Consider the following 57,671-nt stretch of genomic DNA (forward strand, 5'->3'; position numbering starts at 1 on the left):
GGGCGGCTTCGGCGGTCAGACGCCGGGGGCCCCGCAGGGCCTGCAGGCCGCCAACCCGAACGGACCGCAGCAGGACTTCTTCGGCGGCCGCGGCCAGAAGCGCTCCGGCGCTCCCGCGGACCAGGGCCGCCGGCCCCAGCTTCCGCCGCGTGGCGGTCCGCGCGCCGAACTGCCCGGCGGCGACGCGCAGTCGCGCACCCCGGACTGGAGCGACGCCCAGGCCCCGCTGTCCCGCGCCTCGCTGGACACCCCGCGCGGCCACGACGAGCAGGACCCCTCGCAGACCGCGCGCATGCCGCGGGTGGACGACCGGCAGGGTCCGGGCTCCACCTCGGAGATACCCCGCGTCGACGCGCAGGGTCCGGCCGCGACGGGCGAGTTCCAGCGCCCCGAGCTGCCCGGCCCGAGCGGCTCCGCCCAGCAGACCGGCCAGTTCGCCCGCCCGGACAGCGCCCAGCACACGGGCCAGTTCGCGCGCCCCGACGACGCCCAGCAGACCGGTCAGTTCGCGCGCCCCGACAGCGCCCGGCACACGGGACAGTTCGCCCGCCCGGACAACGGCCACCACACGGGCCAGTTCGCCCGCCCGGACGACGGTGCCCAGCAGCCGGGTGACTTCGACGGTCCCGGTGCGCAGCAGGGCAACGGGTCGTTCGTCCGCTCCGACGTGTTCGGCACGCCGGCCGCCGGACGGCCGGACGGCGGCGCGCAGAGCACGGGCCAGTTCCCGGTTCCGCAGGCCCCGCAGGGGTACGACGGCGGCTCCACGGGCCAGCACGCCCTGCCCGGCCGCCAGAACCCCGGCCACAGCGGGCAGTTCGAGCGCCCGCAGCCGGGCGGCCCGGCCGACTTCGGCGCCCCGCGTCCGCAGGCTCCGGCCCCGGCTCAGGCCCCGCAGCAGCGCCCGGTGCGTTCCGAGTCCGGCAACCCGGGCGGCGCGCAGCGGCCCGACGAGGGCCGCGGACCGGGCGACGGCTGGGCGCTGCCGCCGGCCAGCGGCCCGGGCGACGGTCGTACCCCGCTGTACGACACGCTGGAGACCAACTGGTTCCACGGCCAGCAGCAGGAGAGCGAACCCGCCCAGCGGCAGCCCCAGGCTCCCGCGCAGGCGCCCGCTCCCCAGCGGCCCGCGCCCAACACCGGTTCCTGGCGCACCTCGCCGAACGACGAACTCGTCCGGCAGGCCGAGCGCGTACGGCAGCCAGCCGCGGGTGGGATCACCACCTCCGGCCTGCCGCGCCGCGTGCCCCGGGCGAACCTCGTGCCCGGTACGGCACAGCAGCAGCAGCACCAAGCCGGTCCGCAGGTCTCGCGTGCGCCTGACGACGTACGCGGACGGCTGACCAATCTTCGTCGGGGCATCGCTCAGGGCCGTCAGGCCGGCAGCGGCCAGACCGGCAGCTTCCCGAGCCCCACTCACCAGCAGGAGCGTTAGTTGAGTCCGATGAGCCAGGCGGCACAGAACCTGAACTGGTTGATCACCAACTTCGTGGACAACACCCCCGGGGTGTCGCACACGGTGGTGGTCTCCGCCGACGGCCTTCTGCTGGCGATGTCCGAAGGTTTCCCACGGGACCGCGCCGACCAGTTGGCGGCCGTCGCGTCCGGGCTGACCTCCCTGACGGCCGGGGCTTCCCGGATCTTCGAGGGCGGCACGGTGGCGCAGACGGTCGTGGAGATGGAGCGCGGGTTCCTCTTCCTCATGTCCATCTCGGACGGGTCGTCCCTCGCGGTCCTGGCCCATCCCGATGCGGACATCGGCCTCGTCGGCTACGAGATGGCACTGCTCGTCGACCGCGCGGGTGCGGTACTGACCCCGGACCTGCGCGCCGAACTCCAGGGAAGTCTGCTTCACTGACCTCCCGCGGCACCACCCACCTCACGAAAACACCGTCCGGCCGCCACAATCCCCCCACCGGCCCCATACAGACGGCTTGACTGACCGACTTGCTGTCCCGCCCGGAGGATTCATGACCCCGCCCACCGCCCATCATGATCCGTACGCGGAGCCGTACGGGGACGAGGGCGACCAGCCGCTGGTGAGGCCGTACGCCATGACCGGCGGCCGGACCCGGCCGCGCTACCAGCTCGCCATAGAGGCGCTGATCAGCACCACGGCCGACCCGGCAGCGCTCATGGGGCTGCTCCCGGAGCACCAGCGCATCTGCCATCTGTGCCGGGAGGTCAAGTCGGTCGCGGAGGTCTCCGCGCTGCTGGCCATGCCGCTCGGTGTGGCCCGGATCCTGGTCGCCGACCTCGCCGAGGCCGGCCTGGTCGCCATCCACCAGCCTGGTGGCGACGAGAACAACGGCGGCGCTCCTGATGTGACGCTGCTCGAAAGGGTGCTCAGTGGACTTCGCAAGCTCTGACGCGGGCCGGGCCACCACCTCCGCGAAGATCGTGGTGGCGGGCGGCTTCGGCGTGGGCAAGACCACGTTCGTCGGCGCCGTCTCGGAGATCAACCCGCTGCGCACAGAGGCCGTCATGACGTCCGCGTCGGCCGGCATCGACGACCTCACCCACACCGGGGACAAGACCACCACCACGGTGGCCATGGACTTCGGCCGTATCACCCTGGACCAGGACCTCATCCTGTACCTGTTCGGCACCCCCGGACAGGACCGCTTCTGGTTCATGTGGGACGACCTGGTCCGCGGCGCCATCGGCGCCGTCGTCCTCGTCGACACCCGCCGCCTCGCCGACTGCTTCCCCGCCGTCGACTACTTCGAGAACAGCGGCCTGCCCTTCGTCATCGCCCTCAACGGCTTCGACGGCCAGCAGCCCTACAACCCCGACGAGGTCCGCGAAGCCCTCCAGATCGGACCCGACACCCCGATCATCACCACCGACGCCCGCCACCGCGCCGACGCCAAGAGCGCCCTGATCACCCTGGTGGAACACGCCCTCATGGCCCGCCTGAAGTAGCACTCAAATGCGACAGGCCGTACGGCAGTTGTCGTAGCGGGTTCGGAGCCGACTGTGGCCTTAGACACGGTCGGCTCCGGTGTTCATAACAGTTCGGCAGAGGAATCCTCCGGTATCGCCACGCGACGCGGTCGTGCGGTGCCGCTGTGCGCACGACCACCCCGCCTTTTGGCAAGGCTCGCTCTTTATGACCGTTTTATCTGGCGCTTACAAGTGTGTGCTCCACCGGTTTCCACTGTTTGGAAGTGCGCTGGTCCACGTGCTGGAATGCCTGAACTGCCCAAAGGTCGAAGACGTACTCCACAGTGGTCTGTGGCGAACCGGGCTCTGAGAGACTGCGGCACGACGTAGGTGCCGACCGCCGAGAGGTTGTTGGTCGAGTGAGGCGAAGCAAGAACGGTCCCGAGCCGTCGGCACGGGGCAACTTCACCCCGCCGCCGCGCGCTGCGGCGCCCACCCCCGTTTCCGGCGCGGAACCGGCGGCCGCTCCCGCGGCCGGCGGTGGCCGTCTCTCCCCGCGGAACTGGCGGGTGCCCACCCGTCTGAACGCGATTCTGCTCATACCCGTGGCGGTCGGCCTCGTCATGGGCGGCTTCCAGGTGAAGAGCTCGATCGACACCTGGCAGCAGGCCCGCGACGCGGAGCACACCGCCCGTCTGGTGCGTGCCGCCCTCGGCTACGCCGACGCGCTGGAGAACGAGCGCGACGTCACCGCGGCGCCGCTGCTGATGAAGAAGAACGACGCGGCCGGCAAGGCCACCGTCGACAGCGCCCGCAAGGCCACGGACGAGGCCGCCGCCGCCTTCCAGGAGGCGACGAAGAGCGCGCCGGACGATTCCGGCCTGCAGCGCCGGCTGAAGCTGTTCGGCGAGGCCGAGCCCAAGCTGGCCCAGCTGCGCCAGGCGGCCTACACCTCCAAGATGACCGGCGTCCAGACCGAGGAGGGCTACGTCGGCGTCGCCCACCCCTTGATGGAGTTCGCCAACGAGCTGGGCCTGGGCACCGGAAACATCACCTCCTACGGCCGTACCGTCTACGCCATCTCGCTGACCAAGGCGGCGCTGTCGCTGGAGCGGTCGATCGGCACGCACCTGCTGGTCAAGCCCGGCCCGGACGCCCCGAACCTGGCGACCCAGCGGGTCTCGCTGTCCTCCTACGCCTACCTCGAGCGCATCGCCATCGAGGAGTACACCGGCGGTGGCACCGAGGCCGACGCGCAGAAGCTCGAGGACGCCAAGGAGAAGATCAAGGCGGACGGCGCCGCCCTGAGCGAGAAGGCCAAGGCGGAGAACCCCGACTACGTCGCTCCGCCCGCCGACCCGTCCGACATGGTCACGGCGCTCGCCACCATGAAGGACACCAGCACGTCCACCCGCGAGGAGCTGGCCGGCAAGGGCATCACCGCCCAGAACTGGTGGGCGGCCAACACGCTGAAGTACACGGCGTACCGCCAGATCGAGTCGGACCTCGCCGACAAGGCGGTGAGCGAGGCCTCCGGCATCGCCGACGACGCCAAGACCTCCGCGTTCATCACCGGTGCCGTGGTCGTCATCGCCCTGCTGGCCGCGTTCATCCTGGCCGGTCTGGTGGCCCGCCAGATGAGCCGCGCGATGCGCCAGCTGCGCAACGCCGCCTTCGGCATCGCCGAGCAGCGGCTGCCGATGCTGGTCGACCAGCTCTCCCGCACCGACCCCGGCCGGGTCGACACCCGGGTGGCGCCGATCCCGATCACCACCAAGGACGAGATCGGCGAAGTCGCCCGCGCCTTCGACCAGGTCCACCGCGAGGCGGTCCGGCTCGCCTCCGAGCAGGCCCTGCTGCGGGGCAACATCAACGCGATCTTCACCAACCTCTCCCGCCGTAACCAGTCGCTGATCGAGGGCCAGCTGACCCTGATCACCGACCTGGAGAACAACGAGGCGGACCCGGACCAGCTGGAGAACCTCTTCCGCCTGGACCACCTGGCCACCCGTATGCGCCGCAACGGCGAGAACCTGCTGGTCCTCGCGGGCGAGGAGCCCGGCCGCCGCTGGGACCAGCCGGTCCCGCTGGTCGACGTGCTGCGCGCCGCCTCCTCCGAGGTGGAGCAGTACGAGCGCATCGAGCTGTCCGGTGTGCCGGAGGCCGAGATCCACGGCCGCGCGGTCACCGACCTCGTGCACCTGCTGGCCGAGCTGCTGGAGAACGCCACGACGTTCTCCTCCCCGCAGACCAAGGTCCGCGTCACCGCGACCCGTCTTCCCGACGGCCGCGTCATGATCGAGATCCACGACAAGGGCATCGGCCTGACCGCCGAGGACTTCGCGGACATCAACCACAAGCTGGCCAACCCGCCGACCGTGGACGCCGCGATCTCCCAGCGCATGGGCCTGTTCGTGGTCGGCCGGCTGTCCGACCGGCACGGCATCCGGGTCCAGCTGCGCCCCTCGGGCGAGCAGGCCGGTACGACCTCCCTGGTCATGCTGCCGGACGCGATCACGCACGGCGGTGGCGGCGAGATGCCGCTGGACCGCGAGGAGTTCACCGTCTCGCAGATCATCCCGGAGCAGCAGTTCCAGGGTGAGAGCTTCGGCCAGCAGCAGCCGCTGCGTACCGCCGCCGAGCTGGGCTTCGACGACAGCCAGTACACCGAGGTCCCGGACGACCTGCGGGATCTGAATCCGGTCGGCCGGTCCCTGATGCGCGAGGAGCGCCGGGCGGCCCTGGAGGCCCAGTCCCACGGGCAGCACCCCGGCGACCAGCAGCAGGAGGCGGGCGAGCCCGCCGCCGGGTACCAGGATCCGTTCGCCGGTCAGCAGGCGTACCAGGAGCAGCAGCACCAGCAGTCGTACCAGGAGCAGCAGCGGGCGTACGACGAGCAGCAGCACCAGCAGCGGGGCTTCGAGGCGCCCGCGTACGAGGAGCAGCAGCACGCGTCGTACGAGCAGCCGTACGAGCAGTCGTACGACGAGCAGTACTACCGGTCGGACGAGGAGGTGCCGCAGCACGACGGGTTCTCCGTCGGCGGTGGCTACCAGGAGTCGGCGGCCCCGTATGCGGAACCGGCCCGGACGCCGTCCTACCAGGACGACTGGCCCCAGCAGGACGGGTACCAGAACGGTTATCCGGACCAGTACGCTCCGGAAGCGGAATCCTCGCAGGTCGCCGACGCGAGTCAGCAGAACCACGTAGGCTTCGACCGTCCGGGGACGGCGACCCCCGCCGCACACGCGCTGACCGACGCCGGGCTGCCCCGCCGCGGTGCCCCCGCGAGCGGCTCCCAGGGCGCCGGCTCCGCGAACGGCACGGCGCGCGTGCGGCAGGACACGCCGGCTCCGGCACCGGGCAACGCTCCGGGCAACGCCCCCGGGGCGCGCGGCGACAGCGGCTGGCGTTCGGCGAACGACGAGCGCTGGCAGCAGGCGTCGCAGCTCAAGAAGCCCAAGGCAGGCGGGGTCACCGCCTCCGGCCTGCCGCGGCGGGTTCCCAAGGCCAACCTGGTCGAGGGCGCCGCCGAATCCACTCCCCAGGGAGGCCCACAGGTCTCCCGTGCCCCGGAGGACGTCCGGGGCAGGCTGAGCAACCTGCGTCGGGGCGTCCAGCGCGGACGCAGCGCAGGCAGTGAAACGAACGGTCAGGCCACCGATAATCAGCACAGTGGTCCTGACAGCACCTACAACCAGGAGCGTTAGTGTGAGCCCGATGAGCCAGGCGGCACAGAACCTGAACTGGTTGATCACCAACTTCGTGGACAACACCCCGGGGGTGTCCCACACGGTGGTGGTCTCCGCCGACGGACTCCTTCTGGCGATGTCCGAAGGCTTCCCCCGCGACCGCGCCGACCAGCTCGCGGCCGTCGCCTCCGGTCTGACCTCGCTGACCGCCGGTGCCTCGCGCATCTTCGAGGGCGGCAGCGTGAACCAGACGGTTGTGGAGATGGAGCGAGGATTTCTCTTCATCATGTCCATCTCGGACGGTTCGTCCCTCGCGGTGCTCGCCCACCCGGAGGCGGACATCGGCCTCATCGGGTACGAGATGGCCCTTCTGGTGGACCGCGCGGGCACGGTCCTCACCCCGGATCTCCGTGCGGAGCTCCAGGGGAGCCTTCTCAACTAGTAATCGGACGGTGCGTATTCGCGTCCCGGGGCCGTAAGGTTTCGGGACGCGGCTCCACAGGGATGGGCGCCCGGCGCAGTCGGAGGAGGAGAAAGTGGCAACACCCCCAGGCGGTTCGTCTTCGGGCAACTGGTCGTACGGCCCTGGCCAGGGTCAGGGCGACGGTTCGGCGAACCGGTACAACTTCCCCTCCACGCCCCGCCATCGGCAGCCGTACGCACCGCAGGGCCCCGGCCCGTCCCCGTACGACCAGCCCCAGGCCCCGCGCATCCAGCCGGTCCAGCCGCAGCGCCGGCCCGAGCCGGCCCCGGCGGCGAACAACCCCCTGGTGCGTCCGTACGCCATGACCGGCGGCCGGACCCGCCCGCGCTACCAGCTCGCCATCGAGGCACTGGTGCACACCACCGCCGCTCCGCACCAGATGCAGGGCCAGCTGCCCGAGCATCAGCGGATCTGCAACCTGTGCCGGGAGATCAAGTCGGTGGCCGAGGTCTCGGCCCTGCTGACGATCCCCCTCGGCGTGGCCAGGATTCTCGTCGCCGACTTGGCGGAGGCGGGCCTGGTCGCCATCCATCAGCCCGGCGGCGACGAGAACGCCGGTGGCCAGCCAGACGTGACACTGCTCGAAAGGGTGCTCAGTGGACTTCGCAAGCTCTAGCGGCGGTCCTTCCCGCTCCACCACCTCCGCGAAGATCGTGGTGGCGGGCGGCTTCGGCGTGGGCAAGACCACGTTCGTCGGCGCCGTCTCGGAGATCAACCCGCTGCGCACAGAGGCCGTCATGACGTCCGCGTCGGCCGGCATCGACGACCTCACCCACACCGGGGACAAGACCACCACCACGGTGGCCATGGACTTCGGCCGCATCACCCTGGACCAGGACCTCATCCTGTACCTGTTCGGCACCCCCGGACAGGACCGCTTCTGGTTCATGTGGGACGACCTGGTCCGCGGCGCCATCGGCGCCGTCGTCCTCGTCGACACCCGCCGCCTCGCCGACTGCTTCCCCGCCGTCGACTACTTCGAGAACAGCGGCCTGCCCTTCGTCATCGCCCTCAACGGCTTCGACGGCCAGCAGCCCTACAACCCCGACGAAGTCCGCGAAGCCCTCCAGATCGGCCCCGACACCCCGATCATCACCACCGACGCCCGCCACCGCGCCGACGCCAAGAGCGCCCTGATCACCCTGGTGGAACACGCCCTCATGGCCCGCCTGCGCTAGGACTGCGCGCCCCGCGACCGGACCCGGCCCCCCGCCTCTCCCGCCAGAGGTACGGGGGCCGTCCGCGTGTCCGAGGGAGCGAAAGACGGCACGGCGCCGGGGGGCATGGGTGACAATGCCCAGATCGCAGCGCGTTCACGGAGGGGGTGGGCGATGAGCGGCGCCGAGGTGGCGGCGTTACGGCTGGGGACGACCGTGGCGAAGGCCGCGGCCCAGATGTGGCTCGGGGGCAAGCGGCGGGAGCAGGAACGCCGGCTGGACATGGCCGAGCTGATCCGGCTGCGGGTGTCGGGGCTGCGGTTCCAGCGGGGCGTCCAACGGCAGTTCGAGGAGATCGCGGACGCGGTGTACGACCGGCTGGCGCCCTTCCTGGACCGGGAGTTCCCCGGCCTGGAGAGCAGCAGCCGGCAGGCCGTGATCGACGGGGTGTGCGACACGTTCGCGGCGGCGGACCTGTCGGACGGGGCGGTCCTCGCGGCGGACGTGAGCCCGGCGGAGATCGTGCGCCGGGTGACGGCGACGGCGGGGCCGCCGGCCGGTCTCGGCGAGGCGGAGAGCCGGCTGTTCGAGATGCTCCTCGGGGAGTGCGTCGAGTACTACGTGCGCGTCGTGCAGGGGCTGCCGGTCTTCGAGGAGCGGGCGCTGACCGAGCTGCTTGGCCGCACGACCTCCCTGGGCGCCGAGATCGCCCGGGTGCTTCGACGGCTGCCCGACCGCTCCCTGTTCGCTCCCGAGGGCACGGACCGGGACGGTGACTTCCGGCGCCGCTATCTGGAACTGGTCAGCACGAGCCTGGACGAGGTGGAACTGTTCCGGCGCACGTCCGACCGGGCGGGGGCGCAGGTACGGCTCTCGGTGGCGTACGTGAGCCTGCGGGCGACGGGGGACGACGGAAGCCGGCGCCGTCCGGCCCGCTCCCTGCCCGTGCTGCGCCCTGACATGAGCGACTGGGAGGACACCGGGGGCGAGAGCGCCGGGATGCGGGTGGAGACGGCCCTGGGCGGAGCCACCCGGGTGCTGCTGCGCGGCGAGGCGGGCTCCGGCAAGACGACGCTGCTGCGCTGGCTGGCGATCACAGCGGCGCGAGGCGCCTTCACCGGCGAACTGGCGGGCTGGAACGGCCTGACGCCGGTGTTCGTGAAGCTGCGGGAGTACAGCGGCCGGAAGCTGCCGAGGCCGGAGGCGCTGCTGGACTCGGTGGCCGGGCAGATCACCGGCGTCATGCCGAAGGCGTGGGTGGAGCGCCAACTCGCCGGCGGCAGGGCCCTGCTGCTCGTCGACGGCGTGGACGAGCTGCTGGACGGCGAGCGGCGGGGCGTACGGGAGTGGCTGCGCACGCTGCTCACCGCCTACGGGGACGTGCGGGTGGTCGTCACCTCCCGGCCCGCGGCGGCTCGCGCCGACTGGCTGCGCCGCGAGGAGTTCACGGCCCTGCACCTGGACCGCATGGCCCCGCCCGACCTCGCGGCCTTCGTACGGCAGTGGCACCGGGCGGTACGGGAGCTGGACGACGACCTGCCGTGCCCGGTGGAGGAACTTCCGCGCTACGAGCAGTCGTTGCTGACGAGCCTGAAGGACCGGCCGCACCTTCAGTCCCTGGCGGGTACTCCGCTGCTGGCGGCGATGCTGTGCGCGATGCACCTGGTCCGGGGCAGCCAGCTCCCCCGGGACCGGATGGAGCTGTACCGCAACGCCCTGCACGCCCTGGTCCACGAGCGGGACGCGGACCGGAACGTGCCCAGCGCGGCGGACAGCGCGCTGAGCCTGAACGACAAGCTGGTGCTGCTCCGGGACCTGGCGTGGCGGCTGTCGGACAACAACCGCAGCGAGATCGGGCTGGAGCAGGCGGCCGTGCACGTCGGCAGGAAGCTCACCGGGATGCGGCACGTGGAGGAGCAGGACGGCGGCCGGGTCCTGGAGCAGCTCCGGGACCGCTCGGGGATCCTCCGCTCCCCCGCCGAGGGCCGTCTGGACTTCGTGCACCGGACGTTCCAGGAGTACCTGGCCGCCGCGGAGGCGACGGAGGAGGACCGCGTCGGCAACCTGGTCGAGCGGGCCCACCTGGACCTGTGGCGCGAGACGGTCGTCATGGCGGCGGGCCATGCGAACCGCCCGCAGCGGGAGGAACTGCTCGGCGGCATCCTGGACCGGGCGCGGGAGGAACCCCGGTACGGCAGGAAGCTGCGGCTGCTGGCGGCGGCCTGCCAGGAGACCGTGCCGGAGGTCTCCGACGGGCTCGCCGGGAGGCTGGAGGAGGCGGTGTCCGCTCTTCTCCCGGCGCGCCGGCAGACCGACCCGCCCGCGCTGGCGGCGGTCGGGCCGAGTCTGCTGCGGAGGCTGCCGCGCTCGCTGGGGGAACTGACGACCAAGGCGGCGGTGCAGACGGTGCGGACCGTGGCGCTGATCGGCGGGGAGCAGGCACTGAGGGTCCTGGAGGGCTACGCGCGGGACGGGCGTCGTGACGTGATCGCCGCGCTCATCGACGCCTGGGGGTACTTCGACGCGGATGCTTACGCCGATCGGGTGATGAGCGGGCTTCCGCTGGACAGCCACCGAGTGGAGGTGAAGCACGCGGCCCAGTTGCGAGCCACGGCACGGCTGAGATCCCTGACCTCGCTGTGGATCAGGTTCGGCCTGCCGGACCTGTCCCTGCTCGGCGAACTCGCTCCGCTTCGGGAACTGACCTGCACCGTGCAGGGCACGGCTGACCTGTCCCTGCTCAAGGGGCACGGCGAGCTCGGTGGCTTCCAGCTCCTCGGTGCCGCGGCGGTGCGCAATCCGCAGGTCCTGGCGGACCTGCCCGCGCTGCGCCTCCTGCAGTTGCCGCTCGCCGGCGGTGCCGGCGCGGGCCTCCCGGTCCTGCCGGAACTCGCCACGCTGGTCTGCTCGCGGGTGACGGCGGCGACCAGGCTGGACTTCCTGAGCCGGCTCGGCGGCGTCCAGAACCTGTACCTCGTCAGTGATCACCACAACGGGCTGCCCGAACTGGCCGCCCTGCCCGTGCTGGAGCGTCTGCGCAGCATGCGGCTCTACTACTTCGACGCCCGGGATCTGCCGGGGCGACTCGCGCCGGTCCGCGACAGGCTCACCGGTCTCGGCCTGCACGGCTGTCTCCTGCCCGACGGACCGGACGGCCTGGGCCCGTGGGCACGGCTGAGGTGGCTGGAGCTGAGCGACTGCGAGACCGGCGCGGGACCCGTCACCGAACTGCGCCTCCCCGGGGTCCACGTCACTGTCGACTGAACACACCGCAGCCCCGTCCGCCCAGGAGGGCGAGCGGGGCTGCGGTCACGCACTGAACCTCGGTCAGTGCCAGCTGTGCGGCGCGCGGAAACCGCCCTCGCGCTCCAGGCGGCGCCAGCCTGCCTTGGCGCGGCCTCGGTGGGTCTGGGCCGAGGGCTCGGGACGGGCGGCGGCGCGGGCCATGAGGACGGCCGTGATGGCGGCGACCTCCTCGGGGTCGGCGTGGCCCTTCTCGACGCGGATGTCAGGAGTGCTCATGGGTGTCAGTCTCCGTGGATGAGAGGTCCGCGGGGTTGCCGCGGCGGGTCCGCCGGGTTACTGCGGGGGGTTGCCGTGCTTGCGGGAGGGCAGGTCGGCGTGCTTGGTGTGCAGCATCGCCAGGGACCTGGCCAGCACCTCGCGGGTCTCCGCCGGGTCGATGACGTCGTCGACCAGGCCGCGCTCGGCCGCGTAGTAGGGGTGCATCAGCTCGGCCTTGTACTCCTTGACCATCTTCTGGCGCATGGCCTCGGGGTCCTCGGCGCCCGCGATCTGCCTGCGGAAGATGACGTTGGCCGCGCCTTCCGCGCCCATCACGGCGATCTCGTTCGTCGGCCAGGCGTAGGTGAGGTCGGCGCCGATCGACTGGGAGTCCATGACGATGTAGGCACCTCCGTACGCCTTGCGCAGGATGAGCGAGATCCTCGGCACGGTCGCGTTGCAGTAGGCGTACAGCAGCTTCGCGCCGTGGCGGATGATTCCGCCGTGTTCCTGGTCGACGCCGGGGAGGAACCCGGGCACGTCCAGGAAGGTGACGATCGGGATATTGAAAGCGTCACACATCTGCACGAAGCGTGCAGCTTTTTCGCTCGCCTCGATGTCCAGGACACCGGCGAGGACCTGGGGCTGGTTGGCGATGATGCCGACCACCTGGCCGTCCAGGCGGCCCAGGGCGCAGATGATGTTGCGCGCCCAGCGCTCGTGGACCTCCAGGTAGTCGCCGTCGTCGACGATCTCCTCGATGACCTTGGTCATGTCGTAGGGCCGGTTGCCGTCGGCCGGGACGAGGTCGAGGAGGACGTCGGAGCGGCGCTCCACCGGGTCCGTGGAGTCCACCCGGGGCGGGTTCTCGCGGTTGTTCTGCGGGAGCATCGACAGGAGGTAGCGCACCTCGGCGATGCAGGTCTCCTCGTCGTCGTACGCGAAGTGGCAGACGCCGGAGGTCTCGGCGTGCACGTCGGCGCCGCCGAGGCCGTTCTGGGTGATCTCCTCGCCGGTGACCGCCTTGACCACGTCCGGGCCGGTGATGAACATCTGCGAGGTCTCGCGGACCATGAAGACGAAGTCCGTCAGGGCGGGGCTGTAGGCCGCGCCGCCCGCGCACGGGCCGAGCATCACCGAGATCTGCGGGATGACACCGCTCGCCTTGGTGTTGCGCTGGAAGATGCCGCCGTAGCCGGCGAGGGCGGAGACGCCCTCCTGGATGCGGGCGCCGGCGCCGTCGTTCAGGGAGACCAGCGGGGCACCGGCCGCGATGGCCATGTCCATGATCTTGTGGATCTTGGTGGCGTGGGCCTCGCCCAGCGCGCCGCCGAAGATCCGGAAGTCGTGGGCGTAGACGAAGACCGTGCGGCCCTCCACCGTGCCCCAGCCGGTGATGACACCGTCGGTGTACGGCTTCTTCGCCTCCAGGCCGAAACCGGTCGCCCGGTGCCGGCGCAGCTGCTCGACCTCCTGGAAGGACCCGGGGTCGCAGAGCAGCTCGATCCGCTCCCGCGCCGTCAGCTTGCCCTTGGCGTGCTGCGCCTCGGTCGCCTTCTCGCTCGGGCCCGCCACGGCCTGGGCACGGATCTCGTGCAGTTCGGCGACCCGTCCGCGCGCGTCCGTCGGCTCGCCGGTCGGCTCACCCGTCGTCTCTTCCAAAACGGTCATGTAGCGACCTTACGAAGGACACGAAGAAAAGCGAGCCGTCGACTCTGTACAGTCTCCGGCCCGTTTTCCTGGTACCAGTGAACAGAACCTACGCGCGATGCAGCCGTTCCGACTGCTCAGAAGGGCCCCGGCTTGTAGGTAGGCCACAAAGCCGTCAGCTGAGAGCCACCTCACATTCGTGTGTGGAGCATGCCATCCCTGGAGTGACACGGAGCCTCAGACGGCGGTCCGCCGAGAGGACCTCGACGCTGTCGTCGGCCCGGGTGACCGCGCGCACCGGGTGGTCCCAGACCAGTTCCAGCGGGGCTCCGGTGCGGGGTGGCTCACTCACCCGGAGGGTCGCCGTGCGGCCCCGGCGCACGAGGAGCACGCTCGCGCCGGCCGAGAGGGTCAGCTCCCCCACCGTACCGGCTCGCCAGAAGTTGCCGGCCGTCAGACCCAGCCGGGGGACGGCCACGGCCTGGCAGGCCGGGTCGTTGGCGAGGACGGTCAGCCAGTGCCGGTCGGCGGCCCGGGCGGCCGTCTCCGCGCGGGTGGCGCCAGGGAGCAGGACGTAGGCGTAGCGGGCGTCCACCGGGTCGGTGCCGTGGTCGAGCCAGAGGGTCTGCCAGCGCCGGGTACGCCGCTCGGTATCGCTGGTGGTGTTGATGTCGGACCAGGCGCCGGTGCGGTCCTCGCGCAGGGCGCGCAGTGCGCCGCCGTACGGCAGGATCCATCCGCCGTGCTCCGCCAGGTGGGCCCAGTCCGGGCCGCGGACGAAGCGCTGGGTGCCGTTCTCGCCCAGGTTGCGGTTGTCCACGACCGTCTCGACCGGCATCCCGTCGGCGCAGGAGATCCCGGCGCCGAGGCAGACCACGGCGTCGGCGAGGAAGAACCAGGACTTCCGGGCCTCCAGGGTGGAGCCGAGGCCCTTGAGGTGCTGGCCGACGGCCGCGTAGGTGCCGTCGGTGGTGCCGCCGACCCAGCGCACGTCCGGTTTGGGGGCGCCCCACTCACCGCCGGCCCGGTCGGCGAGCCGTTTGGCCGACACCGTGGTGCCGGGCAGCCGGTACCAGTCGACGGTGGGCCAGTACCAGTCGGTGTACTGGTCGCTCCGGCCGCGCGGCCACCAGGAGAGCATGCCCGAGCCGGTGTGCCAGCCGCGCGGGTTCTCGCCGTTGCCGCATTCGTAGTGGGCGATGCGGTCGCTGGCCATGGCGAGGGCGGCCGTGAACCGGGGAGTGCGGTGCACGGCGCGGTCCATGGCCGGGAAGAGACGGTGGCCGAGCGGTTCCGGGGCCGCGGGTCCGGGCGAGTCGGCGATGGCGTGCAGCCGCGCCAGGTCGGCCACGTCGAACTGACGTGACGTCAGCATGGGCACCACGGTGTCCCGTTCGATCCACCCCTTGATCCGGGCGTGCCAGCGCTGTCGCTCCGGCCGGCTCGCACCGGCCGCGAGCACGGCCATGGCGGCGATCAGCGCCTGCCCGTGGTAGTGGTCGCTGCGCATGACGTGCGTGTCGTCGCCGCGCAGGTGACCCCGGCTGATGGCGCGGCCGTTGACGCAGTCCATCACCAGGCCGTCGTGGACGAGGGGGGCGTAGGCGTGCTCGACGCCGTCCAGGATGTTCTGCCGGGCGGGGTCGGTCACCTCCCACTCCGACCCGGCGAGCAGCGCGAACAGCCGCCCGAGGCCGTCGAGCAGGACCTGGCCATAGGTACCCGAGTAGGCGACCCAGGTGTGCTGGACGAAGGACCCGTCGGCGTAGAGGCCGTCACCCCGGGTGACGTGGGGGAAGACCGGTGAGAGGGCGTCCCGGGCCAGGGAGATCCGGCCGGGGTCCCGGCCGAGGACGCCGCGCAGCACCACTGACCGGCACAGGTCGACGCGGTTGGCGCCGGTGGAGGTGCCGGAGTAGTCGGTGAGCATCGCGTCCGGGATGAAGTGGTCGACGGCCGCGCAGGCCGCCGCGATCCGCTCCGGGCCGAGCGGTGTGTACAGGGCGGCCGTGATGTCCATGAGCAGCCGGGGGCTGCCGATCTGCCACTCCCACCAGTTGCCGTAGCGGGTGGTGGAGGGGTTGTAGACGGTGGCGGACAGGTGGTCGAGGCCGCGGAGCACATCGGCGAGCAGCCCGGGGTCGCCGGTCATGCCGGTGCCGTCCTGCGCGTACGCCTGGGCCATGGTCCACAGGCGGCCGTAGCTGAAGGTGATGCCGGACGGCGGGTCGAAGGGGTGCCCGGGCCACAGGGAGGCCGGTCCGGGGGCCATGGCAGCCCGGAACTCCTGCGCCTGCTCTCCGAGTTGAGCGAGCCGGGAGGCGTACGGCTCGGCGCCCGGGTCGTAGCCGGTGCCGAGCGCGATGCCGAGCCAGCGCCGGCGCAGTGCGTCGTAGGGGTCGTCGCCGGCCGCCCGCGCGTTCCACCCGGGGGTGGCGGCGAGGGCGGTGGCCAGCAGGAGTGCGCGTCGGGTCATGCCCATGGGGCCGGTCACCGCCCTCTCCCGCCGGCTCAGCAGCCGCCGCAGTTGTAGTAGAGGACGTCCCAGTGGCTGCCCTCGTCGGCGTAGATGTTGCCGGAGCCCGACTGCCACTGCGGGTAGCCGTCGCCGCGCAGGCCGATGTAGGTGAAGGTGTTCTTGACGTACGACGTCAGACACGTGTTCTTGCCGAAGTCGAGCTTGTAGCCGTTCCAGTGGGAGTAGGTGCCGGAGGCGTGTCCGGTCTCGGTGCCCCCGGTGATGTTGAGCGCGCAGCCACTGGCCCCCTTGAGGGTCTGGGCGCCCTGCGCGGTGGCCAGGTTCAGCTGCTCGAAGGACGTGCACGTCGGGTTGTTGCGGTCGGAGCAGTTGCCCGAGGACGACCAGGTGATGCCGGCCTGGCGGAACATCTGGGTGGCGGTCGCGTGGCTGATCTTGGTGGCGGCGGAGGCGTCGGTGGCGGTGCCGAGGACGGCGACGCCGGGCGCGGCGACGAGGGCCAGCGTGGTCAGCAGGGCACGCATCTTGAGCGGCTTCATGGAGGGACCTTCCTGCGGTGGGCCGTGCTTCCGGTGGGATCGGCTGTGCAGGTGGTGCAGGCAGATGGTGCCCGAGCGGTCGGCGCGTGCGCCAGGGGGTGTGCGTGGTGACTGTGTGAAACCACGAGAACACGCAGCGGATGATGTTGAAAACTGAACAGAATGGGTCTACCGTCGGAGACACCAGATTCGTTTAACGTTCAACCAGGAGCATGTGATGGGTATCTTCGGCCGCAAGGACACCACCGTCGCCCCCGCCGCGCAGACCGCCGCGGGCCCCGACCTCACCGCGCTGACCGGCGACTACACGATCGACCCCGCCCACAGCACGATCGGCTTCGTGGCCCGGCACGCCATGGTCACCAACGTCAAGGGCGGCTTCCACGACTTCACCGGCACGCTCCACCTGGACGGCGCCGACCCCACCCGCTCCACCGCCACGCTCGACATCCAGATGGCGAGCATCGACACCGGCAACGCCGACCGCGACGGTCACCTGAAGTCGGCCGACTTCTTCAAGATCGACGAGTTCCCGGCCATGACGTTCCGCTCCACCAAGGCCGAGTCGCTGGGCGGCGACGACTACCGCATCACCGGCGACCTCTCCCTGCTCGGCGTCACCAAGCCGATCTCCATCGACCTGGAGTTCAACGGCTCCGCCACGGACCCCTTCGGCAACGCCCGCGTCGGCTTCGAGGGCAAGGCCGAGATCCTGCGCTCCGAGTGGGGCCTGACCTGGAACGCGGCCCTGGAGACCGGCGGCGTCCTGATCTCCGACAAGATCAAGCTGGTCTTCGACATCTCGGCCATCCGCAACGCGTGAGGCGTCGGCGGGGGGCGGACATCCGAGAGGCGGGGCCCGTGTCCGCCGGCTTCAGGTGAACGCCGGTACGGCCGCCCCGCCACCCCGCACGGCGAACTCGCACCACACGATCTTGCCGGGGCTGCGCTCCCCCACGCCCCACTTGTCCGCGAGGGCCGCGACGAGAAGCAGACCCCGGCCGCGCTCCGACTCGGGAGACGTTTCCGGGGTGCGGACCTCACCCGGACCACTGTCGTGCACCTCCACCCGGAGCACGCCGCCCCGGTACAGCACCAGACGGACCAGGTACCCCCTGTCGGGCGGCACCCCGTGCAGCAGCGCGTTGGTCGCCAGTTCGCTCACACACAGGAGCACGTCGTCGCGCCGCTCGGCCAGCGACCAGTCGTCCAGGGTCACGCCCGCGAACATGCGGGCCAGCTGCACCGACCTGCGCTCCCGGTGACAGAAGGTCGCACGCACCGCAAAGGGTCGAAGTTCCGCGTTCATGGAACGAGTGTCACTGTGCGTCACTACGCTGGGCCAACGAGTGAGGTCGTAGTTCCTTTCACTACGACCTCGGTACGACCGGTTCGTCCACGCACGGGGGTAGGCAACGCCCATGAACCCAACACCCAGGAGCCGGAAGGTCGGTACGTGGCAGGCGGTGGGGTCGCTGGTCGCCCACTACCGCAAGCAGGCGCGGCTGACCCAGGAGCAGTTCTCCGAACTGGCCCACATCCACGTCGACACGGTGCGCTCCATCGAACAGGGCCGACTGGCCCTCCAGCCGGACCGCGCCGAGCAGTTCGACGAACTACTGGGTACGGGCGGGGCGTTGGCCGTCTTCGTGACCCGCTTACCGGTGCGGGAACGGATCGTGCAGTTCGCGCAGGGGCTGGTCGATCACGAGCAGGAGGCGGTGGGGATCCTGTCGTACGAGAGCCTGCTGGTACCGGGGCTGCTCCAGACCAAGGACTACTGCCGGGCCGTCTTCGACTACCGCTATCCGGCCATCGGCGACGAGACGGCCGAACAGTGGGTGAACGCCCGCATGGAGCGGCAGCTGATCTGGCGGCGCCAGCGACCGCCCGTCGGGCACTTCGTCCTCGAAGAGAGCATCCTGCGACGGCAAGTGGGCGGCCAGGAAGTGATGCGCGAGCAGTTCCGGCAGATCCTGGAGCTCACCGAACCGACCAACGTGAGCTTCCAGATCATGCCGGTGGAAAGCGTTCCGCACGCCTGCCTGGACGGCCCCCTGGTACTGCTGGAGACCCCCGAGCACGAACGCCTGGCCTACCTGGAGGTACAGCGGGCGAGTTTCCTCGTCGACGACCCGGAAGAGGTCAGCGACTATCACCACAAGTATGCGATGCTGCGGTCACAGGCGCTCTCGCCCGACAAGAGTGTGCGCCTCTTGCACGGACTGCTAGGAGAGTCATGACGACCGCGTGGTTCAAGTCCAGCTACAGCAGCAACGAGGGCGGTGACTGCCTCGAAGTCACCTACGACTGGCGCAAGTCCAGCTACAGCGGCAGCGAAGGCGGTAACTGCGTAGAGGTCGCCGCGCACCCCGCCGCCGTCCACGTACGGGACTCCAAGGCGGTCGCCACCGGCCCCGTCCTCACCGTCTCCCCCGCCACCTGGAGCGAGTTCCTCGACGGCATCGCCCGCTGACCGCTCGGGCGACCGGGGATCAGAACCCCCCGCCGAAGTCCCCACCCCCACCGCCGCCACCGTCACCGAAGCCGCCCCCGTCGCCGAAGCCGCCTCCGTCGCCGAAGCCGCCCCCGAAGTCCCCGGCGTCGAAGTCCGTGCCCGAGACGTCGCCGCCCTGGTAGCCGCCGGCGCCGAAGTCGCCGTACCCGGTGCCGTAGTCGGCGGCGTAGGACGGGGTGGCCATCACGCTGCCCAGTACCGTGCCGAAGAGCAGGCCCGGGAGGAGGCCGCCGCCGAAGTAGCCGCCTGCCCAGGGGCCGTAGGCCGGGCCCGCGTCCCAGTAGGGGCGGCGGCCGTACTCGGTGTCGACCTCGCGGATCACGGGGTCGCGGCCGTCGGCCAGGCGGGTCGCGTCGGCCGCGCAGACGGGGACCTCGCGTGCGGCGCCGCCGGGCGGGGTCCAGGTGGCGTCGGTGACCGAGGGGCCGTGCCGGGGGTCGAAGAAGCAGGGCGGGCGGCGCTCGGGGAGCGCGCGGTGTTCGCGCCTCGCGGACAGCTGGGCGAGGGAGAAGCGGCCGTCCTCCAGGGCCTCGGTGACCGTGCGGACGTCCTCCGGTTTTCGGGCCGCCGCCATGCGTTGCTTCGCGGTCTCGTAGGCGTCCAGGGCGCGCTCGTAGTCGGCGCGCATGGCGTCGTCGGCGCCCGGCTCCGAGGGGTGGAAGTCCAGGCGGTCGAGTTCCTCGCCGAACGCGGTGATGTCCTCGTCCACGACCACCCGCAGCCGGTCCAGGGCGGCCCGCTGCTCCTGCTCCCGGCGCCGGCGGGTGCGGCGGACCAGGGCGTACGCGCCGGCGCCGCCGGCCACGAGGACCGCGCCCGCCGTGATCAGCGCGGTGGTGGAGGCGCCGCCGCCGTCCCCGCCCGCGCCGCCCCAGCTCTTGGGGGCGTGGCCGCCCATGTTGGCCAGGGCCCGGTCGGTGAAGTCGGTCAGCTGGGCCTTGGCGTCCTCGCCCTGGACGCTGGTGACCAGGTTCCGCCGGGCCGTGGCCGACATGACGGAGGAGTCGGCGCGGGCGTCGAAGCGGTCGCCGAGGCGGATGCCGTAGAGGCCGGTGATCCCGGTGGCCGCGCGCAGGTCGGTGAAGAGGTTCGTGGTGCGGTAGCCGGCCGGGAGGACCGCGATGAACAGCGGTTTGTCCGCGTCCTTGATCCGGCCGGCGAGGGTGTCGGCGTCCGCCGCCGAGAGCTGGTCGCGGGCCGCCGGGTCGACGTAGACCGGGCTCGCTCGCAGGGCGCGGGCGATCGTGGAGACGCCGGTGTCCGTCCTCGTCCCGGGTGCGAACGCGGTCGCCAGGACCAGGACGAGGACGGCCAGCAGCAGGGCGGGGAGGCTTCGGGTCCGCAGCACGGCCTTCATGCTTCGAAACTACCCGAAACCCCACCTGACCGGTCAGTCGTCGTCTTCCGGGTCAGACCGCCCGGTATGCCTCCGCCAGCTTCTGCACCGCCTTTCCGTAGTGCCCGGTGAGCAGCAGGTGGTCGGCGTCGGCGAAGGGCTTCGCCACCGCCGCCGTGAGGTGGCCGTCCGTGTGCCGCTGGACCAGCAGCCGGGCCCTGGTGACCAGCGCCCGGCCCGTGCGGTCGTCGCCGTGGCGTTCGGCCGAGGCCGCCCGGGTGGCGAGGTCGCGCAGGGCGGCCGGGCCGCCCCGGGGCACGTGGGTGAGGGTGGTGAGGCCCCAGCCGTAGGGGAACTGGGGGTCGTAGGCCGAGTCGCCGACGTTGATCGGCAGCTGGGACTCCGACTTCGGCCAGGTGACCGGGAGCTGCCCGGTGAAGGGGCGCCTGCCGTAGAGGACGTCGGCGACGCCGTCGCCCTCGGTCCCGGGCAGCCAGGAGGCGACGAGGGCGTCGATCTCGCCGAGCCGGTCGCCGATCAGCTGCGGGCGGCCGGAGACGGTGAGCACCACGCACTTCATGGCGCCGCAGACCTTGTCGACGGCTGCCTGGTCGGCCGCGGACAGCGACAGGGAGTGTCCGTTGCCGACGTCTCCGACGCCCTCGGCGTACGGGGTCTCGCCGACGACGACCACACCGACGTCGTAGCCGCCGGTCGGGGCCGAGGCGTCCTTGGAGTAGGTGACGTCCCCGCCCGCCCTGCGCAGACCCTGGAGGATGGTCGTGCCGGGAACGGTGTCGCCGGAGGCGCCCTGCCAGGTGAGGGTCCAGCCGCCGGTCTGGTTGCCGATGTCGTCGGCGTTGGACCCGGCGACGTACACCTTCTGCCTCTTCTTCAGCGGCAGCAGTCCGCCCGTGTTCTTCAGCAGGACCTGGGACTCGGCTGCCGCCTGGCGGGCCACGGCCCGGTGCGCCGCGGAGCCGATGGCGGCGGCGCCCCTGGTGTCGGCGTACGGGTGCTCGAAGAGCCCCAGCTGGAACTTCTCGGTGAGGATGCGGGAGACGGCGTCGTCCACGCGGGCCTCGCTGATCCGGCCCGCCTTCACCTCGTCGACGAGCGTGGCGGTGAAGTCCTTGTAGCCGTACGGCACCATCATCATGTCCAGGCCCGCGTTGACGGACGTGCGGACGTGGGCGGCGTAGTCGCCGGGCAGCTGGTCGATGGCGTTCCAGTCGCTGATGACGAAGCCGTCGAAGCCCAGGCGGTCCTTGAGGACACCGTTGATCATGTCGCCGCGGGCGTGCATCTTCACCGCGCCCTTGCCGTCGCCCACGATGTCCAGGGACGAGTACGACGGCATGACCGTGCCGACGCCCCGGTCGACGGCCTCCTCGAACGGCGCCAGGTGGATGTTCTCCAGCTGCTCGCGGGTGACCGTGGTGACGCCCTGGTCGAGGGTGTACGTCCCCGTGGTCGAGGAGCCGTACGCGGTGCCGCCGTCGCCGAGGAAGTGCTTGGCGGTGGCGAGCACCTTGTCGGCGCGGTCCAGGTCCGTGCCGTTCGCGCGGCCCTGGAGGCCCTGGATCACCGTCTCCATGGAGTCGACCAGGGCGGGGTCCTCGCCGAAGGACTCGTAGGCGCGGCCCCAGCGTTCGTCGCGGCTCACGCACAGGCAGGGCGCGAAGTCCCAGGGGACGCCGGTCGCGCGGACCTCGGCGGCGGTGACCGCGCCCGTCCGCTCCGCCAGCCGGGGGTCGCGGGTCGCGCCGATGCCGATGTTGTGCGGCATGACGGTGGCGCCGGAGAGGTTGTTGTGGCCGTGGACCGCGTCGACGCCGTAGATCAGCGGGATCTGGAAGCGGGTCGCCTGGGTGCGCAGCTGGAAGGCGTCGATCATCTTCGCCCACGCCCCGGGGGTGTTGGGCGTGGGGGTCGAGCCGCCGCCGGAGAGCAGGGATCCGAGGTCGTAGGCGGCGATGTCACCGGGAGCCGTCATGGCGCCGCGCTCGGCCTGGGTCATCTGGCCGGCCTTCTCCGCCAGGGACATGCGGCCGACCAGGTCGGCCACCCGCTTGCGGATCGGCAGCCTCTTGTCCAGGTAGGGCAGCCCGTTCGCGTCGACGACGACCTGCGGGGCCTCGGCGGGAGCCTTGGCGCCGGTGACGTCGAGCTTCAGCGGGACGGTCTCGGCGGGTTCGGCCGCCCGGTCCCGGCGGGTGGGCACGGCGATGGTCCGGGTGGCGCCGGACGCGGTGCCGGCCGGGAAGGTGAGAGTGCCGGAGACGGGGGTGTAGTCCTGGCCGGAGGTCGCGGTGCCGTCCGCCGTGGCGTAGGTGACGGTCACCGGGGCGGTGAGGGGCTGTGCGCCGGTCGTGGCCACGGTGACCTCGACCTTGGCGGTCGCGCCCTCCTTGACCGGGTGGACGGGGGCGTCGGTGGTGACGGAGGCGGTCAGCGCCTGGTCCGGCGTCCCGTACAGCTCCACGTCGTCCATGGCGAAGTCGCCCTTGGTGCCGGCCGGGAGGGTGAGGGCGTAGCCCCACATCTCCTTGAGGCCGAGGACGTGGTCGATGCCGCCGACGGGCTGGTAGTCGGTGCGGTAGGTGAAGTCGGTGAAGGGGAGCTCGATCCGCTTCCAGCCGGTGAAGTCGTCGGTGAAGGAGGTGGTCCAGAGTTCGGACGCCTCGCCGTTCGCGCCGCCGTCCTTGATCTCGAAGGGGATCTTCCTGCCGTTGTTCCGGCCCTCCCACCAGAAGCGGATGCCCCGGTGGGCGGACCAGTCGTGGGCGGGCGCGGTGGCGGCGAAGTCGTGGGTGAAGCCGCCGTAGCCGCTGATGTCGTAGCTGCCGGCGAGCACCTTGCCGCCCTCGGGGGCGTCGGCGCGGCCGGCGAGGCGGAGGGTGGGCGGGTCGTCGGTGTCGCCGCCCCAGGTGAAGATGCCCTCGGCGGGCTGGGCGGCGAAGGGCACCTCGCCCTCGAAGCGGTCGACGGGTGCTGGCGCCGGGTCGTCCGCGGCTTGCGCGGTCGCCCAGGGGAGCAGACCGGCCAGCAGTGCGGCGGAGGCGAGCAGGGCGGTTCTTCGCATGGACCTTCCCTCGGCTCTCGTGGTTCACTCAGGGCTTAGCTCACGGCGTGAGTTAACTAAGGGCGCTTCAGCACGTCAAGACGCCCCGTCAGCCCTGTCGACCCGAGAGGAAGGGCGACGCACCATGAGGAGAACCCCCCGCACGGTCCGGCTGCTGCTCGCCGGGCTGCTCTCCGCCGCCGGTGTCAGCGTGGCCGTACCCCCCGCGCACGCGGCCGGTGAGCAGGTCACGGCCTATCTCACCACCACCGACGACTCCGCCGGCCGGCACGTCGTACGCGGCCTGCAGGCACAGACGCCGTTCGCCTTCCAGTCCGGGACCGGTGGCGGCGGCGAGAACATCACCGTGGACGAGAACACCCGCTACCAGACCTTCACCGGGGGCGGCGCGTCCTTCACGGACACCGCCGCCTGGCTGATGAACAGCAGCGGAGCGCTGTCGCAGAGCACCCGGGACGCGACCATGCGCAAACTGTTCTCACCCACGGACGGCATCGGACTGTCGTTCCTGCGCAACCCGATGGGCGCCTCCGACCTGGCGCGCTACGGCTACACGTACGACGACGTGCCGGCCGGCCAGAGCGACGCGTCACTGGCGAAGTTCTCCATCGCGCACGACCTGGCGGACGTGGTGCCGCTGACGAAGCAGGCACTCCAGCTGAACCCGTCCCTGACCGTGATGGCCTCGCCGTGGACGGCGCCGGCCTGGATGAAGGACAGCGGCTCGCTCAACGGGGGCTGGCTGAAGTCCGAGGACTACGGGGCCTACGCCTCCTACTTCGTGAAGTACCTCCAGGCGTACCGGGACCAGGGCGTCAACGTCTCGTACGTGACCGCGCAGAACGAGCCGACCTGCTGTTCCGGCTACCCGTCGATGAGCTGGAACGCGAGCGGGCTCGCGTACTTCACCAAGAGCGAGCTGCTGCCGAAGCTCGCCGCGGCCGGCCTGACCACGAAGGTGCTGGCACACGACTGGAACTGGGACGTGTACGACTCCTACGCCGCCCAGACCGTCGACGACCCGGCGGTGCGCAGCCACCCGAACTTCGGCGGCATCGCCTGGCACGGCTACGGCGGTGACATCGCCAAGCAGACGAGCGTGCACAACCAGTACCCGGCGCTGGACGCCTTCGGCACCGAGCACTCCGGCGGCACCTGGATCGCCAACCAGCAGCGCGAGGACATGTCCAACATCATCGACTACACCCGCAACTGGGCGAAGTCGGTGACCAAGTGGTCGCTGGCCGTGGACCAGAACATGGGCCCGCACAACGGCGGCTGCGGCACCTGCACCGGCCTGATCACCGTGCACGACGGGGACGGCGCGAGCGGGACGGTCGACTACACGGTCGAGTACTACACCATGGGCCACCTGACGAAGTTCGTCCGGCCCGGCGCCCAGCGCATAGCCTCCACGGCGTCCACCGCGGTGCCGAACGTGGCCTGGCGCAACCCGGACGGCAGCAAGGCGCTGATCGCGTACAACGACGGCTCCGCGGCGAAGACGGTCACCATCGACTGGGGCGGCCAGCACGCCACTTACTCGCTGCCCGGGAAGACCTCGGCGACCTTCACCTGGTCCGGCACGCAGTCCGGCGGTGGCGGCACGTCCGGCGCCTTCGTGGGGCTGGCCGGCAAGTGCCTCGACGTGGCGGGCGGTTCGAGCGCCAACGGTACGGCGGTGCAGCTCTACGACTGCAACGGCTCCACCGCCCAGCAGTGGACCGTCCAGGCCGACGGCTCGGTCCGGGCGCTCGGCAAGTGCCTGGACGTGACCTCCGCCTCGACGGCGAACGGGGCCAAGGTGCAGTTGTACGACTGCAACGGCAGCGGCGCCCAGCGGTGGTCGTACGACGCGGCCACCGGTGACGTCGTGAACACGGCGGCGGACAAGTGCCTCGACGTCACCGACAACTCGTCGGCGAACGGGGCCCGGGCGCAGATCTGGTCCTGCACCGGGGCCGCCAACCAGAAGTGGGCCCTGCGGTAGGACCGTGGCACGGAGCCCGCGGCACACGGGGACCGCGGGGTGCGGGCCGGCCGGCGGCAGGAGGGGCGGGCGGGCGCGGGCGGGTGCCCGTTCCGCCCCGGGCTCGCCCGGAGTGCGTGCTGAGCGGCGTGCGCCCGTGCGCTGGGGGACGATGAAGGAGACCGGCCGTCCCTGACCCTTTGCGTCCCTGGAGTCTTCATGACGACACCGCAGGATCTGTTCCTCGTCAGCCTGGACATCCCCCGTGAGGAGCCCGTCGAGCAGGGGGACCTGTCCCTGGCGCTGGCCGGGGCCGAGCTGATCGACCTCCTCGGCGTCCGGGCGCTCAGCGTGGCGGGCGGGCGGATCGTGCCCGGGGCGGGGCCGGCGACGGGTGACCGGCTGCTGGACGAGGCGGGCGCCGCGCTGGTCCGGACGGAGCCGTACGAGACGGTCGAGGACTGGCTGTGGCGGCGCGGGCAGGGACTGGCCGTCGCCTACCGGGACGCCCTGGAGGCCGCGGGACAGCTCACCGGCAGGCGGCGGCAACGGCTGGCACTGCGCGACAAGGACGACCCCACGGCCGACACCCCCGCCCGCCGGCACGCGGCCGACCGCTGGTGGTCCCACGAACCGGTCCTGGCGGGCCTCGCCTCCACCCTGGGCATCCCGGACGACCGCCCCGCCGCTCCCGAGCCCGACGACGAGGCGGTGGTCACCGTGCTGCTGGCGGTCGGCGACGCGGTCACGGAGCTGGAGGCGGTGCGGGAGCGGCGCCGCATCGAGAACATCGCCTTCGACAACATCTGGCGGGCGCCCTGAGCGTCACAGGATCAGCTCGCCGATCCCGAGCAGGTTCCCCTCGCTGTCCCGGAACCAGGCACCCCGCTCCCCCCGCGCGTTCTTGCTCGGGTAGTTGCCCTCGATCTCGGCGATGCCGTCCCGGGTCCGGAAGCCGGGCACGTCGATCTCCTCGAAGACCACGCCCCGGCGGCGCAGCTCGGTGACGGCCGCCTCGATGTCGTCCACCTCGAAGGCCATCTGGGTGAAGGTGCCGGGCGAGGCCCCCGTCGAGCGGAACACGACGAAGTCCACACCCGAGCACCGGTACAGCAGCCCGCCCGGCCGTTCGTCGACCGGGCGCAGGCCGAGCATGTCCGCGTAGAAGCGCCGGGCCCGGTCCAGGTCCCGCGCGGGCAGCCGGGTCGCCACGCGGGCCCCGGCCAGCACGTCACTCGCGTGTGAGGTCATGCCTCCACTGTGGCCTACTCGGCCGGCTGCACGCCCGCGCGGAGGAGGCCGTACGTGTACGCGTCCTCCAGGGCCTGCCAGGAGGCGGCGATGACGTTCTCGGCGACGCCGACCGTGGCCCACTCGCCCGAGCCGTCGGAGGTGGAGATCAGCACGCGGGTGGTGGACGACGTGCCGTGCTTGCCCTCCAGGATGCGGACCTTGTAGTCCACCAGCTCCAGCTTGGCCAGCTGCGGGTAGATCTTCTCCAGCGCCACGCGCAGGGCGCGGTCCAGGGCGTTGACCGGGCCGTTGCCCTCCGCGGTGGCGACGATCCGCTCGCTCTTGGCCCACAGCTTCACCGTGGCCTCGTTGGCGTGGGTGCCGTCGGGCCGGTCCTCCACGATGGCCCGCCAGGACTCGACCTCGAAGTACTTCAGCGGCCTGCCCTCGACCTCGGCGCGCAGCAGGAGTTCGAAGGAGGCGTCGGCGGCCTCGTAGGTGTAGCCCCGGAGTTCCCGCTCCTTGACGCGTTCGACCACCCGGCCGACCAGCTCGCGGTCGCCGCCCAGGTCGATGCCCAGCTCCTTGCCCTTCAGCTCCACCGAGGCGCGGCCGGCCATGTCGGAGACCAGCATGCGCATGGTGTTGCCGACCAGCTCGGGGTCGATGTGCTGGTACAGGTCGGGGTCGACCTTGATGGCGGAGGCGTGCAGGCCGGCCTTGTGCGCGAAGGCGGAGACACCCACGTACGGCTGGTGCGTGGACGGCGTCAGGTTGACGACCTCGGCGATGGCGTGCGAGATGCGGGTCGTCTCGCGGAGCCTGCCCTCGGGCAGCACCTTCTTGCCGTACTTCAGTTCCAGGGCCGCGACGACCGGGAACAGGTTGGCGTTGCCGACGCGCTCGCCGTAGCCGTTGGCCGTGCACTGCACGTGGGTCGCGCCGCCGTCCACGGCGGCCAGGGTGTTGGCGACCGCGCAGCCGGTGTCGTCCTGCGCGTGGATGCCCAGCCGGGCCCCGGTGTCGGCGAGGACGGTGGAGACGACGGCGTGCACCTGGGCGGGGAGCATGCCGCCGTTGGTGTCGCACAGCACGACGACGTCGGCGCCGGCCTCGGCGGCGGTGCGGACGACCGCCTTCGCGTACTCGGGGTTGGCGCGGTAGCCGTCGAAGAAGTGCTCGCAGTCCATGAAGACCCGGCGGCCCTGGTCCTTCAGGTACGCGACGGTGTCGCGGACCATCTCCAGGTTCTCCTCCAGGGTGGTGCGCAGCGCCAGCTCCACGTGCCGGTCGTGCGACTTGGCGACCAGGGTGATCACCGGTGCGCCGGACTCCAGCAGCGCCCTGACCTGCGGGTCCTCGGCGGCTTTGGCGCCGGGGCGGCGGGTGGCGCCGAAGGCGACCAGCTGGGCGTGCCTGAAGTCGATCTCCGCCTGCGCGCGGGCGAAGAACTCGGTGTCACGGGGGTTCGCCCCGGGCCAGCCGCCCTCGATGAAGCCGACGCCGAAGTCGTCCAGGTGCCGTGCGATGGCGAGCTTGTCCGCGACAGTGAGGTTGATGCCCTCGCGCTGCGCGCCGTCGCGCAGCGTGGTGTCGAAGACGTGGAACGAGTCGTCGAGCTCGCTGGTTGCCGTCTCGGTCATGGTCTCAAGGCTCCTGTTGTGAATCTTCGGTCTTACCGGAATGACCGGCTCCACCGTCCCCCCAATACTCCCTCGCGCTCCGTTCCCGGCTGAAGGTGGGCCGGAAAACGAAAAAACCCCTCGCGGGTGCGAGAGGTCTGCGCGCGGGTCGAGAACGACGGTGGCCACCCGCACCTGGTCGTACGAGGTGGTCACTGCGGACCGGCGCGCCTGCTGCCAATAATCACGGCGAACGAGAGCACGGGGGAAGTCTGGCACAGTGCCGCCCCCGGCTCACCGCCCGTCTCAGGATGCGGTCGTCACGGTGGACTCCCCCGATCCGTCGGTGGCCTTCACCCGGGCCAGGTCCAGGTCCTTCGTCTCGCGCATGGTGACGTACACCACCAGGGACACCGCGGCACAGGCGGCCACGTACCAGTAGAAGCCGGACTCGACGCCGCCCTTCTTGAACCACAGGGCGACGTACTCCGCGGTACCGCCGAACAGGGCGTTGGCGACGGCGTAGGGCAGGGCCACACCGAGCGCGCGCACTCCGGTCGGGAACAGCTCGGCCTTCACACAGGCGTTGATGGAGGTGTAGCCGGTGACCACGACCAGCGCGAGCAGGGCGAGGCCGAGGGCGGACCAGTAGCCGTCGGCGTGCCGGAGCAGGGTCATGATCGGGACGGTGAGGAAGGTGCAGCCCACGGCGAAGGTGATGAGCAGCGGGCGGCGGCCGATCCGGTCGGACAGGGCACCCGCGAGCGGCTGGAGCGCGGCGAAGACGATCAGCGCGGTGAAGGAGACCAGGGTGGCCGTCTCCTTGGACAGCCCCGCGGAGTTGGAGAGGTACTTGGTCAGGTAGGTGGTGTACGTGTAGTAGGCCACCGTGCCGCCCATGGTGAGGGCGACGACCAGGAACGCCTCCCGCCGGTGCTGCCACAGGGCGCGCAGGGTGCCGCGGTCGTCGGTGTGCGAGGTGTCCCCGGCGTACACCTCGGTCTCCAGCATGCTGCGGCGCAGGTAGAAGACGACGGCCGCGCCGAGGGCTCCCACGACGAAGGGGATGCGCCAGCCGTAGCTGTGCAGGGCGTCGTCGGACATGGTGCGCTGCAGGACGATCTGCAGGCCGAGGCCGACGATCTGGCCGGCGGTCATGGACACGTACTGGAAGCTGGAGGCGAAGCCGCGCCGGGCCGGGTCCGACGCCTCCGTCAGGTAGGTGGCGCTGGCCGCGTACTCACCGCCCACCGACAGGCCCTGGAGCAGGCGGGCGACGAGCAGGACGAACGCGCCGCCGTAACCGGCCACCGCGTAGGTCGGGGCCACGGCGATCAGGACCGCCGACGCCGACATCAGCGAGACGGTCAGCGTCAGTGCCGCCTTGCGGCCCTTGCGGTCGCCGACCCTGCCCAGCAGCCAGCCGCCCACGGGCCGCATGAAGAAGCCGACGGCGAAGATGCCGGCCGTGTTCATCAGCTGGGCGGTGGGGTTGCCGCTCGGGAAGAACGCGCCGGCGAAATAGGTGGCGAAGCTCGCGTACACGAACCAGTCGAACCACTCCACCATGTTGCCGGCGGAGCCGACCCAGATCTTCTTCCAGTGTTCTCGTCCCATGCGCCGTTACCTGCCCGGCGGCGGAGTGAACGATTCCTTCACCCCCGGCGGGGGTGACGCGGATCAGGCGTCCGGGACGAGCAGTGCCTCGGTGAGGAACTCCCGGACATGGGCCAGTACTTGCTCCCGGCCGGTGCCGCGCAGCCCGATGGCGACATGGATGGAGAACCCGTCGAGCAGCGCCCGCAGCCTGGTCGCGAAGCGGTCCGCGTCGACCGGCCGGAACTCCCCGCGCGAGATGCCCTCGGCGACCAGGGCGACCAGGTCGCGGTGCCAGGCGCCCTCGATGGCGGCCTGCCGGGCCCGCGCGTCGTCGTCGGCGTTCTGCGAGCGGTTCCAGACCTCCAGCCAGAGCGTCCAGTGCGGGTCCCGGTGGCCGTCGGGCACGTACAGGTCCACATAGGCGGCGAGCCGCTCGCGGGCCGGGCCGCCGCCGGTGAGCAGGCGGCCCCGCTCCGCGCCGAGCCGCCCCTCGCTCCACTCCAGGGTGCGCAGCAGCAGCTCGTCCTTGGAGCGGAAGTAGTAGAGCAGGTGCCCGCTGCTCATGCCGACCTCCCGGCCGAGCGCGGCCATGGTCAGCTTCTCCAGACCGCGCTCGGCGATCATGTCCATCGCACTGGCGAGCACGTCCTCGCGGGGCGGGGCGGGGGTGCGGCGGCGGGGCGGGGGCGCCGTGCTCATGCGGGGACCTCCCCTACGGCGTCCGGGCGGAGGCGGGCGGGGCGTTCGGGCAGCTCGGGCAGCGGGCGCGGGGGCTCGCCGGGACGGCGGCCGCGGGCCGCGCACACCAGGACGTTCACCCGTATGTTCTACCCGACCGGCGCCGTCACCGGACCTTCGGCTGCTGCTGGGTGATGCAGTGGATGCCGCCGCCGCCCGCGAAGATCGCGCGGGCGTCCACGAGGGTCACCGTGCGCTCGGGGAAGAGGCGGCGGAAGATGCCGGCGGCGATCTCGTCGCGCGGGTCGTCGAAGCCGCAGAGCACGACGCCGCCGTTGCAGATGTAGTGGTTGATGTAGGAGTAGTCGGCCCAGTGTCCGTCGGCCTCCAGGACGGTCGGCGCGGGCACCTCCACGACCTCCAGCGCGCGGCCGCGGGCGTCGGTCGCCGACTTCAGCAGGCCGATGACCTCCTTGGTGACCTCGTGGTCGGGGTGGGCGGGGTCCGGCTGGTGGTGCGCGACCACGACACCGGGGCGGGCGAAGGCGGCGACGATGTCGACGTGGCCGAGGGTGCCGAAGCCGTAGGGCGGGTAGTCGCCGGTCAGGCCGCGGGGCAGCCAGATCGCCTTGCTGGTGCCGAGGTGGGCGTGGATCTCGGCCTCGACCTCCTCCCTGGACCAGTGCGGGTTGCGCTCGGCGCCGAGCTGCACGGTCTCGGTGAGCAGGACGGTGCCCTCGCCGTCGACGTGGATCGCGCCGCCCTCGTTGACCAGCCGGGAGGCGTACGTCTTCGCCCCCGCGAGGTCGCTGACGTACGCGGCGATCTTCGAGTCGTGCTCCCAGCGCGCCCAGTCCTGGGCGCCCCAGCCGTTGAACGTCCAGTCCACGGCGCCGAGTTCGCCCTTGTCGCTGGTCAGGAAGGTGGGGCCGATGTCCCGCATCCAGGCGTCGTCCAGCTCGCGCTCGACGGTGTCGACGCCCGGCCCGAGCAGTGCCCGGGCCTGTGCGGACTGGCCGGGTCCGCACACGACCGTCACGGGCTCGAAGCGCAGCACGGCGCGGGCCACCGAGGCCCAGGCGACGCGGGAGAGGCGCAGGTCCTCCGGGTCCTCGAAGGTGGGGTTGGGGCCCGGCCACGCCATCCAGGTGCGCTCGTGCGGGGTCCACTCGGCGGGCATGCGGAAGCCGTCGGCGGCGGGGGTGGTCATGTCGCGGGTCCTTAGAGGAAGTAGAGGCGGTTGAGGGAGACGGAGTCGGCGGGCTCGGAGCTGAGCGGGTCGCCGTCGAGGGTGACCAGGCCGGTGCGCTGGTCGACGTCGACCGCTCCGACGCGGGCGTTCAGCCGCAGGTCGGCGGGGCCGATCCCGCGGGTGCCGCGCACGGCGACCCGGCGCCTGCGGGTGGGCATCCGGTCGTCGCCCTGGTCGACGGCCGCCTGGGCGACGAACGCGACCGAGATGTCCGCGGCCGTGGCCCCGTAGGAGCCGAACTGCGGGCCCAGGACGAGCGGTTCGCAGGTGTCGGTGGCCGCGTTGGGGTCGCCGACCACGCCGTACGCCGGGAAGCCGGACTTGAGGACGAGCTGCGGCTTGGCGCCGAAGTACTCGGGGCGCCACAGCACGATGTCGGCGAGCTTGCCGACCTCGATCGAGCCGACCTCGTGGGCGAGGCCGTGCGCGATGGCCGGGTTGATGGTCAGCTTGGCCATGTAACGCAGGACGCGGGCGTTGTCGTCGCCCTCGCCGTCGCCCTCCATCGGGCCCAGCTCGGCCTTCATCTTGCCGGCCATGGCGAAGGTACGGCGGACCGTCTCACCGGCCCGGCCCATGCCCTGGGCGTCGGAGGAGGTGATGCCGATCGCGCCCAGGTCGTGCAGCACGTCCTCGGCGCCCATGGTGCCGGCCCGGATCCGGTCGCGGGCCATGGCGGCGTCGCCGGGCAGGTCGGTCTTCAGGTCGTGGACGGAGACGATCATGCCGTAGTGCTCGGCGACCGCGTCCCGGCCGAAGGGCAGGGTGGGGTTGGTGGAGGAGCCGATGACGTTCGGCACGCCGGCCATCTTCAGCACGTTGGGCACGTGTCCGCCGCCGCAGCCCTCGATGTGGAAGGCGTGGATCGTGCGGCCCTCCAGCACCCGGAGGGTGTCCTCGACCGACAGGCACTCGTTCAGGCCGTCGCTGTGCAGGGCCACCTGGACGTCGTGCTCCTCGGCGACGCGCAGCGCGGTGTCCAGGGCGCGGGTGTGGGCGCCCATGTCCTCGTGCACCTTGAAGCCGCTCGCCCCGCCCTCGGCCAGGGCCTCGATCAGGGGGGCCTTGTCGGAGGAGGAACCCCGGCCCAGGAAGCCGATGTTGACCGGCCAGGCGTCGAAGGCGTTGAAGGCGTGGCGCAGCGCCCAGGGCGAGTTGACGCCGACGCCCCACACGGGGCCGAACTCCTGCCCGATGATCGTGGTCACGCCGGACGCGAGGGACGCCTCCATGATCCGCGGGGACAGCAGGTGGACGTGGGTGTCGACGGCGCCCGCGGTGGCGATCATCCCCTCGCCGGAGACGATCGAGGTGCCGGTGCCGACGACGACGTCCACGCCGTCGAGGGTGTCGGGGTTGCCGGCCCGGCCGATCCCGCAGATCCGGCCCTCGCGGATGCCGATGGACACCTTGCGGATGCCCTGCGCCGCGTCGATCACGACGACGTTGCTGATCACGACGTCGCAGGTGGCGCGGACGGCGGCGGCCTTCAGGTGCAGTCCGTCGCGGGCGGTCTTGCCGAAGCCGGCCAGGAACTCGTCGCCGTACCGCTGCGCGTCGGACTCGACGCGGATGGTCAGGCCGGAGTCGCCGAGGCGGACCCGGTCGCCGGCGCGGGGACCGTGGGTGGCCGCGTAGGCGTGCGGATCGACGTGGATCGACCGGCTCACCTCGCGTCCCTTCGAGCGGCTCATCACTGGCCTCCTTCCGTCGTGACACCGAGATATCCGCAGGCGGCGGCGCGGCGCAGGGCTTCCTCGCGGGCTCCGGGCGCGTCCAGCAGCCCGTCCACGAGTCCGGCGAAACCGATCGCGATCCGCTCGCCGCCGACGGGTACGAGCCCGACCTCCTCGCTCTCGCCCGGCCCGAAGCGGACCGAGGAGCCCGCGGGCACGGCCAGGCGCATGCCGTAGGCGCTGCGGCGGTCGAAGTCGAGGCGCGGGTTGGCCTCGAAGAAGTGGAAGTGGGAGGTGACGGAGACCGGCACGGCCGCGGTGTTGGTGACGCGCAGCCGGACGACCGGTTCGGGGTCGGTGTGCTCGGGGCCGGGCAGCAGCGCGCCGGGGGCCTGCTCGCCCAGGCCTCCCCCTGCTTCGCGGGGGGACCCCCAGCCGATGGGGTCGGAGACGACCGCGAGCCGGGAACCGTCGTCGAAGACGGCCTCGACCATCACCTCGCTGACGACGTCGGCGACACCCGGCAGCACGTCCTCGGGTCCGAGCACCGACCGGGCCGCCGCGATGGCCTCGGCGAGCCGCCTGCCGTCCCGGGCGGCCTCGCAGACGGTGTCCGCGATCAGCGCGGTGGCCTCCGGCACGTTGAGCCGGAGGCCGCGGGCCCGCCGGGCGCGGGCCAGCTCGGCGGCTCCGAAGAGCAGCAGCCGGTCACGTTCCGTTGGGGTCAGTCTCACGACGCGGCACCTCCTTGTCTTCCGAAAGTTAGAACATCACTCTAAACAGAGAATTCATGAAACAGAAGCATTGACCGGAGTCGACGGTTCACGTCACATTGAACGTCGCTCTAACCCAGTGGCGGCCGTCGAAGGAGACCAGCCATGCCGATCGAACAGCACGGAGTCGACACCATCCCGGAGCAGGAGCGGACCAGTGGTCCGCGCGACCTCGTGTCGATCCTGCTCGGCTCCAACCTCTGCCTCGGAGTGATCATCTTCGGCTGGCTGCCGCCGTCCTTCGGGCTCGGCTGGTGGGCGTCGGTGAGCGCCGTGGCGGCGGGCACGGTGATCGGCACCCTGTTCACGGCGCCTCTCGCGCTGGTCTCCCTGCGCACCGCGACCAACCTGTCCACGTCCTCGGGCGCGCAGTTCGGGGTGCGGGGCCGGCTGGTCGGCTCGGTCGTCGGACTGCTGCTCGCCCTCGGCTACACCGCGCTGACCGTGTGGATCGGCGGCGACGTGATGCTGGGCGTCCTCGGCCGGCTCTTCGGCGTGCCCGCGGACGGGGTGTCGTACGCCCTGGTCTACGCGGTGCTCGCCGCGGCGACCGTCGCGGGCGCGGTCTACGGCTACCGCGTGCTGCTCGCGATGTCCCGGGTGCTGGCCGTCGGCATGACGGCCCTGCTGCTGCTGGGCGTCCTCGCCTACGCCCCGCACTTCTCCACCGGCGCCCTGCCGGGCGCGGGCGGCTATCTGCTGGGCTCCTTCTGGCCCACCTGGTTCCTGGCGGCGGTGGCGGCGGGACTCTCCGGGCCCATCGCGTTCATCACCCTGCTCGGCGACTACACCCGCTACATCTCCCCCACCCGCCACGCCGGCCGGAAGGTTCTGCACGCCACCTGGCTCGGACTGGTCCTCGGCCTGCTGGTGCCCCAGCTGTTCGGCACGTTCACCGCGTACGCCGCCCGCGCGGCCACCGACTACGCGGGCCCGCTGGTCTCCGCCTCCCCGGGCTGGTACCTGGTGCCGCTGCTGCTCGCCGCCTCGGCCGGCTCGGTCGGCAACGCGGGACTGATGCTGTACTCCATGGGCCTGGACCTGGACGCGATCCTGCCCCGCGCCTCCCGCGCCCGGGCCACCTACACCGTCGCCGTCGTGGCCACCGCCTGCGTCTTCGCCGGCCACTACGCCTGGAACGCGCAGTCGGCGATGACGTCCTTCGTGCTCCTGCTCACCGCCATCGGCACGCCGTGGGCGGTCATCACCCTCATCGGGTTCGTCCGCTGCCGCGGGGTGTACGACGCCGACGCCCTCCAGGTCTTCAACCGCCGCTCCCGGGGCGGGATCTACTGGTACCGGGCGGGATGGAACGTGCAGGCGGCCACCGCCTGGGCGGCCGGCGCGCTGGTCGGCCTGCTGGCGGTGTCCCTGCCGTCGTACGAGGGTCCGCTGCTGCACCTGACCGGCGGGGTGGACTGCAGCTTCCTGCTGTCGGGGCTGGTGGGCGGGGTCGTCTATCTCCTGCTGAGCGCACGCGGCGCCGGCCCGACGGTCACGGCGCGGGAGCCCGCCGAGCCGGCCACCACGGTGGCCGCCGGGGGCTGACCCCGGGACACCCACAGACGGCCCGGGCCGGTCGGGGACGGCCGGCCGGCCCGGGCTCCTTCATGACGCGGCGCCTAGCCGACGCGGTGCATCCAGCCGTGCTTGTCCTCGGTCATGCCGCGCTGGATGCCGAGCAGGGCCTCGCGCAGCCGGCCGGTGACCGGGCCGGGCGTGCCGTCGCCGTGGGACCACTGGTCCGTCTTGGTCTTGACGTGGCCGATCGGGGTGACCACGGCCGCGGTGCCGCACGCGAAGACCTCGGTGAGGGCGCCGGAGGCCGCGTCCGCCCGCCACTGCTCCAGGGTGATCGTCCCCTCCTCGGCGGTGTAGCCGAGGTCGCGGGCGACCTGGAGGAGGGAGTCGCGGGTGATGCCCTCCAGGATCGAGCCGGTGAGGGACGGGGTGACGATCCGGTCGCCGTAGACGAAGGCGACGTTCATGCTGCCGCTCTCCTCGACCTTGGTGCGGGTGACCGCGTCGAGGTAGACGACCTGGTCGCAGCCGTGCGCGGCGGCCTCGGCCTGCGGGAGCAGGGAGGCGGCGTAGTTGCCGCCGGTCTTGGCGTCTCCGGTACCGCCGGGGACGGCGCGGACGTGGTCCTCGGAGACCCAGATGGTGACCGGCTTCACACCGCCGGCGAAGTAGGCGCCGGACGGGGAGGCGATCAGCATGAACAGGTACTCGTTGGCCGGGTGGACACCGAGCGCGGCCTCCGTGGCGAACATGAACGGCCGCAGGTACAGCGACTCCTCACCGCCGTGCGGCGGGACCCAGTCGGCGTCCTGGCCGAGCAGCGCGTCCAGCGCGGCGATGAACAGCTCCTCGGGCAGCTCGGCCATGGCCATGCGGTGCGCGGAGGTCCGGAAGCGGCGGGCGTTGGCCTCGGGGCGGAACAGCGCGATCGAGCCGTCGGGCTGCCGGTAGGCCTTCAGCCCCTCGAAGATCTCCTGGCCGTAGTGCAGGACGTGGGTGGAGGGGTCCAGGGAGATCGGGCCGTACGGGACGAGCTGGGCGTCGTGCCAGCCGCGGCCCTCGGTCCACTTGATCGTCACCATGTGGTCGGTGAAGTGGCGGCCGAACCCCGGGTTGGCCAGGATCGCCTCGCGCTCGGCGGCGGCGAGCGGGCTGGCGGACGGCTTGAGCTCGATCGTGGGCGTCGTCATCAGTGGTGTCCTTCACCGGTTGTAGTGACGGGCCGCGCTCACGCCTGTACTGCCGGTCGTCGGTGCTAGGACGTCCGAGCATTCCCTCATGTCGCGGCCCCGCGTTCGATTATCGCGCGGAGGCTGCGGCGGACGGAATCAGGGTGATGCGGCCCAGGTCGATGGTGGCACCCGGCGAGGCACAGGAAAAGCCGCCGGGTGCGGTGGCGACCCGGCGGCTTGGAGGCAGAGCGGCGGGTCAGCCGGCTACGCGTACGGCGAGCGCGTCGCCGATCTCGGCGGTGGAGCGGGCGGGTCCGCCGGCGCGCTCGGTCAGGTCGGCGGCGACCGCCGCGTCGATGCGGTCGGCCTCCGCGTCGTAACCGAGGTGGCGCAGCAGCAGGGCGACGGACAGGACGGTGGCGGTGGGGTCCGCCTTGCCCTGGCCCGCGATGTCCGGGGCCGAGCCGTGCACCGGCTCGAACATGGACGGGAACTCGCCACCGGGGTTGATGTTCCCGGAGGCGGCGACGCCGATGCCGCCGGAGACGGCCGCGGCGAGGTCGGTGATGATGTCGCCGAAGAGGTTGTCGGTGACGATGACGTCGAAGCGGCCGGGGTCGGTGACGAGGTAGATCGTCGCCGCGTCGACGTGGACGTAGTCGGTGGTGACCTCGGGGAACTCCTCGGCCACCCGGTTGAAGACGTTCGTCCACAGGTGCCCGGCGAAGGTCAGCACGTTGTTCTTGTGGACCAGCGTGAGCTTCTTGCGCGGGCGGGCCTGGGCACGGGCGAAGGCGTCGCGCACCACGCGCTCGACACCGAAGGCCGTGTTCACGGACACCTCGGTGGCGACCTCGTGCGCGGTGCCCTTGCGGATCGTGCCGCCGTTGCCCGTGTACGGGCCCTCGGTGCCCTCGCGGACGACGACGAAGTCGATCTCCGGCTGGCCGGCGAGCGGGGTCGCGACACCCGGGAGCAGCTTGGACGGGCGCAGGTTGACGTGGTGGTCGAAGGCGAAGCGGAGCTTGAGCAGGAAACCGCGCTCCAGGACGCCGGACGGCACCGAGGGGTCGCCGATCGCGCCGAGCAGGATGACGTCGTGCCGCTTGAGCTGCTCCAGGTCGCCGTCGGTGAGGGTCTCACCGGTGGCGTGGTAGCGGCGGGCGCCGAAGTCGTACTCCTTGGTCTCCAGCTTCACATCCTGCGGCAGGACGGCGGAGAGGACCTTGAGACCCTCGGCCACGACCTCCTGGCCGATGCCGTCACCGGGGATCACTGCGAGATTGATGCTGCGAGACATGCCCGGCACCCTACTCTCCGTCCCATGGGATGACACGAGCCGTCCGCCATACGGACACCCGGACGAGTGGCGGGTGTCCACCCGTTGGCCGGTGTTCACCCCTGTGTGGCACGGGAGTTGGGCTCTGGTGGGAGTATTCCCCGACATGGAGACCCCTGACGTCGGCATCCCGCACCCGCTCGCCGAACGGCTGAGCATGGCCGAGCAGTACGAGTACCTGCGCACCCGCGTCGTCCCGCGCCGCACGCTGGTGACCGCCGGCGCGGTGGCGGGCGGCCTGCTGGCCGGCTGCGGCACCGCGTCCGCCGGCAGGCCGGACCCCGCCACCTCGCGGGCGCCCGGCTCGGCGGCCGTCCCGTTCGGCCGCCACCTCGCCTTCGGCTCCGACCCGAGGACCGGGATGCGGATCTCCTGGCAGGTGCCGTTCGCGGTGAAGCGGCCGTACGTGCGCATCGGGCTGCGCCCGGACGGCCTCGGGCACCGCGTCGCGGCCGAGCTGCGCCCGCTGCACACCCCCGCGGCCCCGGGGGTGCGTCCCGCACTGGAGCAGTACTACGTGCACGCGGCCGTGGCCGGCCTCACGCCCGGCACGACCTACTACTACGGCGTCGGCCACGACGGCTGGGACCCCACCGCCCCCGCCCACCGCGCGACCGTCACCTCCTTCCGCACGGCGCCGGCCCGCCCCGAGCGGTTCGTCTTCACCGCCTTCGGCGACCAGGGCGTGGGCCGGGCGGCACACGGCAACGACGACGTGCTGCTGCGCCGCAAGCCGGCCTTCCACCTGCACGCCGGGGACATCTGCTACGCGAACGCCAACGGAACGGGCCGGACGACGGACCACTACGACCCGGCCGTGTGGGACCTGTTCCTCAAGCAGAACGAGCCGGTCTCGCGGTCCGTGCCGTGGATGGTGACGACCGGCAACCACGACATGGAGGCCTGGTACTCCCCGGACGGTTACGGCGGCCAGTTGGCCCGCTTCTCCCTGCCGGAAACCGGCTTCGACCCGCACGGCACCCCGGGCGCGTACGCGTTCACCTACGGCAACGCCGCCTTCGTCGCGCTGGACGCCAACGACGTGTCGTACGAGATCCCGGCCAACCTCGGGCACACCGGCGGCCGGCAGACGGCCTGGCTGGACCGGACCCTGCGGCGGCTGCGCGCCACCGCCGGGATCGACTTCCTGGTCGTCTTCTTCCACCACTGCGCCTACTCCACGTCGCGGCACGCCTCGGACGGCGGTGTACGGCGGGACTGGCTGCCGCTGTTCGCGAAGCACCAGGTGGACCTCGTGATCAACGGCCACAACCACGTGTACGAGCGCACGGACGCGATCAAGGGCGGACGGGTCGGCCGGGCGGTGCCCGTGGGCGGCGCCACCGACCCCACCCGGGACGGCACGGTGTACGTCACGGCGGGCGGCGGCGGCGCGAACCTGTACCCCTTCCCCTCGGGCGCCAAGGACAGCTACGAGGGACACGTCACCCGGCACGGGGCCGTGCCGACCTTCGTCTGGAGGAAGGGCGGGGGCCGCACGCCGGAGACGGTGGAGTGGTCCCGGGTCCGCTACACCGGCTTCTCGCTGCTCTCGGTGGAGGTACGGGCGGGCACCTCACCGCGGCTCGCGGTGTCGGCGCTGAACCAGGCCGGCCGGCGGATCGACCACTTCGAGGTGCGGCGGGGAAGGTGACCGCCGCGGCCGGTGCTCAGTGGCAGGTCCCGGCCGATGCTCAGTGGCCGGTCCCGGCCGGTGCTCAGTGGCAAGTCCCGGCCGGTGCTCAGTGGCCGGTCTCGCCGCCGTTGTCCCGGCGGTCCAGGGCGCGCTGGAGGGCGGCGGCGGCGTTCTTGCGCTCGGACTCGCCGGCGCGGGTGGTGTGGCGGACGCGGCGGCGGACGGTCGTCTCGGCCATGGGAATCGACTCCTTCGGCAGAACGCTTCGCAAAAGCGCGGAGTACGGCGGTGACGGGTTTCGAGACTCCCCCGCTGCCCGGAAGGCGCGGGAGGTGCCCCCGGAAGGGGCGGAGCGTCGGCCGCAGGGGTTGCCTGCACGGGGCCCGGCTCACGACCGCCATTCGCTGGATCGAGCGAGGCGTTCGGCTCCTACCAAGCTAAGGGAGCGGCCCGCGTCTGTCTGCACAATTACTCGGACTTCCTACTATCTGAGACGGCTCCCTGCGTCACACCGCCCTGAGCTGGGGCTTCGCGCGTTCGGAGGTACTCCCGCCGAGGGAGCGCAGAATGCGGATCAGGGCTCGAACGGCGTCCGTCGCGGCCAGTTCGGCCGTGGTCACGTAGCCGACGGCCCGGTACGGCCGCTGCGCTCCGAGGTCGGCGATCCGCACCGCGGCGGGAGCCCCGGTGAGCGAGAGCGCGGGCATGACGGCCATCCCGAGGCCGCTGCCCACCATCGCCAGCACGGCTCCGTCGTCCTCGGCGGTGACGGTCGCCGGCGGGATCCAGTCCTGGGCGGCCCACCACTCGCGGGTGTAGGAGCCGCAGTTCTCCGCCCAGTCGACGAGCGGCAGTGAGCGCGGTGCCGGGTGGCCGGCCGGGTGCACCAGGGAGTACGGCTCCCGCAGCAGCATCCCGCCGATCAGCCCCCCGGGCACGGTCTCCGGGTCGCCGAAGGTGGCGATCCCCAGGTCGGCCCGCCCGGCGGCCACCTCGCCCGCGGTGCCGGCCCCCAGTTCCCGTACCACGGTGACGGTCACCTCCACGCCGGGGTGCAGGGCGGCCAGCCGCTCCAGGGCCGGGGGCAGGAGATGGAGGGCCGCGCTGCGGAACGCGGCGATCCGCAGCCGGCCCGTGACCTCGCCGGTGTCCGCGCCCCGGACGTCGGCGGCCAGCGCCTGCAGCATGCGCAGCACGCGCCGCGCATGGGCCGCCGCCCGCTCCCCGGCCGGGGTGGGCCGGGCGCCGAACCGGCCACGTTCGAACAGCACGGCGCCCAGCTTGCGTTCGATGCCGCGGACGGCGTGGGAGACCGCGGACTGGGTGGCCCCGAGCCGGGCGGCGGCGCTGGAGAAACCCCCCTCGTCGGCCACGGCGACGAGGACACGCAGTTCCTGCGGGGCGAGGTCGGCAGCGGCCATGGGGTCTCCCACCTGCTGGTATGAGGCCGGTTCATGATCCGGCGCGTTCCATGACCGCAACCCGCTGCCCGGCCCGCGCATTCCTGCCTACGGTCCCTTTCCATGACCGAGTCCGCGCTCACCGTGCACCAGACCGCCCGCCCCACCGGCCTCCCCACGGCCGCCCACTTCCGCTTCGCCGAGACCCCGGTGCCCGAACCGGCCCCGGGCACCGCCCTGGTGGAGAACCTCTACTGGTCGGTGGACCCCTACCACCGCGAGATGATGGACGGCGACTTCGCACTGGACGCCCCGCTGGAGGGCCGCACGCTGGGCCGCGTGGTGGCGACCCGCACCTCCGCCCTGGCCGAGGGGCAGATCGTCCTGCACCGGCGGGGCTGGCGCACCCACGCGGTGGTCCGCCCCGGGGAGACCCGCCGGATCCCCCGGCACCCGGGGGTCCCGCTCTCGGCGTACCTGAGCGTGCTCGGCGGCACCGGGCTGACCGCCTACATCGCCCTCACCCGGATCGCCCGGCTGCGCGAGGGTGAGGACCTGTTCGTCTCGGGCGCGGCGGGCGGGGTGGGCACGGCGGTCGGCCGGTTCGCCCGGCTGCTCGGCGCCGGCCGGCTGACCGGCAGCACCGGGACGCCCGGGAAGGCGGCGTACCTGACGGAGCACGTCGGCTACGACGCCGCGTTCGACTACCACGCCGGCCCGGCCGCCGGCCTCCTCGCCGAGGCCGCCCCCGCCGGCATCGACGTGTTCGTCGACAACGTCGGCGGGGACCAGCTCGGCGCGGCGATCGGCGCGCTCCGGACCCGCGGCCGGGTGGTCCGGGTCGGCACGATCGGCCAGTACAACACCCCGGACGTGCCCCCGGTGCGGTTCGACCACACCGCCGTGGTGGAGAAGAGCCTGCGCATCGAGGGTTTCCTGGTGCGGGACCACGAGGACGCGCAGGAGGAGCTGTACGACTTCGCCGTGCCGCATCTGCGCAGCGGGGCGCTGGCCGCGGACGAGACCGTGGTCGACGGGTTCGAGCGGATCGTGGAGGCGTTCCTGCTGATGCTGCGCGGCGGCAACACCGGCAAGATCCTGGTCCGCGCCGGCTCCTGACCTCCGCCGGGTGACGCGGGCGGGCGCGTGCCACCCGGTCCGGGGGCCGATGACGCAGGCGGGCGCGTGCCACCCGGTCCTGGGGCGCCGCGCATGGGGAGGGGGCGCCGCGCATGGGAACGGCCCGGGAAGCCCGCTCTGCTGTCGGGTTTCCCGGGCCGTGCTCGCGGGGCCGGTCAGCCCATGTGCGGGTAGGCGTAGTCGGTCGGCGCGACCAGGGTCTCCTTGATGGCGCGGGTCAGCGTCCAGCGCAGGAGGTTCTGGGGGGCACCGGCCTTGTCGTTGGTGCCGGAGGCACGGCCGCCGCCGAAGGGCTGCTGGCCGACCACGGCGCCGGTCGACTTGTCGTTGATGTAGAAGTTGCCCGCGGCGAAGCGGAGCTTCTCCATCGTGTAGGCGGCCGCGGCACGGTCGTTGGAGATGACCGACCCGGTGAGGGCGTAGTCCGACACCGACTCCATCTGGGTCAGCATCTCGTCGTACTTGTCGTCCTCGTAGACGTGCACGGCGAGGATCGGGCCGAAGTACTCGGTGCGGAAGACCTCGTTCTCCGGGTCGCTGCACTCGATGACGGTCGGGCGGACGAAGTAGCCGACCGAGTCGTCGTAGGAGCCGCCGGCCACGATGGTGCAGGCCGCGTCCTCCTTGGCGCGGTCGATGGCGGCCTTGTTCTTGGCGAAGGACCGCTCGTCGATCACGGCGCCGATGAAGTTCGACAGGTCGGTGACGTCACCCATGGTCAGGTAGTCCACCTCGGCCGCGAACTCCTCCTTGAAGCCCGAGTTCCAGATGGAGGCCGGGATGTAGGCGCGGGAGGTGGCGCTGCACTTCTGGCCCTGGTACTCGAAGGCACCGCGGGTCAGGGCGGTCTTCAGGACCGCTCGGTCGGCGCTCGGGTGGGCGACCAGGAAGTCCTTGCCGCCGGTCTCGCCGACCAGACGCGGGTAGGAGCGGTACTTCTCGATGTTGTTGCCGACCGTCTTCCACAGGTACTGGAAGGTCTTGGTCGAGCCGGTGAAGTGGATGCCCGCGAGGTCGCGGTGGTTCAGGGCGACCTCGGAGACGGCGATGCCGTCGCCGGTGACGAGGTTGATGACGCCCTTGGGCAGACCCGCCTCCTCCAGCAGCTGCATCAGCAGCACGGCGGCGTGCGTCTGCGTCGGGGACGGCTTCCACACCACCACGTTGCCCATCAGGGCCGGGGCGGTCGGCAGGTTCGCGGCGATCGCGCTGAAGTTGAACGGCGTGATCGCGTAGACGAAGCCCTCCAGCGGGCGGTGGTCCAGGCGGTTCCACACGCCCGGGGAGTTCGCCGGGGGCTGCTCGGCCAGGATCTGGCGGGCGTAGTGGACGTTGAAGCGCCAGAAGTCGACCAGCTCGCAGGGGCTGTCGATCTCCGCCTGCTGGGCCGTCTTGGACTGGCCGAGCATGGTGGAGGCGGCGATGGTCTCGCGCCAGGGGCCGGCCAGCAGCTCGGCGGCGCGCAGGATGATCGCGGCGCGGTCGTCGAAGGACATCGAGCGCCAGGCCGGCGCGGCGGCCAGCGCCGCGTCGACGGCGTCCTGGGCGTCCTGGCGGGTGGCGTTGCGCAGGGTGCCGAGGACGGACTTGTGGTTGTGCGGCTGGACCACCTGGATGGCCTCGCCGCCGCCCATCCGCTTCTCGCCGCCGATGGTCATCGGCAGGTCGATCGGGTTCTCGGCCAGCTCCTTGAGCTTGACCTCCAGCCGGGCGCGCTCGGGCGAGCCGGGGGCGTAGCCGTGCACCGGCTCGTTGACGGGGGTGGGGACCTGGGTCACAGCGTCCATGAGATCCTTGACTCCTTGTACGTGAGCGGGTGTTCGGGCTCAGCCCTTGGTGATCATGCTGCGGACGAAGAAGCGGAGGTTCGCCGGCTTCTCGGCCAGACGGCGCATGAAGTAGCCGTACCAGTCGGTGCCGTAGGCGGTGTAGACGCGCATGCGGTGGCCCTCGGCGGCCAGCCGCAGGTGCTCCTCGCCACGGATGCCGTACAGCATCTGGAACTCGTACTCGTCGAGCTTACGACCGGCCTTGTGGGCCAGCTCCTGGGCGATGGCGATCAGGCGCGGGTCGTGGGACCCGATCATCGGGTAGCCCTCGCCCTCCATCAGCGTCTTCAGGATGCGCACGTAGGCCTTGTCGATCTCGTGCTTCTGCTGGTAGGCGACCTCGGCGGGCTCCTTGTAGGCGCCCTTGACGAGGCGGACGCGGCTGCCGGACTCCGCCAGGCGGCGGGCGTCGGCCTCGGTCCGGAACAGGTAGGCCTGGATGACGCAGCCGGTCTGCGGGAAGTCCTTCCGCAGCTCCTCGTGGATGGCGAACATCGAGTCCAGGGTGGTGTGGTCCTCGGCGTCCAGGGTGACCGTGGTGCCGATGGCCGCGGCGGCCTCGACGACCGGGCGGACGTTCGCGAGGGCCAGCTCGTGGCCGCCCTCCAGCGCCTGGCCGAACATGGACAGCTTGACCGACATCTCGACCCGTTCGCCGAGCTCCAGCTCCTTGAGGTGGTCGATGAGCGCCAGGTAGGCGTCACGGGCGGCGGACGCCTGCTCGGGGGTGGTGATGTCCTCGCCGACGACGTCCATCGTCAGCTCCAGGCCCTGGTCCGTCAGGTCCCTGATGATCGGGACGACGTCGGTCACGGTCTCGCCGGGGATGAAGCGGTCGACGACCTGCTTGGTGACCGGGGCCGCCGAGATCAGGCGTCGCATCCGGTCGCTGCGCGACGCGGCGAGAATCACGGGACCCAGCACGGGGCACCTCCACAACAAGACCAAAACGAGGCCGAAACCCGACGATTCGGGTACGGCACGGAGAACCACCGTGAAACCTAAGGATCTCTCCGATCCTCGGCCATCGACAGCTGTCACGCATCCGTGCCCGGGATCTCAGACAGATGTATGAAGGTGGCCGGGAAATGGGGGAGAATGCCCGGGTGGCGGCGGAATACAAGGCGGACTACCAGGAGCTGGTGGACGAGATCTCGGAGCTGCTGGGCGCCCCGGCGACCCTGGAGAACCGCGACTTCGAGCTGATCGCCTTCGGCGCGTACGACAGCGACGACGAGCTGGACGCCTCCGCGCTGGACCCGGTGCGCACCCGTTCGATCCTGACCCGGCGGTCCACGGCGACGGTCCGGTCCTGGTTCGAGGGCTTCGGCATCACGCGCGCGACCGGTCCGGTGCGGATCCCGCCGAGCACCGAGGCCGGGGTCTACCGCGGCCGGATCTGCCTGCCGGTGCGCCATCGGGGCGTCGTCCTCGGCTACGTCTGGCTCCTCGACGGCGACCCCGGACCGACCGACCCGCAGCTGGCCGCCGCGATGGAGGTGGCCGGCCGGATCGGCGCGCTCCTGGCGGACGAGGCGGAGGCCGGGGCGGGACTGAGCCGGGAGCTGCGGGCGGTGCTCACCGCGGAGCGGGGCTGGCAGCGGGACATGGCGGTGGCCGACCTGCGCACCGCTCTCGGGCCCCGCGCCGACGGCCCCCTCACCCTGGTGTGCGTCGCCCCCTGGCCGTCCGCCGACCCGGACGACGCCCCCGCCGCCCGGACCATCCCGCACGCCACGGCGCTGTGCACCCTGCCGTGGGGGGCGACCGGGCAGAGCCTCGCGCTGCTGGTGCGGCTGCGCACCGCGCACACCATCGCACCCGCGCTCGCGTCGGCCGCCCGGCTGCTGAAGGAGGCCGAGGGGGCCCACGGGGCCTTTGGCGGCGCGGCGCGCGGAACCGCGGCCAGGGTGGCGGCGGCGGTCGCCGCGGGGTACGGCGCGCCGGTCCCGCCCGGCGGCTACGCCGCGGGCGTCGGCGAGCCCCGTACCGGCCTCGCCGAGCTGGACACGGTGTGGCAGGAGGCGTCGGCCGCCGCGCGCGCCGCGCTGGCCGAGCCGCGGTTCGGGCCGGTCGCCCAGTGGGCGCAGATCGGGCCGTACCGGCTGCTGACCGCGCTGCCGCCGGAGGCCGCGCAGGACAGGGTGGTCGGCCCGCTCCTCGCGCCCGCGCACCGGGAGCTGGCCCGCACGGCCGAGGTCTACCTCGACTGCGCGGGCCAGGCCGGCCGCGCCGCCTCCGAACTGGGCATCCACCGCCAGACGCTGTACTACCGCCTGTCCCGGGTGGAGCGGCTCACCGGCCTGGACCTGGACGACGGCGAGGACCGCCTGCTGCTGCACATGGCGCTGAAGCGGGCACGGCTCTGACCGCACCGGCGGCCTCGCGCCGGTGCGGTCAGGGTCAGCTCTTCGCGGCGCCCTGGATCAGCCGGCGCAGGCCCTCCGTGAGCTGCCCGGCCTCGGGCGCGGTCGCCGGCGCGAAGGACCACTGGGAGATGAGGCCCGACATCAGGACGGTGTAGAGGGCGCCCAGCGAGTCCACGGCGTCCTCCGTGACCTCGTCCTCCGGCACGTCGGCCATGAGGGCGACGAAGGCGCGTGACCCCTCCCGCTGCGCCTTCGCGAGATGGTCGCGCACCTCGGGCAGCTGGTCGCCCACGGCCACGATCTCCGCGCTGAGCCGCCAGAACGAGCCCGGCTCGCGCATGGTGGCGATGATGTTGGACCACATCTCCTGGAAGCGTTCCAGCGAGCCGGGCGGCGCGGTGAGCCCGGCGTGCGCCTCGCCGCCGAACGCGTCCGACATGCCCTCGACCAGGGACACGTACGCCTGGGCGAGCAGCGTGTCCTTGGAGCCGTAGTGGTAGCCGATCGAGGCGAGGTTGGTCCCCGACTCCTTGACGATGTCCCGCGCGGTCGTGCGCGCGAAGCCCTTCTCCAGCAGGCAGCGCTTGGCGCCTTCGAGCAGATCCTCACGGTGTCCCATGCGACCACCCTACTCCGGGATTCATACAACTGTCCCACACGCATGTCCCACACGCATGTCCCATACGAACGACTTATACGCCCGTCCTAGACAAGCGTTTAAAACATCCGTACAGTCCTCGGCATGACGAACTCGACGAGCACCACCACCCCCGTCGGCGCCGCCGTCGCCACCCCCGCCCGCGCCGGGCGCCGCGAGTGGACCGCTCTCGGCGTGCTGATGCTGCCGCTGCTGCTGGTCTCGATGGACGTCTCCGTCCTGTACTTCGCGACCCCCGCCATCAGCGCGGACCTGCACCCGAGCGGCACCCAGCAGCTGTGGATCTTCGACATCTACGGATTCGTCCTGGCCGGCCTGCTGATGACGATGGGTTCGCTCGGCGACCGCATCGGCCGCCGCAGGCTCCTGCTGCTGGGCGCCGCCGCCTTCGGCGGCGCCTCCCTCCTCGCGGCCTACGCGGGCAGCGCCGAGACCCTGATCGCCGCCCGCGCGGTACTCGGCATCGGCGGCGCGACCCTGATGCCGTCCACGATGGCGCTGCTGCGCACGATGTTCACCGACCCCGCCCAGCGGGCGAAGGCGATCGGCCTGTGGTCCGGAGTGATGACCGGCGGCATCGCCCTGGGCTCGGTGATGAGCGGCATCCTGGTCGAGCACTTCTGGTGGGGTTCGGTCTTCCTCGTCAACCTGCCCGCCATGGCACTGCTGCTGCTCCTCGGCCCGGTGCTGCTGCCGGAGTCGAAGGACCCGCGGCCCGGCCGCTTCGACTGGCCGAGCGTGCCGCTGTCGATGGCCGCCGTGCTCCCCGTGATCTACGGCCTGAAGGAGATCCCCTCCGAGGGCTGGCACCCGCGGTACGCCGTCTCGGTCGCCGTCGGCCTGCTCTTCGCGGCCCTGTTCGTCCGCCGGCAGCGCACCGGTCCCTCGCCGCTGATCCCGCCGGCCCTGCTGAAGGGCCACGGCTTCACCCCGGCACTGGTGCTGAACCTCCTCGCCACCCTCGGCGTCATGGGGTCGGCCGTCTTCACCACGCAGTACCTGCAGTCGGTCCTCGGCAAGAGCCCGCTCTCGGCCGCGCTGTGGAGCCTGCTGCCGTCGGTGTTCATCGGCGCCGCCGGTCCGGTCACCACGCAGCTCGTCCAGCGGGGCGTCAACCGCGGGTACGTCGTCGCGGGCGGCTTCGCCGTCATGGCGGCCGGTTACGGGCTCATGGCCGGGGCGGGCACGGACTCCCTGTGGCTGGTGCTGGCCGGGACGGGCGTGCTGGCCTGCGGGGCGGTCGCGATCATGTCGCAGCTGACCGACCTGGCCATGAGCAGCGCCCCGGTGGAGCGCTCGGGAACGGCCTCGTCGCTGCTGGAGACGGGCAGCGAGTTCGGGGGCGCGCTCGGCATGGCGCTCCTCGGCTCCATCGGCACGGCGGTCTACCGCCACGAGATGCCGGCCACCGCCCCGGACCAGGCCCGCGAGACCCTGGGCGGCGCCCTCGCCACGGCAGGACGGCTGCCCGGCCGGGCCGGCGGGATGCTGCTCGGCACCGCCCGGCACGCCTTCACCAGCGGCATGCAGGCGGCGATGATCGCCGGAGCCGTGCTGCTCGCGCTGGCGGCGGTGGGAGCGGCGGTGACGCTGCGCGGGACCGAGACCGGGCAGGGCGGGAAGTAGGACCACGCGAAGACGCCGGACGGGCCGAGGGAGACCTCGGCCCGTCCGGCGTCGTGTGGGCGGACCGGGATCTCCCCCGGCCCGTCCGGCGTCGTGTGGGCGGACCGGGGTCTCCCCCGGCCCGTCCGGCGTCCTGGCCGGGTGGGTCAGACCAGGTTCACCGAGCGGGCGGACGTCGCGCCGATCTCGGCGGCGACCTCGGCCAGCACACCCGGGGCCACCGTGTCGTCGACCGTCAGCACCGCGAGCGCCTCGCCGCCGGCCGCCGCGCGGGCGACCTGCATGCCGGCGATGTTGAGGCCCGCCTCGCCGAGGATGCGGCCCACGGTGCCGACGACACCCGGACGGTCCTCGTAGCGCAGCACCACCATGTGGTCGGCGAGCGCGAGGTCGACGTCGTAGTCCCCGACCGCGACGATCTTCTGGACGTGCTTGGGGCCGGCCAGCGTGCCGGAGACCGACACCTCCTCGCCGGTGCCCAGCGTGCCGCGCACGGTCACCACGTTGCGGTGTTCGGCCGACTCGGAGCTGGTGGTCAGCCGGACCTCGACCCCCCGCTCCTGCGCGAACAGCGGCGCGTTGACGTACGACACGGTCTCGTCGACGACGTCCTCGAAGACACCCTTGAGGGCGGACAGCTCCAGCACCTTCACGTCGTGCTGGGTGATCTCGCCGTAGACCTCGACGTCGAGGCGGACCGCTACCTCACCGGCGAGCGCGGTGAAGATCCGGCCGAGGCGCTCGGCCAGCGGCAGGCCCGGCTTGACGTCCTCGGCGATGACCCCGCCCTGGACGTTGACGGCGTCCGGCACCAGCTCACCGGCGAGGGCCAGGCGCACGGACCTGGCGACCGCGATACCGGCCTTCTCCTGGGCCTCGTCCGTCGACGCGCCCAGGTGCGGGGTGCACACGACCTGGTCCAGCTCGAAGAGCGGGGAGTCGGTGCAGGGCTCCTTGGCGTACACGTCGAGGCCGGCGCCGGCGACCCGGCCCTCCTTCAGCGCCGCGTACAGCGCCGCCTCGTCGACGATGCCGCCGCGGGCCGCGTTGACGATGCGCACGCCGGGCTTGACCTTGCGCAGCGCCTCGTCACCGATGAGGCCGAGGGTCTCGGGGGTCTTGGGCAGGTGGACGGTGATGAAGTCGGAGATCTCCAGCAGCTCGTCCAGGGACAGCACCTTGACGCCCATCTGCGCGGCCCGCGCGGGCTGCACGTAGGGGTCGTAGGCGACGACCTTCATGCCGAAGGCGGACATGCGCTGCGCGACCAGGGCGCCGATGCGGCCGAGGCCGACGACGCCGAGGGTCTTCTCGGCCAGCTCCACGCCCGTGTACTTGCTGCGCTTCCACTCGCCGTTCTTCAGCGCGGCGTTGGCCTGCGGGATGTTGCGGGCGGTGGACAGCAGCAGACCGCAGGCCAGCTCGGCGGCGGTCACGATGTTGGAGGTCGGGGCGTTGACGACCATCACGCCGGCCTTGGTGGCGGCGGAGACGTCGACGTTGTCCAGGCCGACGCCGGCTCGCGCGACGACCTTGAGCTTCTTCGCGGCCGCGACGGCCTCGGCGTCGACCTTGGTGGCCGAGCGGATGAGGATCGCGTCCACGTCGGCGATGGCAGGGATCAGCTCGGAGCGGTCCGCTCCGTTGCACTGCCGGATCTCGAAGTCCGGACCGAGTGCGTCGACGGTCGCGGGCGACAGCTCTTCAGCGATGAGTACGACGGGTTTCGAGCTCACGTGAGTCCTCACAAGTCCAGTGCGGACGGCCGTCCCGACGGCCGCAGGCGGTGGAGGGGCTAGCCGCGGAAGACGCACGACGCTGTGGGCCTGACGCGTGTTGTCCAGAAGTCTAGTGGCGTGGCGGTGGCCGTAATGCGCCTCCGCGGAAGGATCACCCGTCCGGGGCTGGACGGGGTGGACAACGGGGGCCGGAGCAGTACGCTCCGGCCCCCGTCACGAGGCTTACGCCTCCTCGTCCACCCAGCTCATCAGCTTGCGGAGCTGCTTGCCGGTGGTCTCCAGCAGGTGCTCGGCGTCCTGCTGCTTGTACTCGTCGTACTTCTTCAGGCCACCGTGGTACTCGTCCATCCAGTTCCTGGCGAACGTGCCGTCCTGGATCTCGGCGAGGACCTGCTTCATCTCCGCCTTGGTGGCGTCGGTGATGATCCGCGGACCGGTGACGTAGTCACCCCACTCGGCGGTCTCCGACACCGACCAGCGCATCTTCTCCAGACCGCCCTCGTACATCAGGTCCACGATCAGCTTCAGCTCGTGCAGGCACTCGAAGTAGGCGATCTCCGGCTGGTAGCCGGCCTCCACCAGCGTCTCGAAACCCGCCTTGACCAGCGCCGCCGTACCACCGCACAGCACCGCCTGCTCACCGAACAGGTCGGTCTCGGTCTCCTCGGTGAACGTCGTCTTGATCACGCCGGCGCGGGTACCGCCGATGCCCTTGGCGTACGACAGGGCCAGCGCGAACGCGTCACCCGAGGCGTCCTGCTCCACCGCCGCGATGCACGGCACACCACGGCCCTCCTCGTACTGCCGGCGCACCAGGTGACCGGGACCCTTCGGCGCGACCATGCAGACGTCCACGCCCGCCGGGGGCTTGATGAACCCGAACCGGATGTTCAGACCGTGACCGAAGAACAGCGCGTCACCGTCCTTCAGGTTGTCCTTGATCGACTCCTCGTAGACCTGGGCCTGGATCGGGTCCGGCACCAGGATCATGATCACGTCGGCCTCGGCCGCGGCCTCCGCCGGAGTCACCACACGCAGACCCTGCTCCTCGGCCTTCGCCTTGGACTTCGAGCCCTCGTGCAGACCGACCCGGACGTCGACACCCGAGTCACGCAGCGACAGCGCATGGGCGTGGCCCTGACTGCCGTAGCCGATGACCGCGACCTTGCGGCCCTGGATGACGGACAGGTCGGCATCGGCGTCGTAGAACAGCTCGGCCATGGGTCGGATCTCCTTTGAACGGTGGGTATGGGATGCGGGGTCGGGAGAATTCAGGCGCTCTGCGCGGAGCGTGCCGCGGCGGAGGTGATGCGCAGCGTGCGGGTCTCGCGGGCGCCGCGTTCCGTCAGGGAGCGGGAACCGCGGCCGATGGCGATGGCACCGGACTGGACCAGCTCCTTGATGCCGAACTGGGCGAGCATCCGCAGCATCGCGTCGAGTTTGTCACCGGCGCCGGTGGCCTCCAGGGTCACCGCCTCCGGGGCCACGTCGACGGTGCGGGCCCGGAACAGCTCGGCGATCTGCAGGACCTGGGAGCGGGTGGTGTTGTCGGCGCGGACCTTCACCAGGACGAGTTCGCGCTGGACCGCGTCCGCCGCCTCGAGCTCGACGACCTTCAGGACGTTGACGAGCTTGTTGAGCTGCTTGGTGACCTGCTCCAGGGAGAGTTCGTCATCGACGCGGACGACGATCGTGACGCGGGAGAGGTCGGGGTGCTCGGTGGTGCCCACGGCGAGCGAGTCGATGTTGAACCCGCGCCGGGAGAACAGGGCGGCGATCCGGGCCAGGATGCCGGGGGTGTTCTCGGCCAGGACGGAGAGCGTGTGCTGAGACATGTCGGAGGGTCCTCTCAGTCGTCCGTCGCGTCGCCGAAGTCGGGACGCACGCCACGGGCGGCCATGATGTCGTCGTTGGAAGTGCCGGCCGGGACCATCGGCCACACCATCGCGTCCTCGTGGACGATGAAGTCCACCACCACCGGACGGTCGGTGACCGAGTTGGCCTTGTCGATGACCGCGTCCAGCTCGTCCGGGGACTCGCAGCGCAGGCCCACGCAGCCCATCGCCTCCGCGAGGAGGACGAAGTCCGGGACGCGCGTGCCCCGGTTGGCCGCGGAGCCCACGCCCCGGGTGGAGCCGGTGGCGGCGTTGGTGGCGCCGTCGTGCAGCACGGTGTTGGAGAACCGCGCGCCGTAGAAGAGGTTCTGCCACTGGCGGACCATGCCGAGGGCGCCGTTGTTGATGACGGCGACCTTGATCGGGAGGTCGTTCAGGGCGCAGGTGACCAGTTCCTGGTTGGTCATCTGGAAGCAGCCGTCGCCGTCGATCGCCCACACCGTGCGGTCGGGCCGGCCGGCCCTGGCCCCCATCGCGGCCGGGACCGCGTAGCCCATCGTCCCGGCGCCGCCGGAGTTGAACCAGGTGCCAGGCTCGTCGTGCGGGAGGAACTGCGCCGCCCACATCTGGTGCTGGCCGACACCGGAGGCGAACAGGGTCCCCTCGGGGGCGAGCCGGCCGATGCGCTCGATGACCAGCTGCGGGGAGAGCGTGCCGTCGGCGGGCAGGTCGTAGCCGCGGGGGTAGGTGTCCCGCCAGCGGTTCAGGTCCCGCCACCAGGCGGCGTGGTCCCCGGGGCCGCCCTCCTCCCGCACCGCGGCCGCCAGGGCGGCGATCACCTCGCGGGCGTCGCCGACGATCGGCACGTCCGCGTACCGGTTCTTGGAGATCTCCGCCGGGTCGATGTCGGCGTGCACGACCTTGGCGTGCGGTGCGAAGCTGTCCAGCCTGCCGGTGACCCGGTCGTCGAAGCGGGCACCGAGGGCGACGATCAGGTCCGCCTTCTGCAGGGCCGCCACGGCGGACACGTCACCGTGCATGCCGGGCATGCCCATGTGCTGCGGATGGCTGCCGGGGAAGGCGCCGAGGGCCATCAGCGTGGTGACCACGGGTACGCCGGTCAGTTCGGCGAGGTCCCGCAGCTCGGCGGTGGCCCCGGCCTTGAGGACGCCGCCGCCGACGTACAGGACCGGACGTTCGCTGGAGGTGATCAGCCGTGCCGCCTCGCGGATCTGCCGCGGGTGCGGGCGGGTCTTCGGGCGGTAGCCGCGCAGATGCGCCGCCGTGGGCCGGACGAAGGTGGTCCGGGCCTGGAGGGCGTCCTTGGTGATGTCGACGAGGACCGGCCCGGGGCGGCCGGTCGACGCCAGGTGGAACGCCTCGGCGATGGTCCGCGGGATGTCCTCGGCCCGGGTGACGAGGAAGTTGTGCTTGGTGATCGGCATGGTGATGCCGACGATGTCCGCCTCCTGGAAGGCGTCCGTGCCGATCGCCTTCGACGACACCTGGCCCGTGATCGCCACCAGCGGTACGGAGTCCATGTGGGCGTCGGCGATCGGTGTCACCAGGTTCGTGGCACCCGGCCCGGAGGTCGCGATGCAGACACCGACCTTCCCGGTGGCCTGCGCGTACCCGGTGGCGGCGTGGCCGGCGCCCTGCTCGTGCCGCACCAGCACGTGGCGGATCCGCGCCGAGTCCATCATCGGGTCGTAGGCCGGGAGGATCGATCCGCCGGGGATCCCGAAGACGGTGTCCGCGCCGGCCTCCTCCAGGGCGCGGATCAGGGACTGGGCGCCGGTGATGGTCTCGTCGGCGGGGAGCATCCGTGGCAGGCGGGCCGCGGGGGCCTCTTGCACAGTGTGGGGCATGGTCGGTTCCCAGGGTTCGCAGGGATGGATGAGTGGTGTGAGCGGTCTTGCCGGTGTGCACGGTCAGATCGGGGCCCCTCCCGTCAGGAGCCCGGGCGGGGCCGCGCGGACCAGGTCGGCGGCCTGCGGGCCGACGAGGCGGGTCACGGTGGGTCCGGCGGCGGTGAGTTCGCCGCGCACCGCCACCGCCGCCGCGTAGCCCCGGTCCACCGGGACGTCCAGCAGGGTCCAGCCGGACGGCGGGTAGGGGCCTCCGGGTGCGCCGGAGCCGACGTAGTCGAGGGACGGGTCGCGTCCCAATCCGGTGCCGAGGCCCTTGAGGTAGGCCTCCTTGCGGGTCCACAGCCTGGCCAGTGCGCGCGGGCGCGACTCCGGTGCCAGTGCGTCGAGTTCCTCCTGCTCCGCCACGTGCAGCATCGAGGCCAGTTCGGTGGTGGCCGTCTGGTCCGACACCAGGTCCACGTCGACGCCGATCGGCGCCGCCGCCGTACCGACGAGGGCGAGGTCGCCCCGGTGGGAGAGCGAGAAGAACAGGTCGTCGCGGCCCGGGCCGAGCACGGTGGGCCGGCCGTGCGGGCCGCCGCAGCAGGGGCAGGTGTCCCGGCCGAAGTGGATCTCCTCGGGGCGCAGCCGCAGATACGACCCGAGGAGCCGGCGCAGTGCCACGTGCGCGGCCGTGAACCGGGTGCGGTCGGCCGCGTGCATGAGGGCGGCGGCGCGTCGGCGTTCCGTCGCGTCGAGCACCGCCTCGTCCAGGATGCCGGCGGCGACATCCGAGACCCTCAGGAGCCAGAGGTCGAGTGAGCCGGGAGGTGGCAGCTCACGGGCGACCCACGGCAGTGTTCCTTCCACGGGGTCTCTCCTGTTCGTACTCGAAGGAGCCGACCGGGCGTCATGACCCTCCGGGCGCGGCGGGCAGGTCGTGCCTGCCGCGCAGGGGCCCGATCAGCAGCAACAGGGGGCTGACCGCGAGTCCGGCGGTCAGCAGCCACAACGTCGGCCGCAGTCCGAGCGCCGTGCCGAGCACGCCGCCGAGCAGGGAACCGAACGGAATGGCGCCGAAGTTCGCCACCGAGATGCAGGCCGTGATGCGGCCGAGCAGCTGCGGCGGGCAGTACCGCTGGCGGAACGCGCCCTGGATCACATTGGCGAGCACCACCCCGAGGGCGAGGAGCGCGCTGCCGGCCACGAGCGCGGCCAGCATCCAGCCCTGCCCCGCCATCGGGATCAGCAGGGCGAACGGGGCGGTGGCCGCGGTGGCCACCAGCAGCCCGCGTGCGGTGCCCCAGCGGGCGGTCACCCGCTTGGCGCCGGCCGCGCCCAGGATCCCGCCGACGCTGCTGGAGGCCAGCAGCCAGCCGGCCGCGCCCTCCGGCACGCCGAGCTGGCGGATCATGAACACGGGCAGGATCGCCTGGTACGCCGTCAGGAGCAGGTTGGTGACGGTGCCGTAGGCGGTCAGCACACGCAGGTACGGGTCGCGCACGGTGTGCCGGAGACCCTCGCCGATGTCCCGGCGCAGCGGGGTCCGCTCGCGGGAGGGCTCGGGCAGGGGTTCCCGGCTGCGGATGCCGAGCAGGCACAGCGCCGAGAAGACGAAGGTGCCGGCGTTGACCAGCAGGCCGGAGACCGCGCCGAAGGTCTGGGCGAGCAGACCGCCGCCGCCCAGGCCGGCCACCTGGGCGACCGACTCGCTGCCCTGCAGCTTGGCGTTGGCCTCCTGGAGCTGGTCCCGCTCGACGATGGACGGCACGTACACCTTGTACGAGATCCCGAAGAACACCGCGGCCAGGCCGTTGAGGAGCGCCACCACCAGCAGATGGGTCATGGTGAGCACGCCGAGCCACGCGGCCACCGGCACGCTCGCCAGGAGCAGCACCGAGGAGACGTTGCACACCAGCATCAGCGGGCGGCGCCGCATCCGGTCCACCCAGGCGCCGGCCGGCAGGCCGATCAGCAGCCAGGGCAGCCAGGGCGCGGCGGCCAGCACACTCACGCTGAGGGTGCTGGCGTTCAGGGTGACCACGGCGACCAGCGGCATCGCCACCGTGGTGATGTTGATGCCGACCCGGTTGGTGGTCTCACCGAGCCACAGCCGGCGGAAGTCGCGGTGGCGGGAGAGGGGGGTGCGGGCCGGGGCGGGCACCGGTGCGGCGGCGGTGGTGACGGTCTCGCTCATGCCCGCACCGCCCTGTCCACCTTGTCCACGGCATCGGTCAGCAGCTTCTCGGCGTCCGACCAGCGATCGCGGCGGACGGCGCACTCGGCGCGGTGGGCGTCGAGCAGGCGGCGCAGCGGCGGGAGTCCGTCGGCCCCCGGGCCGCCCCCGTGGACGCACGCGGCGACCACGTGGTCCGGGTCCAGGCCGCCGTCGAGGCCCGCGGTCTCCTCCAGCGACAGGCCCGAGCCGAGCGCGGCCAGCACGGTCTCGCCGACCTTGTGGTGCGCGGCGCGGAACGGCATGCCGTCCGCGACCAGGCGTTCGGCGAGGTACGTCGCCGCGGTGAACCCGTCCCGGGCCCGCTCGGACATGCGCTCGGGCCGCGGTTCGATGCCGGCCACGAGCAGCCGCAGCAGCGTCACCGCGTCGGTCGTGTCGCTCAGCCCCGGCCACAGGTGGCGCATGGCCTCGGTGCCGACGGCGATGGCGTTGGTGTAGCCGGCCGTGGTCATCGCCGAGGCCGCGCTCACGAAGGCGCCCAGACTCGCGCCGGCCCGGCCCTGGACGTGCTCCAGCAGGAACGGGTTGCGCTTCTGCGGCATCATCGAGCTGGAGCCGACCAGCGTGTCGGCGACCCGCAGCAGCGCCGTCTCCTCCGACGTCCACACGCTCAGGTCGCGGGCGACCCGGGCGAGGGTGACGCCGAGCACGGCGGACGCGGAGAGCAGGCTCAGCGCGAAGTCCCGGGAGGCCACGGCGTCCACGGAGTTGGTGGCCGCCCCGGTGAACCCCAGGAGCCTGGCGGTGCGTTCGGGATCGACGGGCACCGAGGTGCCGCCGACGGCCCCGGCGCCCAGCGGGTTGACGTCCAGCTGGCGTCCCGCGTCCAGGAGCTGGCCGTAGGCGCGCAGCACCGCGCCCGCGACGCCGGCCAGGTAGTGGCCGTAGGTGATCGGCACGGCGGGCTGCCCGTGGGTGTACGCCGGCATGGTGACGTGCGCGTACCGCTCGGCCCGGTCGAGGAGCACGGCGGCCAGCCGGTCCACGGCGTCCAGCAGGGCGAGGTAGGGGCCGCGGGCCTTGAGCCGGGCGGTGGTGGCGCCCAGGTCGTTGCGGGAGCGGCCGGTGTGCAGGACACCGCCGGTCTCGTCGCCCAGCCGCTCGATCAGCCAGCCCTCGTACGCCAGGTACACCCCGCGTGGCATCGGGCGCCCGCGCACCGGCCGGAAGTCGGCGGCGCGCAGCT

Annotated in this window: 46 protein-coding genes and 1 pseudogene (1 of these 47 running past the window's edge); 19 read left to right on the plus strand and 28 right to left on the minus strand. The window is 72.0% G+C overall.

Annotation, left to right across the window (positions count from 1 at the left end):
• The 9 genes and pseudogenes from GT045_RS32755 to GT045_RS32795 all read left to right on the plus strand — a co-directional run.
• Positions 1–1,435: pseudogene (locus GT045_RS32755) on the plus strand (hypothetical protein); the annotation flags it as partial.
• Positions 1,436–1,444: 9 nt separating this feature from the next.
• Positions 1,445–1,858, plus strand: coding sequence for a roadblock/LC7 domain-containing protein (locus tag GT045_RS32760; protein WP_030346561.1), 414 nt, complete (start codon positions 1,445–1,447; stop codon positions 1,856–1,858).
• Between the two features lie 112 nt (positions 1,859–1,970).
• Positions 1,971–2,369, plus strand: coding sequence for a DUF742 domain-containing protein (locus GT045_RS32765; protein ID WP_009190816.1), 399 nt, complete (start codon positions 1,971–1,973; stop codon positions 2,367–2,369).
• The gene (locus GT045_RS32770; RefSeq protein WP_161336421.1) at positions 2,350–2,925 is read left to right on the plus strand and encodes an ATP/GTP-binding protein; all 576 of its coding nucleotides are present in this window, start codon (positions 2,350–2,352) and stop codon (positions 2,923–2,925) included. The genes GT045_RS32765 and GT045_RS32770 overlap by 20 nt, the downstream gene beginning before the upstream one ends.
• Before the next feature lie 380 nt (positions 2,926–3,305).
• Positions 3,306–6,596 (plus strand): nitrate- and nitrite sensing domain-containing protein, encoded by a 3,291-nt coding sequence (locus tag GT045_RS32775; RefSeq protein ID WP_345942825.1) that lies wholly within the window; start codon positions 3,306–3,308, stop codon positions 6,594–6,596.
• 10 nt (positions 6,597–6,606) lie between these two features.
• Positions 6,607–7,020 carry a roadblock/LC7 domain-containing protein gene (locus GT045_RS32780; protein ID WP_004983065.1) on the plus strand — a complete coding sequence of 138 codons (414 nt, stop codon included), beginning with the start codon at positions 6,607–6,609 and terminating at the stop codon, positions 7,018–7,020.
• 94 nt (positions 7,021–7,114) lie between these two features.
• Complete coding sequence (locus tag GT045_RS32785) at positions 7,115–7,678, plus strand: DUF742 domain-containing protein (RefSeq protein WP_161292509.1); 564 nt, start codon at positions 7,115–7,117, stop codon at positions 7,676–7,678.
• Positions 7,659–8,240: an ATP/GTP-binding protein gene (locus tag GT045_RS32790; protein ID WP_043432136.1), complete on the plus strand. Its 582-nt coding sequence runs from the start codon at positions 7,659–7,661 to the stop codon at positions 8,238–8,240. The genes GT045_RS32785 and GT045_RS32790 overlap by 20 nt, the downstream gene beginning before the upstream one ends.
• Before the next feature lie 153 nt (positions 8,241–8,393).
• Positions 8,394–11,483, plus strand: coding sequence for an NACHT domain-containing protein (locus GT045_RS32795; RefSeq protein ID WP_202529237.1), 3,090 nt, complete (start codon positions 8,394–8,396; stop codon positions 11,481–11,483).
• Between the two features lie 63 nt (positions 11,484–11,546).
• On the opposite strand, the gene GT045_RS32800 is transcribed toward GT045_RS32795, so the two are convergent.
• From GT045_RS32800 to GT045_RS32815, 4 genes are all read right to left on the minus strand, one after another.
• Positions 11,547–11,741 carry an acyl-CoA carboxylase subunit epsilon gene (locus GT045_RS32800; RefSeq protein WP_161288056.1) on the minus strand — a complete coding sequence of 65 codons (195 nt, stop codon included), beginning with the start codon at positions 11,739–11,741 and terminating at the stop codon, positions 11,547–11,549.
• A 57-nt stretch (positions 11,742–11,798) separates the two neighbouring features.
• Entirely contained in the window at positions 11,799–13,394 is a 1,596-nt protein-coding gene (locus GT045_RS32805; RefSeq protein WP_161288058.1) for an acyl-CoA carboxylase subunit beta, read from the minus strand.
• A 154-nt stretch (positions 13,395–13,548) separates the two neighbouring features.
• Positions 13,549–15,855 (minus strand): polysaccharide lyase 8 family protein, encoded by a 2,307-nt coding sequence (locus GT045_RS32810; protein WP_202529241.1) that lies wholly within the window; start codon positions 15,853–15,855, stop codon positions 13,549–13,551.
• A 29-nt stretch (positions 15,856–15,884) separates the two neighbouring features.
• Positions 15,885–16,391: a hypothetical protein gene (locus GT045_RS32815; RefSeq protein ID WP_161336425.1), complete on the minus strand. Its 507-nt coding sequence runs from the start codon at positions 16,389–16,391 to the stop codon at positions 15,885–15,887.
• Positions 16,392–16,608: 217 nt separating this feature from the next.
• On the opposite strand from GT045_RS32815, the gene GT045_RS32820 reads away from it, so the two are divergent.
• Positions 16,609–17,214: a YceI family protein gene (locus GT045_RS32820; RefSeq protein ID WP_161336426.1), complete on the plus strand. Its 606-nt coding sequence runs from the start codon at positions 16,609–16,611 to the stop codon at positions 17,212–17,214.
• 51 nt (positions 17,215–17,265) lie between these two features.
• Here GT045_RS32820 and GT045_RS32825 read toward each other — a convergent pair whose 3' ends face one another.
• Positions 17,266–17,700 (minus strand): ATP-binding protein, encoded by a 435-nt coding sequence (locus tag GT045_RS32825; RefSeq protein WP_161336427.1) that lies wholly within the window; start codon positions 17,698–17,700, stop codon positions 17,266–17,268.
• A gap of 112 nt (positions 17,701–17,812) precedes the next feature.
• Here GT045_RS32825 and GT045_RS32830 point away from each other — a divergent pair, with 112 nt between their 5' ends.
• Positions 17,813–18,634, plus strand: a complete 822-nt coding sequence (locus tag GT045_RS32830) for a helix-turn-helix transcriptional regulator (RefSeq protein WP_161336428.1) — start codon at positions 17,813–17,815, stop codon at positions 18,632–18,634.
• The gene (locus tag GT045_RS32835; protein ID WP_161336429.1) at positions 18,631–18,867 is read left to right on the plus strand and encodes a DUF397 domain-containing protein; all 237 of its coding nucleotides are present in this window, start codon (positions 18,631–18,633) and stop codon (positions 18,865–18,867) included. Before GT045_RS32830 ends, GT045_RS32835 begins: the two co-directional genes overlap by 4 nt.
• Positions 18,868–18,886: 19 nt before the next feature.
• Here the strand turns inward: GT045_RS32835 and GT045_RS32840 are convergent, their stop codons facing one another.
• Both GT045_RS32840 and GT045_RS32845 read right to left on the minus strand, forming a co-directional pair.
• A complete protein-coding gene (locus tag GT045_RS32840; protein ID WP_161336430.1) occupies positions 18,887–20,266 on the minus strand; it encodes a hypothetical protein in 1,380 nt (459 codons plus the stop codon).
• A gap of 52 nt (positions 20,267–20,318) precedes the next feature.
• Positions 20,319–23,330 (minus strand): glycoside hydrolase family 3 N-terminal domain-containing protein, encoded by a 3,012-nt coding sequence (locus tag GT045_RS32845; protein WP_161336431.1) that lies wholly within the window; start codon positions 23,328–23,330, stop codon positions 20,319–20,321.
• Between the two features lie 124 nt (positions 23,331–23,454).
• Here GT045_RS32845 and GT045_RS32850 point away from each other — a divergent pair, with 124 nt between their 5' ends.
• Positions 23,455–25,320 carry a ricin-type beta-trefoil lectin domain protein gene (locus GT045_RS32850; RefSeq protein WP_202529238.1) on the plus strand — a complete coding sequence of 622 codons (1,866 nt, stop codon included), beginning with the start codon at positions 23,455–23,457 and terminating at the stop codon, positions 25,318–25,320.
• 198 nt (positions 25,321–25,518) lie between these two features.
• Entirely contained in the window at positions 25,519–26,121 is a 603-nt protein-coding gene (locus GT045_RS32855) for a GPP34 family phosphoprotein (RefSeq protein ID WP_161336433.1), read from the plus strand.
• Positions 26,122–26,124: 3 nt separating this feature from the next.
• On the opposite strand, the gene GT045_RS32860 is transcribed toward GT045_RS32855, so the two are convergent.
• The 7 genes from GT045_RS32860 to ureA form a co-directional block, all read right to left on the minus strand.
• The gene (locus tag GT045_RS32860; protein ID WP_161290823.1) at positions 26,125–26,550 is read right to left on the minus strand and encodes a VOC family protein; all 426 of its coding nucleotides are present in this window, start codon (positions 26,548–26,550) and stop codon (positions 26,125–26,127) included.
• Positions 26,551–26,564: 14 nt separating this feature from the next.
• Entirely contained in the window at positions 26,565–28,175 is a 1,611-nt protein-coding gene (gene cimA, locus GT045_RS32865) for a citramalate synthase (RefSeq protein WP_161290821.1), read from the minus strand.
• Between the two features lie 285 nt (positions 28,176–28,460).
• Positions 28,461–29,771, minus strand: a complete 1,311-nt coding sequence (locus GT045_RS32870) for an MFS transporter (protein WP_161290819.1) — start codon at positions 29,769–29,771, stop codon at positions 28,461–28,463.
• A gap of 63 nt (positions 29,772–29,834) precedes the next feature.
• A complete protein-coding gene (locus GT045_RS32875) occupies positions 29,835–30,452 on the minus strand; it encodes a TetR/AcrR family transcriptional regulator (protein ID WP_161336434.1) in 618 nt (205 codons plus the stop codon).
• Positions 30,453–30,597: 145 nt separating this feature from the next.
• Entirely contained in the window at positions 30,598–31,641 is a 1,044-nt protein-coding gene (locus tag GT045_RS32880; protein WP_161287172.1) for an agmatine deiminase family protein, read from the minus strand.
• Between the two features lie 11 nt (positions 31,642–31,652).
• Positions 31,653–33,377 (minus strand): urease subunit alpha, encoded by a 1,725-nt coding sequence (locus GT045_RS32885; RefSeq protein WP_161336435.1) that lies wholly within the window; start codon positions 33,375–33,377, stop codon positions 31,653–31,655.
• A complete protein-coding gene (ureA, locus tag GT045_RS32890) occupies positions 33,377–34,093 on the minus strand; it encodes an urease subunit gamma (RefSeq protein ID WP_161336436.1) in 717 nt (238 codons plus the stop codon). The genes GT045_RS32885 and ureA overlap by 1 nt, the downstream gene beginning before the upstream one ends.
• A gap of 144 nt (positions 34,094–34,237) precedes the next feature.
• Between ureA and GT045_RS32895 the strand changes: the two genes are divergently transcribed.
• Complete coding sequence (locus GT045_RS32895; RefSeq protein WP_161287175.1) at positions 34,238–35,680, plus strand: cytosine permease; 1,443 nt, start codon at positions 34,238–34,240, stop codon at positions 35,678–35,680.
• A 74-nt stretch (positions 35,681–35,754) separates the two neighbouring features.
• Here GT045_RS32895 and GT045_RS32900 read toward each other — a convergent pair whose 3' ends face one another.
• Together GT045_RS32900 and GT045_RS32905 are read right to left on the minus strand one after the other, a co-directional pair.
• A complete protein-coding gene (locus tag GT045_RS32900; RefSeq protein WP_161287176.1) occupies positions 35,755–36,843 on the minus strand; it encodes a branched-chain amino acid aminotransferase in 1,089 nt (362 codons plus the stop codon).
• A gap of 238 nt (positions 36,844–37,081) precedes the next feature.
• Positions 37,082–38,125 carry a 3-isopropylmalate dehydrogenase gene (locus GT045_RS32905; protein ID WP_161287177.1) on the minus strand — a complete coding sequence of 348 codons (1,044 nt, stop codon included), beginning with the start codon at positions 38,123–38,125 and terminating at the stop codon, positions 37,082–37,084.
• A gap of 145 nt (positions 38,126–38,270) precedes the next feature.
• Between GT045_RS32905 and GT045_RS32910 the strand changes: the two genes are divergently transcribed.
• Positions 38,271–39,818: a metallophosphoesterase family protein gene (locus GT045_RS32910; protein WP_161287178.1), complete on the plus strand. Its 1,548-nt coding sequence runs from the start codon at positions 38,271–38,273 to the stop codon at positions 39,816–39,818.
• Positions 39,819–39,906: 88 nt separating this feature from the next.
• Here the strand turns inward: GT045_RS32910 and GT045_RS40560 are convergent, their stop codons facing one another.
• Together GT045_RS40560 and GT045_RS32915 are read right to left on the minus strand one after the other, a co-directional pair.
• Positions 39,907–40,038 (minus strand): hypothetical protein, encoded by a 132-nt coding sequence (locus GT045_RS40560; protein WP_272921369.1) that lies wholly within the window; start codon positions 40,036–40,038, stop codon positions 39,907–39,909.
• A gap of 268 nt (positions 40,039–40,306) precedes the next feature.
• Positions 40,307–41,221, minus strand: coding sequence for a LysR family transcriptional regulator (locus GT045_RS32915; RefSeq protein ID WP_161336437.1), 915 nt, complete (start codon positions 41,219–41,221; stop codon positions 40,307–40,309).
• 102 nt (positions 41,222–41,323) lie between these two features.
• Between GT045_RS32915 and GT045_RS32920 the strand changes: the two genes are divergently transcribed.
• Complete coding sequence (locus GT045_RS32920; protein WP_161336438.1) at positions 41,324–42,319, plus strand: NADP-dependent oxidoreductase; 996 nt, start codon at positions 41,324–41,326, stop codon at positions 42,317–42,319.
• 176 nt (positions 42,320–42,495) lie between these two features.
• Here GT045_RS32920 and pruA read toward each other — a convergent pair whose 3' ends face one another.
• Positions 42,496–44,127, minus strand: a complete 1,632-nt coding sequence (gene pruA / locus GT045_RS32925) for an L-glutamate gamma-semialdehyde dehydrogenase (RefSeq protein WP_161287181.1) — start codon at positions 44,125–44,127, stop codon at positions 42,496–42,498.
• 39 nt (positions 44,128–44,166) lie between these two features.
• Complete coding sequence (locus tag GT045_RS32930) at positions 44,167–45,093, minus strand: proline dehydrogenase family protein (RefSeq protein ID WP_161287182.1); 927 nt, start codon at positions 45,091–45,093, stop codon at positions 44,167–44,169.
• A gap of 164 nt (positions 45,094–45,257) precedes the next feature.
• On the opposite strand from GT045_RS32930, the gene GT045_RS32935 reads away from it, so the two are divergent.
• Positions 45,258–46,538: a helix-turn-helix domain-containing protein gene (locus GT045_RS32935; protein ID WP_202529239.1), complete on the plus strand. Its 1,281-nt coding sequence runs from the start codon at positions 45,258–45,260 to the stop codon at positions 46,536–46,538.
• A gap of 34 nt (positions 46,539–46,572) precedes the next feature.
• Here the strand turns inward: GT045_RS32935 and GT045_RS32940 are convergent, their stop codons facing one another.
• Positions 46,573–47,157 carry a TetR/AcrR family transcriptional regulator gene (locus GT045_RS32940; protein ID WP_161290114.1) on the minus strand — a complete coding sequence of 195 codons (585 nt, stop codon included), beginning with the start codon at positions 47,155–47,157 and terminating at the stop codon, positions 46,573–46,575.
• A 123-nt stretch (positions 47,158–47,280) separates the two neighbouring features.
• Between GT045_RS32940 and GT045_RS32945 the strand changes: the two genes are divergently transcribed.
• On the plus strand, positions 47,281–48,822 hold the full coding sequence (locus GT045_RS32945; RefSeq protein WP_161290111.1) for an MFS transporter: 1,542 nt from the start codon (positions 47,281–47,283) through the stop codon (positions 48,820–48,822).
• A gap of 146 nt (positions 48,823–48,968) precedes the next feature.
• Here the strand turns inward: GT045_RS32945 and serA are convergent, their stop codons facing one another.
• From serA to argH, 7 genes are all read right to left on the minus strand, one after another.
• The gene (serA, locus tag GT045_RS32950) at positions 48,969–50,558 is read right to left on the minus strand and encodes a phosphoglycerate dehydrogenase (protein WP_161295446.1); all 1,590 of its coding nucleotides are present in this window, start codon (positions 50,556–50,558) and stop codon (positions 48,969–48,971) included.
• A gap of 225 nt (positions 50,559–50,783) precedes the next feature.
• Entirely contained in the window at positions 50,784–51,782 is a 999-nt protein-coding gene (gene ilvC / locus GT045_RS32955; protein ID WP_161336439.1) for a ketol-acid reductoisomerase, read from the minus strand.
• Positions 51,783–51,832: 50 nt separating this feature from the next.
• Complete coding sequence (ilvN, locus tag GT045_RS32960) at positions 51,833–52,396, minus strand: acetolactate synthase small subunit (RefSeq protein ID WP_161298515.1); 564 nt, start codon at positions 52,394–52,396, stop codon at positions 51,833–51,835.
• A gap of 14 nt (positions 52,397–52,410) precedes the next feature.
• A complete protein-coding gene (locus GT045_RS32965; protein ID WP_161336440.1) occupies positions 52,411–54,264 on the minus strand; it encodes an acetolactate synthase large subunit in 1,854 nt (617 codons plus the stop codon).
• A 63-nt stretch (positions 54,265–54,327) separates the two neighbouring features.
• Entirely contained in the window at positions 54,328–55,116 is a 789-nt protein-coding gene (locus tag GT045_RS32970; protein ID WP_161287387.1) for a 4'-phosphopantetheinyl transferase superfamily protein, read from the minus strand.
• A gap of 40 nt (positions 55,117–55,156) precedes the next feature.
• The gene (locus GT045_RS32975) at positions 55,157–56,443 is read right to left on the minus strand and encodes an MFS transporter (RefSeq protein WP_161287388.1); all 1,287 of its coding nucleotides are present in this window, start codon (positions 56,441–56,443) and stop codon (positions 55,157–55,159) included.
• A protein-coding gene (gene argH, locus GT045_RS32980; RefSeq protein ID WP_161287389.1) for an argininosuccinate lyase crosses the window boundary here: on the minus strand, positions 56,440–57,671 show its 3' portion. The gene runs 232 nt beyond the window's last position; the window shows 1,232 of its 1,464 coding nt (coding positions 233–1,464); the start codon falls outside the window, past its right edge — the gene reads right to left on this strand; the stop codon is at positions 56,440–56,442. The genes GT045_RS32975 and argH overlap by 4 nt, the downstream gene beginning before the upstream one ends.

This window comes from Streptomyces sp. SID486 (genome assembly GCF_009865385.1).
GTDB lineage: Bacteria > Actinomycetota > Actinomycetes > Streptomycetales > Streptomycetaceae > Streptomyces.

What these genes read in the sequence shown, in the direction of transcription:
- GT045_RS32840 (WP_161336430.1), bottom strand. Translation starts at nt 20,266, where the DNA reads ATGAAGGCCGTGCTGCGGACCCGAAGCCTCCCCGCCCTGCTGCTGGCC.
- GT045_RS32795 (WP_202529237.1), top strand. Translation starts at nt 8,394, where the DNA reads ATGAGCGGCGCCGAGGTGGCGGCGTTACGGCTGGGGACGACCGTGGCG.
- ilvN (WP_161298515.1), bottom strand. Translation starts at nt 52,396, where the DNA reads ATGTCTCAGCACACGCTCTCCGTCCTGGCCGAGAACACCCCCGGCATC.
- GT045_RS32820 (WP_161336426.1), top strand. Translation starts at nt 16,609, where the DNA reads ATGGGTATCTTCGGCCGCAAGGACACCACCGTCGCCCCCGCCGCGCAG.
- GT045_RS32760 (WP_030346561.1), top strand. Translation starts at nt 1,445, where the DNA reads ATGAGCCAGGCGGCACAGAACCTGAACTGGTTGATCACCAACTTCGTG.
- GT045_RS32850 (WP_202529238.1), top strand. Translation starts at nt 23,455, where the DNA reads ATGAGGAGAACCCCCCGCACGGTCCGGCTGCTGCTCGCCGGGCTGCTC.
- GT045_RS32845 (WP_161336431.1), bottom strand. Translation starts at nt 23,330, where the DNA reads ATGCGAAGAACCGCCCTGCTCGCCTCCGCCGCACTGCTGGCCGGTCTG.
- GT045_RS40560 (WP_272921369.1), bottom strand. Translation starts at nt 40,038, where the DNA reads ATGGCCGAGACGACCGTCCGCCGCCGCGTCCGCCACACCACCCGCGCC.
- GT045_RS32765 (WP_009190816.1), top strand. Translation starts at nt 1,971, where the DNA reads ATGACCCCGCCCACCGCCCATCATGATCCGTACGCGGAGCCGTACGGG.
- GT045_RS32915 (WP_161336437.1), bottom strand. Translation starts at nt 41,221, where the DNA reads ATGGCCGCTGCCGACCTCGCCCCGCAGGAACTGCGTGTCCTCGTCGCC.
- GT045_RS32815 (WP_161336425.1), bottom strand. Translation starts at nt 16,391, where the DNA reads ATGAAGCCGCTCAAGATGCGTGCCCTGCTGACCACGCTGGCCCTCGTC.
- pruA (WP_161287181.1), bottom strand. Translation starts at nt 44,127, where the DNA reads ATGGACGCTGTGACCCAGGTCCCCACCCCCGTCAACGAGCCGGTGCAC.
- GT045_RS32905 (WP_161287177.1), bottom strand. Translation starts at nt 38,125, where the DNA reads ATGTCTCGCAGCATCAATCTCGCAGTGATCCCCGGTGACGGCATCGGC.
- GT045_RS32900 (WP_161287176.1), bottom strand. Translation starts at nt 36,843, where the DNA reads ATGACGACGCCCACGATCGAGCTCAAGCCGTCCGCCAGCCCGCTCGCC.
- GT045_RS32880 (WP_161287172.1), bottom strand. Translation starts at nt 31,641, where the DNA reads ATGACCACCCCCGCCGCCGACGGCTTCCGCATGCCCGCCGAGTGGACC.
- GT045_RS32940 (WP_161290114.1), bottom strand. Translation starts at nt 47,157, where the DNA reads ATGGGACACCGTGAGGATCTGCTCGAAGGCGCCAAGCGCTGCCTGCTG.
- cimA (WP_161290821.1), bottom strand. Translation starts at nt 28,175, where the DNA reads ATGACCGAGACGGCAACCAGCGAGCTCGACGACTCGTTCCACGTCTTC.
- GT045_RS32965 (WP_161336440.1), bottom strand. Translation starts at nt 54,264, where the DNA reads ATGCCCCACACTGTGCAAGAGGCCCCCGCGGCCCGCCTGCCACGGATG.
- GT045_RS32810 (WP_202529241.1), bottom strand. Translation starts at nt 15,855, where the DNA reads ATGGGCATGACCCGACGCGCACTCCTGCTGGCCACCGCCCTCGCCGCC.
- GT045_RS32830 (WP_161336428.1), top strand. Translation starts at nt 17,813, where the DNA reads ATGAACCCAACACCCAGGAGCCGGAAGGTCGGTACGTGGCAGGCGGTG.
- GT045_RS32975 (WP_161287388.1), bottom strand. Translation starts at nt 56,443, where the DNA reads ATGAGCGAGACCGTCACCACCGCCGCCGCACCGGTGCCCGCCCCGGCC.
- GT045_RS32855 (WP_161336433.1), top strand. Translation starts at nt 25,519, where the DNA reads ATGACGACACCGCAGGATCTGTTCCTCGTCAGCCTGGACATCCCCCGT.
- ilvC (WP_161336439.1), bottom strand. Translation starts at nt 51,782, where the DNA reads ATGGCCGAGCTGTTCTACGACGCCGATGCCGACCTGTCCGTCATCCAG.
- GT045_RS32935 (WP_202529239.1), top strand. Translation starts at nt 45,258, where the DNA reads ATGGGGGAGAATGCCCGGGTGGCGGCGGAATACAAGGCGGACTACCAG.
- GT045_RS32805 (WP_161288058.1), bottom strand. Translation starts at nt 13,394, where the DNA reads ATGACCGTTTTGGAAGAGACGACGGGTGAGCCGACCGGCGAGCCGACG.
- GT045_RS32780 (WP_004983065.1), top strand. Translation starts at nt 6,607, where the DNA reads ATGAGCCAGGCGGCACAGAACCTGAACTGGTTGATCACCAACTTCGTG.
- GT045_RS32875 (WP_161336434.1), bottom strand. Translation starts at nt 30,452, where the DNA reads ATGAGCACGGCGCCCCCGCCCCGCCGCCGCACCCCCGCCCCGCCCCGC.
- GT045_RS32945 (WP_161290111.1), top strand. Translation starts at nt 47,281, where the DNA reads ATGACGAACTCGACGAGCACCACCACCCCCGTCGGCGCCGCCGTCGCC.
- GT045_RS32895 (WP_161287175.1), top strand. Translation starts at nt 34,238, where the DNA reads ATGCCGATCGAACAGCACGGAGTCGACACCATCCCGGAGCAGGAGCGG.
- GT045_RS32870 (WP_161290819.1), bottom strand. Translation starts at nt 29,771, where the DNA reads ATGGGACGAGAACACTGGAAGAAGATCTGGGTCGGCTCCGCCGGCAAC.
- GT045_RS32910 (WP_161287178.1), top strand. Translation starts at nt 38,271, where the DNA reads ATGGAGACCCCTGACGTCGGCATCCCGCACCCGCTCGCCGAACGGCTG.
- GT045_RS32835 (WP_161336429.1), top strand. Translation starts at nt 18,631, where the DNA reads ATGACGACCGCGTGGTTCAAGTCCAGCTACAGCAGCAACGAGGGCGGT.
- GT045_RS32885 (WP_161336435.1), bottom strand. Translation starts at nt 33,377, where the DNA reads ATGAGCCGCTCGAAGGGACGCGAGGTGAGCCGGTCGATCCACGTCGAT.
- GT045_RS32860 (WP_161290823.1), bottom strand. Translation starts at nt 26,550, where the DNA reads ATGACCTCACACGCGAGTGACGTGCTGGCCGGGGCCCGCGTGGCGACC.
- GT045_RS32920 (WP_161336438.1), top strand. Translation starts at nt 41,324, where the DNA reads ATGACCGAGTCCGCGCTCACCGTGCACCAGACCGCCCGCCCCACCGGC.
- GT045_RS32800 (WP_161288056.1), bottom strand. Translation starts at nt 11,741, where the DNA reads ATGAGCACTCCTGACATCCGCGTCGAGAAGGGCCACGCCGACCCCGAG.
- GT045_RS32825 (WP_161336427.1), bottom strand. Translation starts at nt 17,700, where the DNA reads ATGAACGCGGAACTTCGACCCTTTGCGGTGCGTGCGACCTTCTGTCAC.